Below are 57671 nucleotides of genomic sequence, written 5' to 3'. Positions count from 1 at the left end.
GGCGAGCGCACCGAGGCCAACGGCTTCGTCGACGGCATCATGATCTACGACGACCAGTACAGGAAGGCTCCCGGCGGCGGTGTCTCCGCCGTGGCCACCACGGTCTTCAACGCCATGTTCTTCGCGGGCGTCAAGCCCGTCGAGTACGGCGCCCACTCCTTCTACATCGAGCGCTACCCCGAGGGCCGCGAGGCGACGGTCGCCTGGGGCAGCCTCGATCTGAGGTTCACCAACGACTCCGGCAAGGCCATCTACATCCAGGCCGAATCCACCGACACCTCGCTGACCGTCAACTTCCTCGGCACGAAGAAGTACGACGAGATCACGTCGGTCAAGGGGCCGCGCACCGACGTGCAGCAGCCGGAGACGAAGGTGAGCACCGACGAACAGTGCGTGCCGCAGACCCCGCTCGAGGGCTTCGACGTCACCGTGGAGCGAGTTTTCCACAATGACGGCCGGGAAGTGAAGCGGGAGCCGTTCCGCACCCACTACACCCCACGCGACGAAGTCACCTGCGAAGAGACGCCGGGCACACGTCAGCCCTGAAGGACGCGACCCCGTCGGCTTGCCCAGCGAGACATCATCCCGGCCTCGCTCGCCCGTACACCCCCGACCGACCCACGGATGCTACGCGACCACGCACCCGAGAGATTCCTCGCTCACGCCCACATGAGCCCTCATCCATAGGGCGTCCAGTGATCGCCGAACGAGGCCGGCCCCACGGCACCGGCCTGGGCACGGCTTCCGCCGACTGCGCGTCCGCTGGGAACGACGCGGCGACATCCACGAGGCGTTCCCCGGCCTCGCCGTCTGTCTGATCACCCACCGACACGTCCATGGGTCTACCCGGAGCCGAACCCGAGCTCCGGCGGCAGTAGGTGCCAGTTGATGTCGTTGTGGAGCACGTGCAGGATGCCCTGCAGGCACAGCCGGTCATCCATGGAGGTTGCCGGCGCGCACGCTTGGCTGGCAGATCGCCGGTTGGTGCGCCGAGTTCCCGAGAGCCGGGGATGGCGGGCGGGTCTGCCGCACGATCGGGTGACATGTGAACTGGCCTGCCCTGCGGGGCGGGTGTCGTTGTGCCGGAGCCTTGTCCCGAGAAGTCTCGCGGGGATGCCCTGCGGGTCGCGAGGAGCCGTGGTCAGAGCAGCTGGGGCCCCGGCTTCCGCCCGCCGCGCTCCGTTGGAAGGTCGGCGCGAGGAAGGGCGCCGAGCTTGGCCCGGAGCTCGTCGATGGACGGGTGGCCGATTTCGTCGGCGACATCCAGCGCACGGCTCCAGACCACCCGGGCCGCATCGAGGTCTCCGGCGGCGGCATGGGTGTCGCCGAGATGGCCGAGTATTTCGGTCTCGCCATACCGGTCGCCGAACTCTCGGTCGAGGTTGAGGGCCTGCTGGTAGCAGCGGACGGCGTCGGCGTATTCGACGAGGTGGTGGTGCGCGTAGCCAAGACTGTCCCACGCCCCTGCCTCTCCGTGCCGGTCACCGATCTCCTGGTTGAGGGCGACCGCCTGGGCACAGTAGTCGAGTGCCCGCCGGTAGTCGCTGAGCATGATGTGCATCCAGCCGGCGTTGTTCAGCGATCTGGCCTGGCCGGTCCGGTGACCCGTCTGTCGATAATGCGCCAACGCCTGCTCGTTGTGGTCGAGCGCCTCCCGGCTGAGTCCTTTCCGGTCGCACACCCAGCCCAGGCCGCGGTGGGTGTGGGCCTGGCTGACCCGATCGCCCAACCGGCCATAGAGCTCCAGGGCGCGGCTGAAGTGTGCGTGTCCGTCGTCGAGCAGGCCCATCTGGGTGTAGACGCTGCCGAGGCTGCGGTGTGACCCCGCCTGCCGGGACCGGTCTCCGAGCCGCCGCGCCGCGTCCAGTGCCGTGTGCTGGACGGCCGCCCAGTCGTGCCAGTGACCGCGGTAGTCGAAGAACGTCTCCAGGGCCCAGGCCAGCTGCCAGGCGTGTGTGTCGTAGCGGGTGCTGACGGCCAGATCGACCGCGCTGAGCAGTACGGAGTGCTCGGCCATGAACCAGGCCAGTGCCGCACCGTGGTCCGCCGGGTCCTGCGGTGTGACCCCGTGCCGGGCAGCGGTCAGATGGATGCGGTCCCGGTGAGGGTCCAGGCGCCCGGTCGCCGCGTGGGCTGAGTGGAGGTAGAAGTCCAGCAGCCTCAGCAGTGCCTCGCCGCTGCTTTCGGCCGGCTCTTCCCTTGCCCGTTCGGCTGCGTAGAGACGCACGAGGTCGTGCATGCGGTAGCGGCCCGCACCACTCTCCTGGATCAGGTGCGCGGCCTCGAGTCCGCGCAGCAGTGCGCGCGCCTGCGGCACGGGGAGGGAGATGAGGCAGGCGGTGGCGGGCAGGCTGATGTCGGGGCCGGGCGCGAGGCCGAGCAGCCGGAACGTCCGCGCGGCGTCCGGATCGAGCGCGCGGTACGAGGAGGCGAACACCGTTCGGAGATCGGCCGTGAGGTCGCCGGTGTACAAGGCGTCGAGCCGAGTCTGCTCCTCATGGAGTTCTGCGGCCAGCTCGGCGAGGCGGGCGTCGGGGCTCATGATGGCGCGGGCGGCCAGGATGCTGATGGCGAGGGGCAGGCCCGCACAGTGCTCCAACACAGCGGTGACGTCGTCGGGTTCGGCAGCCACGCGACCGGTTCCGAGATACTGGGCGAGGAGGTGGCGGGCCTCGGTGTCGGTGAGCGTGTCCAGGGTGAGGGGGCGAGCGCCGTGGGCGACGGCCAAGCCGGCGAGCCGACTGCGGCTGGTGACGACGACGGTGCACGTGGGGCTGCCGGGCAGCAGCGGAGCGACCTGAGCGGTGTCGCGCGCGTTGTCCAGGACGATCAGCAACCGCTTGCCGGCGGTCAGGCTACGGTATAACGCGGCTTGCGCGTCCGGATCCGCGGGGACGGTCGCCGGATCGGCGCCGAGAGCGTCCAGGAAGCCGCGCACCGCGGTCTGCGGCTGCACTGGTTCCCCAAGAGGGGTGAAACCGCGCAGGTTGACGTACAGCTGCCCGTCGGGAAAGCACTCCAGGTTCTCGTGGGCCCAGTGCAGGGCGAGCCAGGTCTTGCCGATACCTCCCACGCCACCGATCGCGAAGATCACCACGGACTGTGCCTGCCCGGCTGAGGGGCCGAGCAGGCTGTCCAGGAGGCCGAGTTCACGGGTCCGCCCGGTGAACAGCGCGGGCGGCGCGGGTAACTGGCGCGGTACGGGGATGGGCGATGGTGTGGACCGGGTCGCGGGGGCGGCGAGGGCCGGGGCGGCGGTGAGGACCTGCTGGTGGAGTTGCTGCAGAGCCGGTCCGGGGTCGGTGCCCAGTTCCTCCGCCAGTCGCCTCCGGACGGCCTGATAGAGGTTGAGCGCTTCGGCAGCCCGTCCGCTGCGGTACAGCGCGGTCATGAGCTGACCGGCGACCCGTTCGTCCAGCGGATGCTGCTGTGCCCGGGCGGACAGCTCGGGCAGGAGCCGGGCGTGCTCGCCGCGGCGCAGACGGACGTCGGCCAAGTCCAGTTCGGCCGCGAGACGCTCCTGGTGCGCGACGGCGCGCAGCGCGTTGAACCAGGGCGTGTCCGCAGCGGCGAAGGCCTCCCCCCGCCAAAGCCCGAGCGCCCGCTCCAGCAGGTCCACTGCCTGCTCGTCCCTGGGTGCGGCACCGGCTTGGGCGACGAGGCGGCGGAAGTGGTGAAGGTCCACCGCCGACGCGTCGACGGTGAGCAGGTAGCCGCCGGCCTGTCGGGCGATACACACGTCCCGGGAAGCGGGTGCCAGGGCGCGGCGCAATCGGGAGATGCAGCTGTAGAGCGTACCGAGGGCTCGTTGCGGCGGACGGTCCGCCCATACACGGTCGATCAACTGTTTCGTCGGCACCGGACAATTGGCGTCGACCAGCAGGGCGGCCAGAACATGTCGCTGGCGGGGGTGGCCGAGATCCTCGACGAGCAGACCGTCGATGCGTGCCTCGGTGGCGCCGAGTAAGCCGAACTTCACTGTCATCCACTGTCTCCCGTGGATCGCTCCGATGTCTTCCGTGACCGCTCCGAGCTTCAATGCCCAAACGCCGACTTGCGGTTGGAAGGTTCCCCGAAGGTCAGTGCAAGGTCTGTTTCGCACAGTGGTGCTGCGGTTGCCCCTCAGCGCCGGACGGGCGGCCCATCGCGGGCTTCGGTTGAGGAGGCACCGCGGACGCCGGTTCCGCACCGTCCCAGTCCGGTGCCGAAGGAATAAGGAGTCAGCGATGCAGGGGCAGTATCGCGACACGGCGGGACGCACGGGAGCTGTACCTGCCGAAACCGGGGACGCCCGACCGGGAGCGGTGCCGCGCGTCAGGGGTGCCCGACACCTGGGCCTTCGCCACCAAGACCGAGTCTGCCCGGAGCCTTCTCGCCCGGACTCTTACCTCACTCTCGCCCATCGCGGGGCTGACGGCGGACGTTCCCTACGGCCAGGCCTGGCACTTCCGCCGCATGCTCGAGGCGGAGTTGCGGGTCGCCGATTCCCACTGGGCGATCGAGTCCTGCTTCAAGAGCGCGAACGCTCTGCCACCCACGAGGCCGCCGCCCGTAGGGGAAGCACGAAGATGCTCCCTGGTGATCCGGGGGTCTGTGGACAGTCGGAACGTCTGCGAGCGGTGCGGAGCGAGCCCGAAGCCCTGCCGGGTCCGCGAGATCGCAGACTGCGACATGCCGTCGCCGCCGACGCCGACGGAAGCGCTTCGTCACGGGGCGCGGCCCTTGGCCGCGTGACTGCCCACCACATCCCCCACCGCACCCGTCCGGCCCGGGGCCGTCGGTCCCCGGCCGAGAAGCCGGAACCCACTTCGCAGGCCCGGGGGCAGCACATGCTCAGTACTCGTCCTCCGCCTCGCCCGTGACGGCCTCAAGCGGCCGCTGGGCCCCGTCATCACCGGTGGCGGCGCCGGGACCCGCTTCGGAAACGCCACACCACCGTGACTTCGACTCCCTTGCTCCCCTGCACGAGAAGTTGAGAGGTGTTCGCCATGGCCCTGCCCACACTGATCCGGTACCGGATACTCGGGCCCGTCCAGACACGATCCGCCGACGGAGCATGGCACGACTTGCCGCAGGACAAGTGGCGAACGCTGCTCGCAGTCCTGCTGGTCCGGGCGAATCGCGTCGTGTCGTACGAAGAGCTGTACCGGCAGTTGTGGCCGGAGGCGCCACCGGAGAGCCAGCGCAAGCTTGTCCAGCAGTACGTTCACCGGCTCCGCCGGATTCTGGGCGATCCCGGCGGCGAGACCCTGCGTACTCGGGCCGCCGGGTACGAGATGTGCGTGTCCGCCGATGAGTTGGACGCCGAGCAGTTCGAGGGGCACTGCTCGGCCGGCCGGCTGGCTCTCACGATGGGGACGCCCGCCGAGGCCATGGAGCACCTGGGGCAGGCGATGGCGCTGTGGCGGGGGGCCGCGATGTCCGACGTCGTGGATACCCGCGCGATCGCCGCCGAGCGCGTCAGGTTGGACGAGCGGCGGCTCGTCGCCACCGAGATGTGGTTACGCGCGGGGCTGGCCAGCGGTCAGCACGACGTCCTGATCCCCGAGCTCGAATCACTGGTCACCGTGCATCCGCTACGGGAGTATTTCCGGGAGTTACTGATGACCGCGCTCTACGAAACCGGTCGGCGGGCCGATGCGCTCAGCGTCTCCCGGAACCTGCGCCGTGTGCTGAGAGAAGAACTCGGCCTCGACCCCGGTGCGACCGTCCAGCGGTTGGAGCGGACCATTCTGCTCGGGGAGGACGTCAGCCTGCCTCTCTTACGCCCGTCAGCGCGCTCCTGCTCCTGAGTCCCACCGTCAGCGCGTCTCCAGCAGCAGCACGTTCGGGACCCGGTCCGGCATCGCCGCGCGGAGCAGGCCGTAGCCGATTCCGGACAGTCCCATCAGCAGGCCAGGTGTGCTGACGCGGTCCGGCACTCCGGGCCGGAGAACCCCTGACAGCACGTGCTCGGCCATCGCTCGCGCGCACCGGCGTCCCAGCACGGCGTCATCCCCCATGCCGTGCTCGGCGAACCCGCCGAGCGCCGAGTCGGCCATCAGCAAGGTCTCCACCAGGCCGAGGTCTCCGTGGCAGATCGAGTCGTTGCCGACGCCCGCGTACCGGCCGTCCACGATCAGGTCGGCACGGACGCGGTCGGTCGCGATGCGCAGATCCTCGCGTATCAGGTCCTGCCACGGTGACAGTACGGGCAGTCGCAACATCGCCGCACGCGCCAGGCCGATCCCGGTCGCACCGTGACACCAGGCGTTCATGAAGGCACCGGGACCACTGATCGCTCGTAGGTCGGGCCAGTTTCCACGCTCCGGCGAGAAGTGGTGTCGCTCGTAGCTCAGGGCCCGCCCGCACAGCTCGGCGAACCGGTCCTCGCCCGTGACCTCCGCCACCAGGGCCAGCGAGTACGCGATGCCGCTGGCACCGTGCGAAAACCCGAGCAACGCGGGCGCGTCCTCGAACCCGGGGCGCCACGCGCTTCCGCCGGGCACGTGGACCGCCCGGTCCGCGAGTGTCGCACCGGCTGCCTTGAGGGCGTCATAGGTCCGGTCGTCGGGGTGGGCGCGATGCAGGGCGTGGATCGCCAGTGCCGCCCCGGCGGTGCCGCTGATCACGTCGAACACCCTGTCCTCGGCGAACCTCGCGTGGCAGAGCGAGGCGGCCTCCCGGGCCGACTCGACCATCGCGGGTTCCCCGATCACCGTGGCCAACCGGGTCAACGCGTAAACCAGACCGCCGAGTTCGCCATACCCGCCGATCGACAGCCCGGCGACCGAGGGTGCGCCGACACGGAGGTGACGGGTCACCTCGACGAGTTGTTCGGCGAGCTGCTCGGCAGGACGCCGGAACCGCACCTCACCGGTGACCGCCGCGAGCTGCGCCAGGAACAGGGCGATCCCGGGAACTCCGCTGTAGAGATCGAGTCCTGCGTGTCCGACCTTCCAGAAACGATCTCCGACGAAGTTCACCGAGAGCCAGGACGGTGCCTCGCCATCGGAGGACAGGGCGGCTTCGAGCAGCAGGTCGGCAACCGAACACGCGGCGGGGATCGCGAGGCCCGGGTCGATCTCCTTGTCGGGAAGCGGCCTTGCTTCATCCCTGTCGGACTCGCGCGTGGTGACCCTGCCCGTGCCGACCGTGAGCCCGGACATCGACGCACGGATGCACCAGACTTGGCGTCGCAGGTCTGCCGAGGACATCGCGGCGATCCGCGACCGTACCGCCTTGAGCCCGGCGGTCTCCAGAAAATCGCGCGCCACGACGCCGTACCCGTCGTAGAGGTTGGTGGAGGCGGGGGTGGTGTGGAAGGACGGGATGTCCTGATCGGCCAACTGACGTTGCTCGGTGGCGAGCAGTACGTCCCGGTCCGGCACGTCGGTGAACCCGGTGGAAAGCATCTCGAAGAAGATCTCGCGGTCAAGGGAGTCGCGCAGCAGGTCCGGATGCCACGATTCCATCTGGAGACGGGCGTACGTCAGGGTGGGACGCGGAATGAACCGCACCTCCACGTCGCCGAACCCGGCGACAGGGCCCTCGGCGCCGAGGAGGTCGGCACGGTTCGCCTCGATGATCCGGTAGCAGTCGGTGAACCCCGCGGTGAGAGAGTCGAGGTGAGCGAGCGGGTCGACAGGCCGGCCGGCCAGCCGTACGCGGTTCTGCGTCTCCTTCATCTCGCGTCGGTCGCGCACCACCCGCACCTCGTCGGTGCCGCTTGCGACGAACGTGGGCATGCGGCCGGGCGAGAGCTGGCCTCCGCTGCCGGCGAGGCCGCTTATCTCCGCGTCATAGATGCCCTTCTCGTCAATGGTGATCATCCGTTCGGGCAACAGGCCGATGCGCAGAACCGATTCCCGTACGACGCGCGGCGCTTCGCCCAGCATGAGCGGTGCGCGGTCATCGACCACGTCGTCCGTGAGCCGAGGCGGTACCTGGAAGATGGCCTCCAGGTCGACGAGGACGGGGTGCTCCCCGGCCGCTATGACGTTCTCCAGGTGCATGTCCGAACCGCAGAGGGCGTGGAAGAGCGCAAGGTAGGCGCCCTGCCGCCAGAAGAACCGCTCGACTTCGTCCTCGTCGCCGCACGACGAGGTGGCGACGTACTCCACCCAGCCGTACTCGTCCCGGTCCAGTACGCGCAGCGGCTGGAGCCGGTGGTGCAGGCCATGGGCGTTGAACCAGTCGAGCAGTCGATTGAAGTGGACCTCCACGCGAAGGCTGCGTGGCTTGTAGACGAGCTTCTTGCCGTCCGTGAACGTGAGGATGGCGACGGACCGGCCGCCGCGATGGGTGTCCCCGGCTCCGAAGCCGACCTCGCCCAGATCGGCCGGCCCATGCCAACACCCGCCGAAGGTCTCCCGGATTTCGGGCAGATCATTCAGAAGACGCTCGACGAACTCGGCCCGGACGTTCACTGTGGTACGCAGGCAGAGGACCAGTTCCCGGGCAAGCACCGGGTACTCGGCGAGAATCCTGAGTGCTGTCGCCGGTTCGCGGATCTGCTCGACGAACGACGCCATCCGCTCGCCGGGTGTCGTCCCGGTCAGGCGGCCCTCCAGACGGGCAAGGTTCACTTCCAGGACCATGACGGAGACGATCATCTGGAGGAGTCGATCGAGGGGGAACCGCAGCAGGGGGTGGGCGGACGGCAGGCGGCCCTTGTGTCCATGGCGTCCGGACAACTCCTCGATGCGGTTGCCGAGTTCGTCCTGGGCCCACGCGAGCAACGGCGCGATGAGGTTCAGGAACCCCATGTTGCCCAGTTCGGCGTGGGGTTCGTGGTCGCCGACGTCGCCCTGTGGTTCGTCGCCGTGCGTGTGGTCGGCCGACGGGGCACCGATGCCGAGGTCCTCGAGCCGTACGCCCGGGAACCGCTGCCACGCGTCGGAGATCGTGGCCAGCCAGGCCGGCCGATCGGGAACCCGGGAGGCCAGCGACTCGGGCGGCTCGCCCAGCAGCTCCACGATCTGCTCCTCGGTCAGCCCGAGGCGTTCCCAGCGGTCGAGCTGGATGTCTGTACCACGCACGATATGGCCGCCGCGCCATGCCTCCCGTCGCTGCCGGCCGTAGTCCCGCTGCTCCTCGGTGAGGGAGGGTATGCCTCCAGTCCGTTGCGAGCGGGGCAGACCACGCCACCAGGTCGGTGTGTTGAGGGTCGTGTCGAGGGTCGTATCGATCATGTTCTCCGCCTTCAGTGGCTGCACGGGTCCGGGTCGGGCGCGGGGCGGGGTGGACGCCGCCCAGGCGACGCCCACCCCGGTTGTCCGACTGGCTGGTCAGCTGGTCAGCAGCCCCAGCAGGTGACACAGGTCCAGTGGCAGGTGAAGCAGGTGTGGAAGGTCCAGGGCCGGTGGTCCCCGCCGAGGATGTCGGCGAGGTCGGTGTCGTCGCCGATGGCGCCGATCGTGCCGACCGGGTGGGCCGGCAACGCCGCGAGGTCGGCGTCGTCGAGGGTGGCCCGGAAAACCGGGTCCTTCCAAGCCCTTGCGACAGTGCTCATGATTGTTCTCCGATCAGTGCTCGATGAGGAACGATCGCGCGGCGAGAGGCCGCGATGACGAACCGGCAGTGGGAGCCGAACTCATGACCAGGCAGGCGAATCGGGCCCGCCGACTGCCGACGGGACCACATTCGGCGGTCGCCACCCGGCCGGTCAACAGCGGAAGAAGCTCTGCTACCCGCAGCGAACCGACGCCGAACCAAGCGGAAACCACCAGGTCAACGCCGACCAACCACCGGAAGGCACGCTGAGCGTGTGGGAACCCGTCCCGCCATGCGACAGGACTCGCACTGTCGGCCACAGACCCTGTGGTCAGTCGTGCAGCCAACGAGGAGGCAGAGTGCCGCGCGTCCCAGTGATCGTGCAGATGAGCAACACCGAGTGCGGGCCGAGTTGTCTCGCCATGGTGCTCGGCGGCCTCGGCCGCGCGACAAAGGTGGGGGAGCTGCGTGCGCACTTCGCGGTGGGACGCGACGGTACGAGCGCCCTCCGCATCATCGAGGTGGCCCGGAACTACGGGCTGACCGGGCGGGGACTGCGCGTGAACGCAGCAGGGCTTGCCGAGATCCGCCTGCCCGCCATCGCCCACTGGGGCCAAAACCATTTCACCGTGCTGGAGAAGGTCGGGTCGCGCCGGATCCGGATGGTGGATCCAGGACGTGGCCGGCGGTCGCTGACCCACGAGGAGTTCTTCGCGGAGTTCTCAGGCAGTGTCCTCGAATTCGCCCCGGGCGACACGATGCAGCGTCGGCGCCGTCGGATTCGCGATCACCTGGCGCTGCGGTTCCTGCGCGACCTGGTGAGACTCGCCCCGTACTTCATGCTGCTCGCGGTCGTGCTCTCGGGCCTGGTGCAGGTACTCGGTCTCACCTCGGCCTGGGCGACCAAGTACGGCGTGGACACCCTGGTCGGACAGGGAGCGGACACACTGCCACTGTTCGCGATGGGCATCGGTGCGTACGTCGTGACCCAGACGCTTGCCTCCCTGTCCCGGGGGATGGCACTGCTGGTACTGCAACGACGTCTTGACGGCAGCCTGGGCGAGCGCTTCATGACCCATCTGCTGGGGTTGCCGTACACCTACTTCCAGACCCGCGGTGTGGGCGATCTGATGAGTCGACTGAGTAGCAACATGGCCGTGCGCGACATGCTGACCTCGCGGCTCGCCTCCTTGCTGCTGGACAGCCTCTTCGTCGTCGTCTACTCGGTGCTGCTGGTGGCGATGAGCCCTGCGCACGCGGCCGTGGTCGCGGTGGTGGCCGGCGCCCAGGTCGGCATCGTGCTGCTCACCGTCCGGCCGGTGCACGAGCGTGCCCAGCGTGAGCTGGCCGCCGATGCCAAGGCGCAGACCAGCGCGGTCGACGCGCTGGCCGGTGCGGAGTTCCTGAAGAGTTCCGGACTGTCCCACCGGGCGTTGCGGCGCTGGGTGGAACAGTTCACCGAATCGGTGCGGGCGGGGTTCCAGCGGCGGCAACTGGACCTCGTCAACGAGTCGGCGATGGGTGTGTTCCAGGTCGCCGCGCCGCTCGTACTGCTGATCCTCGGGATCGTCCAGGTGAACGCGGGGCGGATGTCCCTGGGCACCATGCTCGGCCTCAACGTCTTCGCGGCTCTGTTGCTCGCACCCGTCGGCCAGGTCATGGGGGCGCTGCGCTACCTGCAGACGATCGGCTCGCACCTGGAACGCATCTACGACGTCCTGGACGAAGAACCCGAACCGACCCGTTCGCAGGAGCGGGGGCCGGTAGCACTGTGTGGCGGGATCGAGTTGCGCGGGGTCGGCTTCCGGTACGACCCCGGCGCGCCCCATGTGCTCGAGAACATCGACTTCCGCGTGACACCCGGCTCGAAACTGGCCATCGTCGGCTCCACCGGTTCCGGCAAGACGACACTGTCGCGGCTTCTCACCGGGCTGCTGCGACCGACCGCGGGAACGGTCCTGGTGGACGGCCGTCCGCTGGACGACTACGACCCCGAGGCGCTGCGCCGACGCTTTGGCGTGGTCACCCAGTTTCCGTACACCTTCGGCGGGTCGATCCGGGAGAACCTGACGCTCGGCCGCCCCGACGCCAGTGACGCCGAGTTGTGCGAGGCGCTGGGCAAGGCGCGCTTTCTGGAAGATCTGGATCGCATGCCGATGGGTCTCGACACCGGCGTGGGTGAGGGCGGCGGTGCGCTCTCCGGTGGCCAGCGTCAGCGCCTGGCGATCGCGCGGGCCCTTCTCGCCGACCCCGATGTGCTGTTGCTGGACGAAGCGACCAGCCACCTGGACACCCTGACGGAGGCGGCGATCGCCGCAGAGCTGTCCGCCATCGGCTGCACGCGCGTTGTGATTGCGCACCGGATCAGTACGGTGAGCGACGCCGACCAGATTCTGGTTCTCGACCACGGCACGATCACCGAGCGCGGCGATCACCAGGAGCTGATGGCGTTGGGCGGACGATACGCCGCGTTGGTGCACCAGCAATCAGCACGGCTCACAGGGCGCGCCGCACGACTCGAGACGGATGGCTCATGACGTGGGCTTTCAGCCAGCACCGAACCAACACGGGAGTCGGCACCGCGCCGCCGGATCACCCCGAACCACGCTTCCCGAGCAGCGGTCGTCTCGGCCGCCTCTGAGCCCCTGAACCACCCTTCCCTGAGCCAGCATGGTGGCCGCGCACGCCGTCGACGCCCAGCTCGGCTACTACACGTCGGTCGCCGGCCTCGGCGCCTCCCCCGACGACGTCACGATCGACGGTGCCGTACGCGTCGAGGGCCGCGGTGACGCCCTCACCAACTTCTGGCGGTCGGCCGAGAACCTCTCGATCACCCCGTCCGGAGGCACCAACCGGTGGGCCGTGTCCCAGGCGTCGCCGCTGCGCCGGGTGCACGTCCGGGGCGATCTGGAGCTGCACACGGCCGACTACGACTACGCCAGCGGCGGTTACATCGCCGACACGAAGGTCGACGGCACCGTCGACGCGACGACCCAGCAGCAGTACTACACGCGGGACAGCACCATCGGGGCGTGGACCGGGTCCGTGTGGAACGAGGTCTTCTCCGGGGTGGACGGGGCGCACCCGCAGTCGTTCCCGCACCCCCAGATGACCACGCTGGCCACCACTCCCGTCAGCCGGGAGAAGCCCTTCCTCACCATCGACGACAGCGGCGACTACTCCGTCTTCGTGCCGTCGGGCCGCTCCTCGTCCTCCGGGACCACCTGGTCGGGCGGACGCACCGCCGGCATCTCCGTTCCACTGGACAAGTTCTGCATCGCCAAGCCCGGTGACAGTGCCGCGGTCATCAACACCCAGCTCGCGGCGGACAAGAACCTGCTGCTCACGCCCGGCGTGTACCGGCTGTCCCGGCCGCTGAACGTGGCACGGGCGAACACCGTGGTCCTGGGGCTCGGCTTCCCCACCCTCGTACCGAGGGCCGGCACCGCGGCGCTGCGGGTGGGCGACGTGGACGGCGTGCGCGAGGCCGGCCTGCTGGTCGACGCGGGCAGCGCGAACAGCGCCGACCTGATCCGCATCGGTGCCGGGGGCAAGACCTCCGTACGGCACACCGCGAACCCGACATCGGTGCACGACGTGTTCTTCCGCATCGGAGGCACGACGGCGGGACGGTCCGCCAACAGCCTGCTGGTCAACAGCAACGACGTGCTCCTCGACCACGTCTGGGCCTGGCGCGCCGACCACGGCGCGGGGGCCGGATGGACGACGAACCCCGCGGCGACCGGGTCACGGCGCTCGGCCTCTTCGTCGAGCACTACCAGAAGCACCAGGTGGTGTGGAACGGCCAGAACGGCCTCACCGTCTTCTACCAGAGCGAGATGCCCTACGACCCGCCTTCACAGGCCGGCTGGATGAGCTCACCGACTGTCGAGGGCTACGCCTCGTACAAGGTGGGCGCATCCGTCACCAGTCACCAGGCATGGGGGCTCGGCGTCTACTCGTACTTCAATCAGGGACAGGACGTGCACTCCGAACGGGCCGTCGAGGTCCCGGACCGCACCGGCGTCGAACTGCACGACCTGGTCAGCGTCTTCCTCGCGGGCAAGGGCGGCATCGACCACGTCGTCAACGACACCGGAGCCGCGGTGACGGCCGGCGGGGACACCGCCTACGTCGTCGACTACGCGGGAGGAACACCGACCGTCACCACTTCCAAGAAGGGTGTCTCCGCGATCACGTCGACCGGTGACGCCGCGAAGCTCGGCGCGCTCGGCAGCTCCTGGTACTACAACTGGTCGACCAGCGGGGCGAAGGCGGGCGGCACCGAGTACGTGCCCATGGCCTGGAACGACGCCGCCCTCACCGACGACACGGTGCGGACACTGAGGACCGGCGCCGACAACGGCGACTATTCCGCCCTGCTCGGCTTCAACGAACCCGACCTGGCCGACCGGGCGAACATGACGGTCGAGCAGGCGCTGGACGCGTGGCCCGAGCTGCGGTCGACCGGCCTGAGGCTGGGCAGCCCCGCACCCGCGAACTACTGGAGCGGATGGCTGGACGACTTCATGGAGGGTGCCGCGGAGCGCGGCCTCCGCGTCGACTTCATCGCCCTGCACCTGTATCCGGACTGGACCAACCCCGGCGCCCTGGAGGAGGTCCGCGGCATCCTCGCCGACGCCTGGAACAAGTGGCACAAGCCGATCTGGCTGACGGAGATAGGCACGGTCGACACCTCGGCCTGGAAGCCCATGTACGACACGCCCACTCACGCGAAGGCGGACGGCCTCATCCAGAAACTGGTCCCGCTGCTGGAGAGCCTGCCCTATGTCGAGCGCTACGCGTGGTTCGCGGACGACTGCGCCAAGACCACCACATGCCAGTACTCCACGCTCTACGGCTCCGACGGCAGACTCACGAGCCACGGCGCCACCTACGCGGCTGCCGGACCGGTCGGTCCCACCAGCCGATTCCGGCTGGTCAACAAGGCACAGCCGACGCTCGCCGTTCACACGACGGGAGAGTCGTACGACGGCGGCGACGGCTTCAACGCAGCCGTCACACCCGCCTCGTGGGGCTGGGACCAGCAGCGCTGGAACCTCACGGAGACCGGTGACGGCCACTACACCGTGACGAACGTCGGCAACCCGAGGCTGAGGCTGCCCATGACGTCCGACGCCTAACCTTCGGGCAGCGGGAACCACCGGATCAAAGTCGCCTCCGCCGACGGCACCGACGCCCAGTTGTGGGCGGTGGAGAAGACGGACGACGGCTACTACCGGCTGCTCAACAAGGCCCACGGGAGCGCCCTGCAGTCGACGTTCGACGTCTACAACGGATCCGCCGACGCCCGGCAGGCCGCCGGCACTTCCGCCTCGTTCGTCAACGACCAGCAGTCGTGGGCACTGGTGCCCGGGTGATCAGGTGAGCCCGGAGCGTCGAAACACAGCCGCGCGCCGTTCACCGGTTCCGGCGAGCCGACGTCCGGCCCGGCCGCCCGGGCAGCCGGCGCGTGCTCCGCCGCCCCGACGAGTACTCGACGGGGCTGACTCCGCAAAGGGCAGCCGACCGAACGCATAGGGGGCACCCCCCGAGGGAGAGGAACAGCTCGAGCCGGGCGCGCAGCTTCTCCACCAGCCGGCGACCGTCTCCGACGGGTGCAACGTGCGTTCTGTGTGGGCCGGAGGTCACCGGTGAGACCGGTGGCGCCGCCTACCAGGGCCAGTGGCCGGTGTCCGGCCCACTGCCGTCCGCCTGACAACGGTGTTTCGGTCAGCGGACCGCACGCTGGCGGTCCGGGTGTCTCGAAGGCACAGTGCGAAGCATGACCGACCAAGCAACGATCGACGCGCTCGTGCGGCGCGTCGAAGTCCTTGAAGCGGAGGCGGACATCCGCCGCCTTCAGGCCCGTTACATGTTCCTCTGCGATACTCCTTGCCCCGAGTTCGGCGTGGAGAACGACAAGCAGCGCATCGAGCTCATCCTGGACCTCTACTCCGAGGACGCCATCTGGGAGGGTGTCGGGGAGTACTACGACAATCAGTTCGGTCGGTGTGTGGGCAAGGACCAGCTTCGCGCCCACTTCAGCAACTTCTGGCCGGAGCGGCAGGATCCGAAGCTGATGATGAACGCGCACTGGCTGACATCGGAGCAGATCCACGTGCACGGTGACGAGGCCGACGGTCAATGGATCCACTTCCAGCCTTGGCTCTTCTCCAACGGTAAGGCCCTCGTCCGGGCCAGCCGACTGAACAATGCCTTCCGCAGAACCGACGGCGAGTGGAAGATCACTCGCACGCGCACGGAGAACGTGGCGATCGTCGACCTGCCCGACTTCTTCGCCAGCAGCTACCCTTCGAAGTCAGTGCTCCTCAAGGCTCCGGGCACCAATCACACCAACGAGCACGCTCGGGACGCCGGCCGACCGAGAACCTCCTGATACCGAGGGTGCCGGGAGCTTCCCGCTGTCACACGTGGCAGCCGAATCCGCTGGGCAACTGGGTCAGCAGTTCTTCCTCGCGGGCCGGGTCCGCAGACCGATCATCGCGGTCGGGGTAGTGCCGGACCTGGTCCCGCCACAGTGCGAGACCGCGGAGCGGAATACACGGTTCATGATCCGCTCGTGTGCGTCCCGCGCGGAGAAGGCGACCACGGCCCGGGGCCTCCGCACGTCTCGCACCTCCAGCGGCATGATCTCCCGGCACAGCCGGCACAGGGCGGTCAGGCCGCCCACGTCGCCGATGGGCTCCCGGGCGTGGTGGAAGGCTGTGCGGAGCAGCTCGCCCTTGTTGTGGAAGCAACGTGCCGGCGACCGGGCGAGAGGGCCGTATCGGTCGGTCAGGGCGGTTCCAGCGATCTTGGGTCTGTGTCCGTAGAACATCGGTCGCGTGTGACGGCGCACCCCGCAGTCGTCGCCGGGTGCCCGAAGGGGCACCCACCGTGGCAGCCGGCTCGTTGAGGTGCAGACGCACAGCGGGCGCGCCCGGCCGTAGGCCACAGGTGCATGACTGACCGCCGTTGCGTGCACGCCGGCGGCCGGGTCCGTGTCGCGGGAGCCGTGTGCATGCTGTGGCGACTGTCCATGCACTCGACGGCGGACCGGACGGCCACGACCGCGTCAGGGTCTGACTCAGTCCCGTCCCGACTGTGTCGATACGGGCATCGGACAACGAGGAGACCTTGATGGACCATCGTCACGAGCACCTGTACATCGGCGGGGCCTGGGTGCGGCCGGCCACCGACCGCCTCATCACGCCGGTCAACCCCAGCACCGAGGAGCCCCTGGGTTCTGTACCGGAGGCGGTGGAGGCCGACGTGGACGCCGCGGTGCGCGCGGCCCGCGAGGCGTTCGACGCGCCCGGCGGATGGGCGGCCTGGGAACCCGGGCGGCGGGCCGATGTGATGGAGCGGTTCGCGGCAGAGTTGGATGCCCGGGCGGAGTCCATCGCCTCGGCCGTGAGCAGCCAGAACGGCATGCCGATCGGCACCGCCCGGCAGCTGGAGGCGGGGTACCCCAGCGCGGTCCTGCGCTACTACGCCTCTCTGACCCGCACCATGGAGTTCACCGAGACGCGCCCCGGGCTGCTCGGCGGTCAGGTGGAAGTACGCCGCGTCCCCGTGGGAGTGGTCGCCGCCATCGTCCCCTGGAACTATCCGCAGGTGCTGTCGACGTTCAAGATCGCCCCCGCCATGGCCGCCGGCTGCACGGTTGTGCTGAAGCCGTCCCCCGAGGCGGTGCTCGATTCCTTCGTCGTGGCCGAAGCGGCCGAGGCGGCGGGCGTGCCGGCCGGTGTGCTCAACATCGTGCCGGGCGGCCGGGATGCGGGTGCCCACCTGGTGTCCCACCCCGGTGTCGACAAGGTGGCGTTCACCGGTTCGACGCCGGCCGGCCGGGCCATCGGCGAGGTGTGCGGGCGGCTGCTCAGGCCGGTGACCCTGGAACTGGGCGGCAAGTCCGCCGGCATCGTGCTCGACGACGCCGTGCTGGACCCCACCGTCATAGGCGAGGATCTGGTGCGGGCCACCTTCACCAACAACGGGCAGACCTGCTTCCTCAGTACGCGCATCCTGGCGCCCCGTAGCCGGTACACGGAGGTGGTGGACCTCGTCACTGGCCTCGCCCGGTCCCTGCCGGTCGGTGACGCCCTGGACGAGCGGACGCTGATCGGCCCTCTCGTCACGTCGGGGCAGCGTGACCGGGTGGAGGGATACATTGCGAAGGGGCGTGCCGAGGGTGCGCGGCTGACGACGGGCGGCGGCCGGCCCGCCGGGCTGGACCGGGGTTGGTTCGTGGAGCCCACGGTCTTCGCCGACGTGGACAACGCCTCGGTGCTCGCGCAGGAGGAGGTCTTCGGACCGGTGCTGTGCGTGCTGCCGTACGACGACGTCGACGATGCCGTCAGGATCGCCAACGACTCGGACTACGGCCTGGGCGGGACGGTGTGGACGGCGGACCCGGAACGCGGTGCGGCGGTCGCCCGGCGGGTGCGCACCGGCACCATCGGGGTCAACCGCTATCTGCCCGACCCGGTGGGGCCCTTCGGCGGCATGAAGGCCAGCGGGCTTGGGCGGGAGTTGGGTCCCGACGGTCTGCACGGGTATCTGCAGGCACAGTCCCTGTATCTGTGAGCATCCACAACGGGCGAAGGGGCCCCGGCCGTCGAACGGCCGGGGCCCCTTCTTCGAGGGTTGGGGTCGCACACACCCCGCAGGGACCGCACACATCTCCCTGCCCCCTGGGGGGGGTCAGCGCATGAAGAGACCCCCGTTGGCGTCCCAGCACGCGCCGGTGACGGCGTCGGCGTGCTCGGCCGCCAGCAGGACGACCATGTCCGCGATGAACTCGGGCCGGCCGAGCCGACCGACCGGGATCATCGCCTCGGTCTGGGCCAGCTTCTGCGGATCGACGGTCCGCCGCACCACCGGCAGGTCCTGCGGCCCCGGGGAGACGGCGTTCACCGTCACGCCGCGCGGGCCGAGATCGCGGGCGAAGACCTTGGTCAGGGTGGCCACACCGCCCTTGGCCGCCGCGTAGTGCGCGCCCGTCGCCGTGCCGCCGTTCTGTCCGGCCAGCGAGGCGATGTTGACGATGCGTCCGTCGCCGCGCTCCGCGAAGTACGCGCCGAAGACCTGGCAGCCGTAGAACGTGCCGTTGAGGTTGGTGTCGACCACCGCAGTGAAGCTCTCCGGGGTGATGCCCATCAGCGACTCGATCTTCGAGTGGCCCGCGTTGTTCACCAGGACGTGGACGGCACCCCACCGCGTCACCAGATCGTCGAGCGCGCGGCTGAAGGCGTCCTTGTCCCGCACGTCCAGAACCAGGCCGACGGCACTCTCGCCCGTCGGGTCGAGTTCGGCGGCGGCCTTGGCGGCGGCGTCGGCGTCCAGGTCGGTCAGGGCGACGCGGTAGTCCTGGGCATGCAGCCGGGCGGCGATGCAGCCGCCGAGGCCGCCGGCCGCGCCGGTCACCAGGGCGACCCGACGGGCACCCTCGGGGGTGTGCGGGCTCACCGGGTCACGTCCGGCAGCGGACGGCCGACGCGGGCCTCGATCTTCATGTACCGCCACAGGCCGTACTCACCGACCTGGACGGTACGGAACAGGTTGCAGACCGCTGCGACCGTCGCCTGGTCGGCGACGTCCGCAAGCACGTAACAGGTCCAGGGCCAGCCGTCCGACGGGCCGACCATGTGCTGGTCGTCGTCGATGGTGCCGAGGACGTCGACGCCGGGCAGCTCGTGCAGCTGCTTGAGCATGTCCACGGTGCCGGCCCAGACGTCCTTGTGCTGCCCCGTCGGCAGGTCGAAGAAGTTCTGGTTGACACCGATGCAGAACAGGACGCGCAGCGGGGTGTCGGAGGAGGTCACGGGTGGTGCCTTTCGTCGGGGTGGGTGCGGACGGGGTCAGAGGTAGCCGGGGAACGGCTGGGTGCCCATCAGGACGGCACCGGCGCCGTCGTACATACCTTCCTGGAGGAAGGCGTGCTGCGGCACAACGGAGGCGTCCCGCAGATAGCGCTGCATGGGGCTGCCATCGTTGATGGCCCGGATGCCGGCCAGCTGGTAGGCGGACCGCACCACCTCGAAGGAGGTCTTCGCGAGGTGCGCGGAGGCCAGCCGCAGCAGACTGGCCTGCTGCGCGGTGGCCGCGTCACCGCGTTCCACGGTCTCCCACACCTCTTCGGTGATGTCGTAGAAGAAGGCGCGCACCGATCGCAGCTCGGCCTCGGCTCGGCCCACGCTGATGCGGTAGGAGGCGCGGTCGGCGGCGACGGGCCCGCCGGTGTAACTGGCCCGTCCGCCTTCGGCGATGACCTGGTCCAGGGCCGCGCGGGCCACTCCGGCGCCGACGACGGCCAGGACCTGGGCGGCGTAGGGAACGGCGGGGTATCGGTAGAGCGGTTCGTCGACGGTGGGTTCCCCGCCGCGGACGAAGGTCCACTCCTCCGGTACGACCTGGCCGTCGACGACCAGGTCATGGCTGCCGGTGCCGCGCATGCCGATGACGTCCCAGTTGTCGACGATGTCGACCTGACCCGGGCGGAGCAGGGCCGTCCTTGGAGGGCCGCTCCGGTCCCCTTCCACCTTGACGCCGACACCGAGAAGGTCGGCGCCCTTGGAACCACTGGCGAACTTCCAGCGACCGGCGATCCTGAGTCCGCCGTCGACACGCTCCGCGGGCTGGACGGGGAACAGGCCGCCCGCGAAGGCGATGTCGGGACCGTCCGCGTACAACTCGGCCTGGGTGTCCAGCGGAAGCGCCGCGAGGTAGACGAGGGAGGACCCGAAGCTGGCGACCCAGCCCGCCGAGCCGTCGACCACGGAGATCCGCTCGATCAGCCGCAGGAACCGGGCCGGCGGCAGCGGCTCGCCCCCGAAACGCCGAGGCGCGCCGGCCCGGTAGATACCGGCCTTCTTGAACTCGGCGATGACGTCCCGGGGTACGTGCCGCTTCTCTTCGAATTCCTGCCGCCGTTTCGCGACCAGGTCGAGGACGTGCTCGAAATACTGCGTCCGCGTGTGCTCTTCGACTGTGCCGGACGGCGAAGATGTATCCAGCGTTTGCGTCATGAAATGATCCTCTGGCAACGGCCGGGAGATGTCCGATATCGCTTCGTCATCGAAACTATTCCGGTGCGCTGCTCATCGGCAATTGGGGATCCGACGGCACGTGTAGGGGTTTTCCCTTACGGCGCAGCGGCAGCCGGAAACGGAAGACGGTGCCGCGCGGTTCGTTGGCGCCCGCCTCGATCTCGCCGCCGTGCCGGGTGATGATGCGGTGGCTGAGGGCGAGGCCGATACCGTGGCCGTCGCCCTTGGAGCTGAACGCGCCGTCGAAGATCCGCCCGGCCCGCTGGGCGGGGAGCCCCTGGCCGGTGTCCCGTACCTCGACCTCGGCGTGTCCGCCGCGCCGGTGGGTCGCCACCACCACGGTCCGCTGCCCTTCGGGTGAGCGGGCCATCTCCTCGATGGCGTTGAAGGCAAGGTTCATCACGACCTGGCCGATGAGCACCTTCTCGCACCGCACGGGAAGTTCCTCGGCGGAGTGCTCCCAGCGCACGGTCACCGACTGCTGGCGGGCGCGGACGTCCACGAAGTAGGCGCAGTCGGTGACGATGTCGTCGAGGTCGGCCCACTGTTTGGACTCCTCCAGGCGTACGACGTACTCGCGCAGGCTGCGCAGGATCAGCGCGGCCCGGTCCAGTTGCCGGGTGGCGTTCTCCAGCCCCCAGCGCAGGTGCTCGGGGTCCGGGTCGTCGGCGAGGCGGCCGCCGACGCCGGCCACGAAGTTGTGCGCGGCGGAGATCGGCTGGCTGACCTCGTGCGCGATGGCCATGGCCATGTCGCCCATGGCGTTGTAGCGGGCCAGGTGGTTGAGGTACTGGGCGTCGCGGCGGTGTTCCTCCTCGGTGCGCACCAGGGTGGTGATGTCGTGGAAGAGCAGCAGTGTGCCGCACAGGTCGTTCTCGACGTGGATGTACTGGCAGCGGGCGGCGAACCAGCGGTCCGGGCCGCCGTCGCCGTCCGGCACGGCCAGTCGGTAACGGGTGTCGGTGACCCGGCCGCCGCGGGCGGTCGAGGTCAGCGCGTCACGCAGCAGACGGGTGGAGTCCGGGGCCAGGAAGTCGGTGAAGTCGGTGCCGACGAGTGCGTCGAGTCCGCGACCGAGGAGGGTTCCGGCGGCGGCTCCGGCGTACAGGACCCGGCCGTCGCCGTCGAGGACGACGATGCCGGCGTCGAGGCTGCGCAGGAACGCCTGGAGCCGTCCCTCGGTACGGAACAGGTCCCTGCGGGTGGCCTTCTCCTCGGCGATGTCCCGGAACTGCACCATGACGACCGGGCCCCGGGCGAGGTCCACGTGGACGGCTCTGGCCTCGCTGAGGATGTCCGTTCCGTCCTTGGCGCGGTAGCACCACTCGATGGTGCTGCTGCCCTCGTCGACGGCGCGTTGCAGCCAGGCGCGGCCTTTCGCGCGGGCATAGGGCCGGGCGTGGGAACTCATGTGGGGAGCCTTCAGCGGGCGCAGTTCCTCGAGCGTGAAGCCGAGCGCGGCGCAAGCGGCCGGGTTCGCCCACAGGATGTCCTTGGTACGCGCGTCGTGCACCAGGACGCAGTGTTCCAGCGCCGCGAACAGCGCGACCAGGTCCGAGTCGGTGAAGCCGGACGGCGTGCGGGCAGGTGCGAACACCCGGCATCACACCCGGGACTGGTCGAGGCCGCAGCGCATCATGTCGCCGATGAGCGCGCCCAGGGTGTCGGCGCCGGTCTTCTCCCGGATGCGCGCCCGGTGGGCGTCGACCGTCTTCAGGCTGATCCCCAGCCGCTTGGCGATGGTCCTGCTGGGCACGCCGCCGATCACATGGCGCAGGGTGTCGCGCTCGCGGGGGCTGAGCGCGGCGAGCCGGTCCTCGACCGCCCGGCGGGCCGCGCGCCGCGCGTACCGTTCACCGGCTGTGTGCAGGCCGGCCTGCACCACGTCGAGCATGCGCTGCGGGTCGTAGGGTTTCTCCAGGAAGTCGACGGCCCCCTGCTGCAACGCCCGCACCGACATGGGTATGTCGCCGTGGGCCGAGACGAAGACCACGGGCAGCACCGCGTCCTCGGCGTTGAGCAGTTCCTGCACGCGGAAGCCGCCGGTACCCGGCATGCGGACGTCCAGGACCAGGCAGGCGGGGCGGTCCGGGTCGTAGGCCGCGAGGAAGGCATCGGCGTCCGTGAAGCACTGGGTGCGGATGTGCACCGACTCCAGGAGCCAGGCCAGGGACAGGCACAGTTCGTGGTCGTCGTCGAGGACGTAGACGAGGTCGGCCGCGCCGGCGGGCGAGGTTCCCTGGCGATGGGGCTGGGAGAGCGAAGTGACGGTCATCGTTCCTCGTTTCCGAACAGGCCGTGTCCGACTGCCACCCCACCCTCCCGGGCGGCGGCGCGACGCGGTGGTGCCGCAGACGTTAGGTCGGCTCGCCCGGGCGGCGTTCGCCGACGGGTGCACGGGAAATCGCCAACCTGTGCACCGCGCGCATACGCGTCGCCGCCTTCAGGCGGACGCCGGCACGTCCGCCGGGTCCCCGGGGACACCGTCCACCGCGTCGTCGGGCGGTCCGCTCGGCCGCAGCCGGCCCAGCACCACTCCCCCGGCGAAGACCCCGACCACCGTCAGCTCCAGCACGAGGGCCACCGCGGGGGAGGCGGAGATCAGCGTGGTGAAGTTGTAGAGGGCCAGGGACGTCGCGCCGAGCAGCAGGGCGATGGAGACGAGCGGCGCGATCAGGGTGTTCCACCGCCTGCGGTCCAGTCCCGTACGGCGGAAGAAGACGATGACCGAGAGGGATGTGAGCAGGTACAGCAGCATCAGAGCCAGTACGCTGACGCCGCCGCCCCAGGTGAGTAGGGTCAGGACGGGATCGGCGCCTGAGAGGGCGAACGGCACGGTCAGCAGCAGCGCGAGGACGCTCTGCAGCAGTCCGGCCGCGTAGGGCGCTCCCTGGCGGTTGGTCCGGGACAGCCGGCGGGGCAGGACGCCGGCGCCGCCCAGGGAGTGGAAGTAGCGGTTGATGCCGTTGTGGAAGGCCAGCACACCGGCGAGCAGCGAGGTGGCCAGCAGTATCTGCATGGTGTCGGTGGCCCAGGAGCCCAGGGTCTGGGTGACGGGAGTGAGGACCACCGCGGTCGCGTCCCCGGTGCGCAGTGCCTCCAGCGCGACCGCCCCCACCCGGTCGGCGCCGTAGAAGCTGACGATCATCCAGGACACGAAGGCGAAGAAGACCGAGATCAGTCCCACCGCCAGATAGGTCGCGCGCGGTACGGTCCGTGCCGGGTCGCGGGCTTCGCGGGCGTACAGGGCGGTGGACTCGAAGCCGAGCACGCAGCCGATGGCGAAGGTCAGGGCCACGCCGGGGGCCCCGCTGAAGAAGGACGAGGGGGTGAAGGAGCCGGCGAGGTCGAGCCCTCGGGGGCCGCCGCCGGACAGCAGTTCCCAGCAGGCGAAGACGAGGAGGAGCGAGGTCTCGGCGACGACCAGGACCGCCAGCAGCTTCGCTCCGAACTCGATGTCGAGGATGCCGAATCCCTGGACCAGGCAGATGGTGGCGACGGTCCAGAACCACCAGGGCAGATCGAGCCCGGTGTACCGCTCGACGATTCCCTGGACGACGACTCCGTACAGGCCGTACAGGGCGGCCTGGGTGGCGCTGTAGCAGAGCACCGCCACCTGGGAGGCCCCCGCGCCGAGGGGCCGGCCCAGTCCGCGGGTCACGTAGGCGTAGAAGGCGCCGGCGTCGGTCACGTGCCGGCTCATGGCGATGAACCCGACCGAGAAGAACGCGATCATGGCGCCGACCAGCAGGTAGGCGCCGGGGGCCCCGCCTCCGTTGCCGAGGCCCAACGGGACGGGGAGGGTACCGGCGACGCCGGTGAGCGGCGCTTGCGCGGACAGGACGAAGAAGACCATGCCGGCCACCCCCACGGCGCCTTGGCGCAGGTGGGTCCGGTGCGGCGGGCTCGACGAGGGCTGCTGGGTCAAGAGGACTCCTCGGGTGGGGCGGCGGCGGTCGTGCGGTGCCGAAGGAGGCGGCACGGCGGGAGCGCTCGGCGCCCCGGTGAGGAGTACTGTGCGCGCGCCCGGTTCCGTCGAGGTGGCATCAGGTGCACTCCGTGCCGCCATCGCATGCACGGGTACCGAGCAGCTGCCGCCGCCGCGGTCCGCTCACCGGGCCGACTCTTTACGCGCCGTGTCCCGGGGTGAAACATTGCGGATCAGGCCGGTGACAGGAGGCGGGTCACCGTCTTCGAGCAGACATCCCGCAGGTGGAGCGCGCTATGACGTCCTTGGTGACCACCGAGACCATCCTCCGTGCGGAGCGGTTCGAGCACTGGGCGCACGAGATGTCCCAGGTGTTCGGCGGCCTCGACAGCCGCCCGGTCGACCGGTCCCCCTTCCACGGCGTGGCCGTCAGCGGCTCGGTGGGCTCGCTCCGGCTCGCCTCGATCGAGGCGGGGCCGCTCTCCGTGCGCCCCTCGGCGCGCCGGACGGCTATGGAGGAGCGGGACTGCTACAAGGTGGCGCTCCAGGTTTCGGGGACCTGTGTGGTCGAGCAGGACGGCACCGGTGACACGCTCACGCCGGGCGACATCGCCGTCTGCGACACCTCCCGCCCCTACGCCTTCACCTACGGTTCCGAATTCCGCACCGTTCTGATGCTGTTGCCGCGCCCCCTGCTTCCGGTGCGCCCGGAGGCGATACGCGGTATCACGGCGCGACGGCTCACCTCGGAGGGCGGCGTCGGCGCGGTCGTGGGGCCCTTCCTGCAGTCGCTCGGCGCGCAGAGGCGGGCGTGCTCCGGACCGGCCGCGCCGAGCCTCATGGACGGTGCCGTGTCCCTGGTGACGGCACTGGTGTCGGAGAAACTGGCCGAGACGTCTCCACCGGCTCCGCACGAGGCGATGATGACGCGCATCCGCGGCTACATCGAGGCCCGGCTGCCGAACCCCGGCCTGACACCGGACGCGATCGCGGAGGCCCACGGCATCTCCCGGCGCTACCTGTTCAAACTCTTCGCCGCCGAGGGCCTCACCGTCGCCGGGTGGATCAGGACCCGCCGACTGGAGCGCTGCGCCCGGGAACTGGCCAGTCCGGTGTCGGCCGAGCACCCGATCAGCATGGTCGCCGCCCGCTGGGGCCTGCTCGACGGCCGGCACTTCAGCCGGGTGTTCAAGTCGGTGTACGGCGAGACGCCCCGGGACTTCCGGCGGCGCGCACTGGCCGAGCACACCCTGGGCCGCTGACCCCGGGCGGGAGGTGCGGCGGTCGGCCGTTCAGATGTCGATGCGGTGCAGCAGGACGTCCCTGACCAGGGTGCCCATGTTCTCGGCGCCCGTCTTGGCCTTGATCCGCGCTCGGTGGACGTCGACGGTCTTCACGCTGGTCCCCAGCCGCTGCGCGATCGTCTGGCTCGGGTGACCGTCCACGACCAGCCGGAGCACCTCTCGTTCCCGCGGCGTCAGGTGTTCCAGCCGCTCCTGGACCTGCCGGTGACCGGCGTGGCGGGTGAACGCCTCCTCCGCGGCCCGCATCTGGGTCTGGACGATCTCCAGCATCCGCTGCGGCTCGTAGGGCTTCTCCAGGAAGTCCACGGCGCCGCCCCGCATCGCCCGGACCGATATGGGGATGTCGCCGTGTGCGGAGCAGAAGACGACGGGGGCGGGGTAGTCGCGCCGGACCAGTTCCTCCTGCAGCTGGAAGCCGCTCAGGCCGGGCATGCGGACGTCGACGATGACGACGGCGGGCTCGTCCGGGTCGAACTCCTCCAGGAAGCTGGCCGCCGTCGGGTAGGTGAGCGCGACTATCTCCACGCTCTGCAGCAGGAAGATCAGCGACTGCCGTACGTCCTCGTCGTCGTCGATGACGTGGACCACGGGAGCGTTGCCGGTTTCCGTCACGGTGTGTCCCCTCGTGGGGTGGAGCATCAGGGCGGGTCAGCCGGCGGCCATCACCCGGTACCCGGAGTCGCTCCACGGCTCTGCGGCTCCGCGGTGCAGGCCCCGGCCGATGTCGGCGGCGGTGGCCCACAGGACCCGGATCAGGCGTTTCTCGTCCCGCCGCGCCACGGGCACGGTCGCGGAGACGGCCGCGATCAGGTGATCGCCGCCGGGGTACACGACCGGGACGGCGAAGGTCTTGAAGCCCGGTACGCACCGTTCGCGTTCCTCCGCCCAGCGTCGGGTGCGGATCTGGTGGAACTCGGCGCGCAGCGCGGCGGCGCCGGTCGGTCCGGGAACCGGGCCGGACGCGTCCAGGACGGCCCCTTCGTCTTCGCCGTGTGCGAGGAACAGCCGCCCCGAGGCCGTCAGCAGGCTGGGCATCCGGCTCCCGACCACCGAGACGAGGGCCGCCTCCCTGCGGCCGGCGAGGCGCTCCAGGTAGACGCAGTCGGTGCCCTGCGGAACAGCGAGGTGGATCACCGCCCGGGTGACCGCCCTCAGATCCATGAGGACCGGCCGCGCCACGGTGCGCAGGCCGGCCGGGCCGGGGACGAGCTGGCCCAGTTCGAAGATGCGCCAGCCGAGTTGGTACCCCCTGGCAGTCCGGGCCAGGAGACCGAGCTGGACGAGTTCGCCGCCGATCCGGTGCACGGTGGCCTTGGGAACTCCCGACCGGCGGCTCAGCTCGGTCAGTCCCAGACAGGTCGCACCGGACGAGAACGCCCCCAGCAGGAGATGGGCTTTGCCGAGAACGGAACCGGCGTACAGATCGGGAGTCGAGGTCCCGAATACAGGAGTCTCCGTCTCCGGGCCTTCGAGGTCTGCCTGTGCCGTCACGCGCATACCGCGTCCCTTTGCTGTTTTCCATGTGGACACCGGTAATTGTTGAAGCCTCTTGTTTCTGTTGGCAACCCCCCGAATCGGGACAGTGCAAACCGCGTACCGTGCTACGCCTGTGATTTTCTGAGAACCGAGGCCTTTCATCAAGGAGACCGGTCCGCTGGACGGACCCGTGCGCGACGGTCCGCCGCGTGACCTTCTTGACGATTTCCCTGCTCCCGACGACCTGGGTGGCGGCTCATCGAGGTGTTCCTCCCTCCCAGGCCGCGCTCAGCAGTGCGGTGACACGGGCCGCGGTGAGCGGGGCGGGGTTGGCGGCGGGAACCGCGGCGAGGACAGGCTCCACGGCCCGGAGGACGCCGTCCCGCGGCATGCCCAGGTCCCGCAAGGACGCCGGAGCGCCCAGCCGCGCACACAGATGGCCGAGCCCCTCGGTGGCGGTGGCCGCGTCGAGCGCCCCCGCGATCCTCCTCTCGGCCTGCGGGGCGTGGGGGGCGTTGAGGGCCAGCACATGGGGCAGAACGACGGCGTGGGTGGCGGCGTGCGGGAGGTCGAACATGCCCCCCAGCACATGACAGATCTTGTGGTGCAGTCCGGAACCGGCAGAGGCGAAGGCGACCGCGGCGAGGTAGGCACCGTACAGCGTCTGTTCGTGTCCGTGCTGTCGTTCCGGGTGGGCGCACACCTCGAGCAGGCCGTCGCGCAGGGCCCGGATACCCTCGCCGGCGAGCGCGCGGTCGATGGGATCGGCACGGGGTCCCCACATCGCGTCGATACCGTGGGCCAGGGCGTTGAGTCCGCTGGCCGCCACCAACCTGCCCGGCAGGGTGAGCAGCAAGGAAGCGTCGTACACCACGGTGGCGGGCAATGCCCGCGAGTCCGTGCCGGTGGTCTTCTCCGTACCCTCGCTCAGGCCCCAGACGTCCGTCGCCTCGGAACCCGCGTAGGTGGTCGGCACGGCGACGACCGGGAGCCCACTGGTCAGGGCGACGGCCTTCGCCAGCCCGGTGGCGGCGCCGCCACCGACGCACAGCAGGAGGTCGGCGTCGCAGGTCCGCGCGGCCTCACGGGCTCGCTCGGCCACCGCGACGGGCACGTGTCTGACGACCTCACGGTGGATGTGCGCCACGCCGAGGCCGTGGGAGAGCGCGTCGGCGAGGGCGGCGGACGACGGCGAGACGATGATCATGACGCGCCGCGCGCCGAGCCGGGTCACCTCCTCGGTGACCGCGCGTACCGCCTCTCCGGGGGCGAAGACGACGCGCTGGGCCAGGGTCCGGTGTGCGAATCTCATACGACGCACCCTGCCGGGGCCGGGGCCGCCGAGCACCACCGGGGTCCGGTACGCGGACCGTTCGGTGCGGCGGGAACGACTGGTGCGGAGGGCATCCGGCGTCCTCAGCCCAGTCTCTCCTCCATCCAGACGCTCAGGGCCAGCAGTTCGCCCTCCCCGCGGGCCGGGCCGATCGCCTGGACGCCGAGCGGCAGCCCTGCCTCGTCCCGCAGGCCGGGGATCGTCACCACGGGAAGGCCGAGGGCCTGCCAGGCCCTGCTGAGGGCAGGGTCACCGGTCGCCTCCGTGCCCGCCGGGGCGGCGCCCGGCGCGGCGGGGCCCACGACGGCGTCGTAGGACGTGAACAGAGCGTCGACACGGGCGCGGGCGTCGGACACGACACTGCGTGCGGCGAGACAGTCGGCGTCGGGCGTGGCGGCGCCGGTGCGCAGCAGCCGGGCCAGCGGCTCGCTCAGCCGGTCGGCGAGGGCCAGCTCCGCGGCACGCTCCCGGGCTGCCTCGTACGCCATCACCACGGGGTGTGCCGAGGTGACGTCGGCGACGAGTTGCTCCTCGGGGAAGTCGTCCACGACCGCCCCGGCGGCGGTCAGCCGCTCGCGCAGCAGGCCGAGGGCCTGGCCCATGCCGTCCTCGACCACCCCGAGGGGCGCCGCGGTCCACCACAGGACGCGTGGCGGCCGGGCGGACGGGGCGGCGGGCCTGCCGCCGGTCAGGGCGGCCCAGGCCACGGCGAGGTCGCGGGCGCCGGCGGCGTACACCCCGTGGCTGTCCAGGCTGGGGCTGAGGCCGACGACACCGTCGACGGGGAAGCGCCCGTGCGTCATGACCAGGGAGGCGACACCGCAGTAGGCCGCGGGGCGGGTGACCGATCCGGCGGTCTGGGTGCCGATGGCCAGCGGCACCTGGCCGGAGGCCACGGCGGCGGCCGAACCGCTCGACGACCCGCCCGGGGTGTGCCCAAGGGCTGCGGGGTTCCTCGTGGGGCCCGGTGCGAAGAAGGCGAACTCCGTGGTCACGGTCTTGCCGACCGGCATCGCGCCGGCGGTCCGCCAGGCCCGTACGATCGGCGCGTCGGCCCGCGCGGTCGGCGCGTCGGCCCGGAGCGCCGAGCCGCACCGGGTGGGCAGTCCGGCCACGTCGATGATGTCCTTGACCCCCAGCGGTACTCCGCCCAGCACGCCGAGCGCCGCACTCGCGTCCGGCGACGGGTGCCGCTCGACCCACGCGGCCAGCTCCGGTTCGGTCTCCGCGATGCGCGAGCGGGCCCGGTCGAGGGCCGCGGCCGGGGACGTGGCGCCGGTGGCGAGGTCCCTGACCAGGTCCCGCAGGGGCCAGGGTGCGTACAGACCGCTCATGACTGCGCCCACGCCGCGTCGGCCTCCCAGTAGTCCATGCCGGCGGGACTGACCGCGTGGCGCCACTCCGAGGTGCGGCGCAGGGTGGGCTCCACCTCGCGCGTGGCCTGGTCGGCCGCCCGGGGCCCGTCGGCGTCCACGGTCCAGTGCACCCAGTTCAGTTCCCGGCCGTCGGCGTCGCGGGTGAAGAGGTCGACGTGCCGCCAGCCGTAGCCGAAGGTGTCGTTGTAACAGGTCAGGGTCATCCGGGGCGTGTCACTCACGTCGGGTGCTCCGCCTCTCAGGCCGTCAGCGACGTCGGGATGGGATGGAACCTGCGACGGAAGTACACCAGCCCGCCGTCGCAGTCCTCGCCGACGATCACCTGGGCCGCCTCGACGAACATGACGGTGTGCGAGCCGCGTTCCGCCGTGCCCGTAATGCGGCCGAGGACCGACGCCGCCGACCCGCGCAGCACCGGAGCGCTGTGGGAGTGGTCCCAGACGCTCTTGGTGACGGTGAACCTCTCCTCGGCGGGCACACGGCCGGCGAACGCCATCGCCACGTCCTCGTGTTCGGGACCGAGCACGTTGATGCAGACGTCCCGGTTCTCCCGGAAGATGTCATGGCTGCGGCTGGAGCGGTTGACGCACACCAGCATGGTGGGGGGCGCGTCCGTGACGGAGCAGACAGCACTCACGGTGATTCCCGCTCGGCCGCCGGGGCCGTCGGTGGTGACGATGTTGACGCCTGCGGAGAGATTCGACATCGCCTCGCGGAACATCCGCTGTGTCGGCGTCAGTTGGGTGAGGTTCTCAGCCACTGTTCCTCCTGCCGGGACCTGGGCACCCGGGCGAACCCCGAGTAGGTCGACCGTAGAGCGCCGCGCGTGGTCGGCGGTATCGAGAGTTCCTCCGTCCTCACTGAGGATTTCCCCTACACCGCAGGGGCGATGGGGAACGCGAAGCCGAATAGGGAACCGCCTTCGGGCCGCGGCTCGCTCCAGATCCGGCCGCGCTGGCGGGTGATGATCCGATGGCTGAGGGCCAGACCGATACCGCTGCCGCGCTCCTTGCCGGTGAAGGACTCGGTGAACGGGTCCCGGCGCAGCCCGCGCCCTCGGTCGGCCACCGTGAGCACGCCTTCTCGCGCGCCGCCGTCCCCGTCCGCCGCGGTGGTGATGAGCAGACGGCGGACGGATCTGTCGCACTCCGCCAGTTCCTCGATTGCGTTGAAGCACAGGTTGAGCACCACCTGTCCGGTCAAAACGCGTTCGCACCGCACCAGGACCGGCTCCGGGGACAGGCGCAGTTCGAGTCCGACGCCGGCGGGGTCCGCCCGCAGCCGGACGAACGGCAGGCATTCGCGGACGATCTCGTTGAGGTCGACGACCTGCTGGACGTGTTCGAGGTTTCCGACGAACGCCCTCAGGGTGCTGACGATGGCCGCCGCCCGGTCGATCTGCCGGCCCGCTCCGTCCAGGCCGAACAGCAGCTGCCCCTCCGCTTCGCGGCCGGACGTGGTGGTGTCGACGTGAGTCCGTGCGCCGGCCAGGAAGTTGCGTGCGGCGGCGAGGGGCTGTCCGAGTTCGTGGGCGATGGCCATCGCCATGTCACCCATCGCGTTGTACCGCGCGAGGTAGTCCTCCCGGCGCTGCTCCAGCTCGCGCAGCGCCTCGTCCCGCACGCGGTCGGACACGTCGTGCAGGATCAACAGGTAGACGTCGGCGGGCTGCTGGGGCAGGCGCTCGGCACTCCCCTCCAGCCAGGCAGACCGCCCGTGCGTCTGCTCCGTCTCCAGCCGCACGGGCAGGATCGGATCGGCGCCCCGCACCACGTCGCCCCAGGACGCGCGGGTCGCACCGAGGTGGATGGTGGCGAGGGACGTCAGTGCGTGCCGGCCCGGTGCCAGGGGGCGACCGCTCAGGCCGAGATACCCGAGCGCGGTGTCCGTGGCCGAGAGGATGACACCGGCGGCGTCCACCATGAACGCGACGGTCGAGGTGTGCCGGGTCAGTGTCTCCACGTAGGACGCGGCCAGCCGCTGCTCGGTGTCCGTGCGGTGCTCACGTTCGATGTCCCGGTACTGCACCATCACGGCGGGGCCGCGGGTCAGTTCCACCCGGACCGCGAACGCGTCGGTGGGGATGATCCGGCCCGATCTCGACCTCAGGCGCCACTCGACCCGGCCGGCACCGTGGTCGATCGCGTCCTGGAGCAGGGCCCGCGCCACGACCCGGTCGTACTGCTGAGCCGCGCTGCTGATGTGGTTGGCGCGCAGCGTGACGATCTCGCCCAGGCCGAAGCCCAGCATCGCGCAGGCGGCCGGGTTGGCCCAGAGGATCTCCTTGGTCCGCGCGTCGTGCAGCAGGACACAGGTGTCGGAGGCGTTCATCATCGCGACGAAGTCGGTGTCGGCCGGCCCGGGCGTCCGCGTGTCGACGGTCATGGGCGCCAGCGTAGGCCGACCGCGTGCGCGGCCGCATCGGCAGCTTCCGGCGTCCCCCTGAAGAAATCCCCTACGCCCAGCGAGGCCATTCCCAATTGGCCGGGTTCCCGGGCTTGCCTAGCGTCTTGTGCACCGACCGACGAAGGAGCGACGTGACGAAGCCACAGAGGCCTGCCGCGGTGGCCGCGGTGACGTGGGAGTCGGCGCTCGACGAACTGGCGCGGCGCCGCGGCGAGTTCCACGCCCAGGGTTACGTCCCACGTGACTTCATCGACCAGCTGATCGCACTCGGCGTCTACCGGGCGGCGACCCCTCGGCGCTTCGGCGGCGAACCGATGTCCCCCGCGGACTTCGTCCAGGTCGTCGAGCGGGTCGCCAGGGTCGACGGTTCGGCCGGCTGGGTCGTCGCCTTCGCCTCGGCGCTCACCTATCTGGGAGCACTGCCGCTGGACACGCAGGCCGAGATCTACCGGGACGGCCCCGACGTGGTGTACGCGGGCGGGCTGTTCCCGCTGCAGGCCGCGGAGCCGACCGAGCGCGGGTATCTGATCGACGGCCGCTGGAAGTTCGCCAGTGGCTGCATGGCCGCCGACTGGATCAGCGTGGGCATCCCCGGCGACGACGACAGCGGTCTGCCCCGGGCCGCGGTGCTGCGCCGGGACCAGGTGGAGATCGTGCAGGAGTGGGACGTCACCGGCATGCGGGGCTCCGGTTCGTTCGACGTGGTCGTCGACCGGGTGGAGGTGCCACGCGAGTGGACGTTCGTACGCGGCGGTCCGCAGAACGTCGACGAACCGCTGTTCCGCTATCCGCTCATCGGTTACCAGGCCCAGGTCCACTCGGCCGTCGCTCTGGGAGTCGCGCGGGCCGCGCTGGACCTCGTGCGGGAGGCCGGTGCCCGCACCGGCATCACCGGCGCTCCCCCGCTCGCCGCACGTGCCTACTACCGCACCACCTTCGCCAAGGCGTACGCCGCTGTGCACTCCGCGCGGGCCTTCTTCCTCGATGCCGCCGAGGAGGTCTGGCAGACCGTGCTGGCGGGTGACGTACCCGGCCCGGAGCAACTCGCCCGCATCCGGCTGTCCTCGGCGAACGTCGCCGACGTCTGCGCACAGGTCGTACACGACCTCTGCTCGATCTCGGGATCCGGGATCATCAGCAACCACCACCCCCTGCAGCTGCTGCACCAGGACGCACACGTTCCGCAGTTGCACGCGACCCTCGGCCAGGCCATGTACGACGGCGCCGGCGCTGTGCTCATGGGCCGGCCCTCGACCGTCCCGGGCTTCCTGTGAGCCGCACGGACCTCTCCCTCGAACCTGGAGGACCCTTCCATGACTGTTGAGTTCACCGCGGACACCGTCCACGACCTCGCACCGAGCGATCTCGTGCGGGAAGACCGTGTGGCCGGGCGTATGTACACCGATCCCCGGCTCTTCGAGCTGGAGATGACGAGTATCTTCGAGCGGACCTGGGTGTGGGTCGCGCACGAGAGCGAACTGCCGAAGGCGGGCAGCTTCAAGTCGACCTACGTCGGTCGGCAGCCGGTCATCGTGGCCAAGGACCGCAAGGGCACCGTCAACACGCTGCTCAACCGCTGCCGGCACCGCGGCGCCAGCCTCTGCGAGCAGCGCACCGGGCACGCCAACGGCTTCACCTGTCCGTACCACGCCTGGTCCTACGGCCTGGACGGCAAGCTCCGCGGCATCCCCTACCCGGACGGGTACGAGGGCGTCCTGGAGAAGGGCGAGCTGTCCCTGCGCAAGCTGCGCACCGAGTCGTACGGCGGCATGGTCTTCGCCACCTTCGACGAGGGCATCGAGCCGCTGGCGGACTTCCTCGGCGACGTCAGACTGTGGATCGACCGCTTCATGAAACAGGGCGGCGGCTACCCGGTGAAGGTGCTGGGCACCCACCAGTTCAAGTTCCACGGCAACTGGAAGATCCAGCTGGAGAACACCACGGACGGGTACCACTTCCCGATCGTGCACCGTTCCTGGATGGCCTCCGTGGACGCGGAGACCGCGGACATGATGTCCTTCATGACCGACCCGGCGGCCATCACCCACGACCTCGGCAACGGCCACAGTGTCATGCAGATGGTGCCCGAGCACTCCGACCTGGACATCGACGACGGCACCGAACCGCTGCAGGCCCGCTTCGCCACCCTCGTCACCGAGCTGAAGTCGGCCGGACTGGACGACGCCGCCGTCCGCAAGCTGGTCCGCGCCATGCACGGCACCGGCTTCAACCTGAACCTCTTCCCGAACGTGTCGATGTCGAACTCGTTCCTGCGCATCCTGCGACCGATCTCGGTCAACGAGACCCTCATCGAACACGTCGCCCTCGGCCCCGACGGGCCGGCGGAGATCGTGGACCCCGTCAACCGCGAACGCCTGCGCATCCACGAGCACTTCCAGGGCCCCTTCGGCTTCGGCACCCCCGACGACGCCGAGGGCTGGGACCGCGTCCAGCGCGGCGCCCAGGCCGCCCCCGAGATGCCGGTGCTGGTCAACCGCGGCCTGGCCCGCGAGACCGCCGGCCCCGAGGGGTGGCCGACCTCCCACGTCACCGACGAGACGGGCATGCGCGCGGCGTACAACCAGTGGAAGCAGATGATGAGCGATGACTGAGACCCTCATGAGCACCGCGGGCACGGGGCTGACCGACCCCCGGGTGATCCGGGCGATCCAACTGGTCTGGCACGAGGCCGACCTGCTCGACCGCAAGCGGTACGAGCCGTGGCAGGACCTCTACTCCGAGGACGCGCACTACGTAGTCCCGATCGACTCGAAGACCGAGGACTTCGCCAACACGCTCAACATGGTCTACGACGACGCCCGGATGCGGGGCATGCGCGTGACCCGGATGACGGAGGGCTACGCGATCGCCGCGGTCGACTCGGCCCGCACGGTCCGTACCGTCTCCCGGTTCGTGGTCGAGAACGTCACCGACGAGGAGGTCACCCTGCGCTCGGCACAGGTACTGGTCGCCTACAAGCGCGGCCGGCACGACCTGTGGGCGGGCGAGGTCACCCACCGGATCAGGCTGTCGGACGACGGCGACCGGATAGCCCTGAAGGTCGTACGGCTGGTGGACAGCGAGGACGCGGTCCCGGCGGCGGGGTTCCTGCTGTGAGCGTGTCCGTCCGGGTCGCCGAGGTGATCGCGGAGACCCCGCTGATCCGTGCCCTGCGCCTGGTCCGGGAGGACGGCGCGCCGTTCACTCCCTACCGGGCCGGCGCCCACGTCGACGTCACGGGACCGACCGGGGTACTGCGCCAGTACTCGCTGTGCAGCCCGCCCGAGGACGCGTCCTCGCTGCTCATCGCGGTGAAGCGGGAAGCGGAGTCGCGCGGCGGCTCGGCCGCCCTGCACGAGGTGGGCGAGGGCGACCGGCTGGAGGTGGGCGAACCCCGCAACCTGCTGACGGTCGCCGACGACGCCGACCGGCACCTTCTGGTGGCCGGCGGCATCGGCATCACGCCGCTGCTGAGCATGGCGTACGAACTGCGGCGGCGCGGCGCGGAGTTCACGCTGTACTACTTCGCCCGCTCGCGGGAGGAGGCGGCCTTCGTCGACCTGCTGGAACGCCGGGTGGAGTTCGGTGACCGGGTGCGCCTGCGGTTCGGTGTGCCCCGCACCGAGCAGCCGGCGGTGCTGATGCGGGAGGCCGCCGGGCTCACCGCCGCCTCCCATGTGTACACCTGCGGCCCGCGGGGCTTCATGGACCAGGTGACGGCGGTGTTCGAGCCGGTGGTCGGCAGCGAGAACGTACACGTCGAGAACTTCACCGCGACCGAGATCGACACCAGCGGCGACCAGCCGTTCACCGTCGAACTCGACACCGGTGAGGTCTTCGACGTCCCGGCCGACCGGTCGATCCTGTCGGTCCTGGAGGAGAACGGCATCGACGTCTTCAAGTCGTGCGAGGAAGGCATCTGCGGTTCCTGTGTCTCCGGTGTGCTGGAGGGCACTCCGGAGCACCGGGACAACTGCCTGTCCGCGGCCGACAAGGCGTCGGGCACGCAGATGGCCCTGTGCGTCTCCCGGGCCAGGAGCAGCAAGCTCGTCATCGAGCTGTACTGAGCCGTACCGGTTTCCCCGCGCACCGTCCGTGCGCCGTTCACCCCCCGCACGCGCCCGCACGCGTCATTCCGGGGTGCCCTGTCCATGGGCTCCCGTCGTCCCCTCTCCCCTGTCCTAGGAGACCCATGGCTTCCTCTCGGGTTGCGGCCCCCTCGCCGAGCGTCCTGCGCATCGGCATGGCGGCCGGTGTCGGCACCTCACTGGAGTTCTACGACTTCGCGATCTACGGCACCGCCGCCGCCCTGGTGTTCGGTGACGTCTTCTTCAAGACCGGTGACGCCTGGTTCGGCACGTTCATGAGCCTGGCCACGTTCGCCGTAGGGTTTGTGATGGCGCCCCTCGGCGCCGCCCTGTTCGGTTCGATCGGTGACCGGCGGGGCCGCAAGGTCGCCCTGCTCGGCGCGTTCGTCCTGATGGGTGCGGCCACGCTGGGCATGGGGGTCCTGCCGTCGTACGCGGCCATCGGCATCGCCGCGCCCGTCATGCTGGTGCTGCTGCGCCTGTGTCACGGCCTCGCGCGGGGCGGGGAGAACGCGGGCGCCGCGGTCTTCGCGATCGAGCACGCCCCGGCGGAACGCCGGGGTCTGTACGGCTCGTTCGTGGCGATCGGCTCTCCCGTGGGCGTGATCCTGGCCAACGTGGCTTTCGCCCTGGTGCTGCTCCTGCCCGACCGGTCGGTCACCGACTGGGGATGGCGCATCCCTTTCCTGATGGGCGGTCTGGTCGTGCTGGTCGGCCTGTGGATCCGCAAGGGTGTCACGGAGAGCCCGGAGTTCGAGGCCATGGCGCAGGCCGACGGCAAGGACCGGGGGCCTGCGCGGATGCCGCTGAAGGAGGTGCTGCGGACGAACTGGAAGCGTGTCGCGCTGACCGCCGGCGTCAACATCGGCCTCAACGCCAGCACCTTCGCCCTGGCCACCTTCATGCTGTCGTACGCCACCGCGGACGCCCCGGAGGGCCTCGGCCTGCCCCGCCAGCCGATCGTGAACGGCAGTCTGATCGCACTCGTCTGTCACGCCCTGACGAACGTGGGCTCCGCCTGGCTCTCCGACCGCGTGGGGCGCAAACCCGTCATGATCACCGGAGCCGTGCTCTCCCTCGCCTCGGCCCTGTTCATGTTCCACGTCACCTCGTCGGGCACCGTCGCCGCCGTCAACACGGCCGTCATCGTCGGGTTCACCGTCACCGGTGTGCTGTTCGGCCCCATGTACACCTACTTCGCCGAGCTGTACCCCCGTGAGCAGCGTCAGTCGGGTCTCGGGGTCGGGTTCCACGTCGGCGCGGTCCTCGGCGGCGGCATCTCACCGATGATCGCCAACCGGATCATCTCCTCGTCGGGAAACGCCCTCAACGTCGGCTACTATCTGGCGGCCCTGCTGGTCGTCTCCCTGCTCTGCCTGTTCGCCCTTCCGGAGACCTCTCCGGCCCGGCTGCGACGGCACCCGGCCGCGGTGCCCGAACCGGTCCCGGCGGTCGACTGACCCGCCTTGTCGTCGTCTCAGGGCCCGCGGGGCTGGTCATCGCAGAACCACGACGGCGGTAGGGCGGCACGGCCACGTCGACCCCGCGGTCATGTCGGGAAGGGCACTGTCCGTCCCGTGCGCCGCGCCTGCTCCAGTGTCTCCTGACCGACCTCCTGGTGTCCCGTCCGCCGGTCCGCTCAGCGGACCGGCGCCATCACACCGGGCCGCCGAGTGTGTCTGCTGGTGTCCTCACCGAGTCGCGGGGACCGCGTCAGGATCCCGTCGAGGAGGCCCTCGGCCCGAAGCCCCGCGGCCTGCCGTACGACGACCCGCCATGGATCGAGGCGGTCCTCGCCCACCTCACCTGAGCCCGCACCCGCCGGCCGCCCCCTCAGAAAGGAAGCACCTGTGCACAGTTCTCTGTTCGACGCCCTGACGGCCGACGAGATCCAGCGCGCCTCCGCCGCCGTCCGCCGCGAGAGGATCGGCGGCTCGCGTCCCGGCTTCGCTGCCGTCTTCACCGACGAGCCGGACAAGCACCTCCTGCGGGACGGCGAGACCGTGTCACGCCGGGCGCGTGCCATGGTGCTCGACCGTGACACCGGAACCTCCTACGACGTGGTGGTGGACCTGGACACCGACAAGGTCGTCTCGTCCACCGAAGTGGAGCACGGCAGCGTGCCGATGCTGGAGTCGGAGTTCGAACTGGTCGCCGACATGATCAAGAACGACACCCGGTACATCGAGGCCCTCGCCAAACGGGGCATCACGGACCTGAGCCTGGTCCAGCTGGACCCCTGGGGAGTCGCCAACCGCGCCGAGTTCGAGGTCGAGGGCAAGCGCCTGTGGGGCACCACCTCCTACCTGCGGCACTTCCCCGGCGACAACCCCTACCCCCACCCCGTCGAGGGTGTGATCGCCGTTGTCGACCTCGTGGCACGCGAAGTGGTCGCGGTGCACGACTTCGGGGTGCGGCCGATGAACCCCGAGCCGAGCAACTACACGGCTGAACACAACCAGCCGATGCGCACCGATGTGGCACCTCTGGAGATCACACAGCCCCGAGGTGTCGGGTTCCGGCTGGACGGGCCGCAGCTGACCTGGCAGAAATGGCGCTTCCGGATCAACATGCACCCGCTGGAAGGGCTCGTCATCCACGGCGCGGAGTACCTGGACGACGGTGAGTACCGCTCCGTGATGCACCGCGGTTCGCTCTCCGAGATGGTGGTGCCCTACGGCGACCCCCACGCGGAGCACTACTGGCGCAGCGCCTTCGACGCCGGCGAGTACGGGCTGGGCAAGCTGGCCAACTCGCTGCGCCTGGGCTGCGACTGCCTCGGTGAGATCGTCTACTTGGACGCGGTCCTGGCCGACGAGAACGGCGAGCCCACGACGATCGAGAACGCCGTCTGCATCCATGAGGAGGACGCCGGCATCCTCTGGAAGCACACCGACTGGGTCACCGGCGAGGCGGACGTCCGCCGCTCTCGCCGGCTCGTGGTGAGCTCCATCGCGACCGTGGGCAACTACCACTACGGCTTCTACTGGAACTTCTACCAGGACGCGTCGATCGAGGTGGAGGTCAAGCTCCTGGGCATCGTGCAGACCCGCGCCGTCGAGGACGGCGAGACGTACGCGCACGGCACCCCCGTCGCACCGAACCTGATCGCGACCTACCACCAGCACCTCTTCTCGTTCCGGCTGGACATGGAGGTCGACGGCTGGCGCAACTCGGTGTTCCAGAACGACAGCCACTCCCTGCCGGTGGGCGAGGCGAACCCGCACGGCAACGCCATCGGTCTGACCAAGACCCTGATCGCCCACGAGAACGACGGCGACTGGTTCACCAATCCGCACACGTCACGCAGCTGGACCGTAGTCAACCCCCACAAGAAGAACAGGTGGGGCATGCCCGTGGGCTACAAGCTCCTTCCTGGGTGGGCCTCCGCCACGATGCTCGCGCAGCCCCCGGCGATGGTCGCCAAGCGTGCGGGATTCGCCGCCCGCAACATGTGGGTGACTCCGTATCAGCAGGACGAGATCCGTTCGGCGGGTGAGTATCCGAACCAGGACCGCTCCGGTGCCGGGCTGCCGGCCTGGACGGCCGGGAACCGGCACGTCCAGGACAGCGACGTGGTCCTTTGGCACACACTGGGTGTCACGCACATCCCGCGGGCGGAGGACTGGCCGGTCATGCCCGTGGAGAAGGCCGGGTTCCACCTGCTGCCGGTGAACTTCTTCGACAAGAACCCGGCGCTCGACGTCCCGGCGAGCACCTCGGCACACGGCCCCGCGGACGCCGCGTCGTCCGGTGACACCTGCTGCCACCCGGGCGAGTGACCGTGCCACACCTGCTGACGGCCGCCGCGCTGCTCGCCGCGGCCGTCGGCACCGGCCGCTGCCTTCTGTCGTCCCGCGACGGCGCCGATCTGCCGGGCGCCGCCGCGATGACGGTGATGCTGGCCGGGATGGTCGACGTGATGGCGCTGGGCTGTCAGCTGCTGACCGCGAACGCCTGGGCGGTGGTCCTCCTCGTCCTCGCCGCGGGCGTCCTGCTCACCTGCCGGGGCTCGTCGCTGGGAGCGGCCCGGGCGCTGCACCTGGCGGTGACGGGCGCGCTCACCCCCGGCATGGCCGGGGGACATTTCCACACCGCGGGGCACGGTACGCGCATCGCCCTGTGGCCGCCCGTCCTCGCCGTGTCCGCCGCACTGCTCTGCGGCCTGGTGTATGTCGGTTGCATCGCGTTCAGCGGCCGGAGAGCGGGGCCGCACTGCCGCACCGCACTGCGCTGGGAACTCGTGACCGGCACGGTGTCGGCGGCGGCGATGAGTGCCATGCTCGCGGGTTGAGCCGCACCCCTGCTATGACGTGAACCACCCCGTTCCGTTGAGCGGACCACAGGTCCGCTCAACGGAACGCACCTGCGTGATACCAAGAAGTCATCGGTCAGCACACCGCCCCGCACACCCGCGCCCGACACGCCTGCGGGCACCCGGGCATGCCCGCCCCGAGACCTTCCGGCTCCTCACGATCCACGAGGCTGTGCGGCCTGCTCGGCGGCATTCCACGAAAGCGGGCGGTGAACACGCAGAGGGGACGGTCTCAGATGAGCGGCTGGACGGCCGGAGAGGGACGGCACCGCGGCGCGTCGCACCTCGGACAGGTCTGGCGGGAACTGGTGACCGTGCACCCGCACGCCACAGCCCACTGGGGGGCTCTGCGGGCCGCGCTCGGTGTCGCCGTCCCGTCCGCGTACGTGCTGGCGGCCGGCCGCCCCGAATGGCTCGGCTACGCGAGCTTCGGCTGCTTCGTCGCCGTCTACGGCCGGCACGCCACCTGGCGGGCCCGCCTGGAGACCCAGGTGGGCGTCGGCATCACGCTGACCGCCACCGCGGTGCTCGGTACCGCCGTCGGTCTCGCCCGCCCCGGCGGGGTCCTGACCGCCCTCCTCCTCATGTTCGTCTCCGGTACGGGCCTGCTCCTGGCCAGACGCCACGGGTGGGCGCCGGCCCCGTCCGTCTTCCTGGTCTTCGCCGCCGGCGCGACCGCCTCGATGCCGGTCACCGCGGCCGATCTCGTACCCGCCGCGTGCGTCACCGCCGGTTCCGCCGCGCTGGGTGTGGCCATCGGTCAGCTGGGGCGGCTCTTCCCCAGGGACGACCGGGAGCGGACCGGCCGGCTCCCCACGACCTACCTGGCCCTGCGGAGCGATCCGATGGCGGTCCGGGAGGTCTTCTGCTACACGGCCGGTCCGTTCCTCGCCACGGTGCTGGCCGTCCTGGCGGGCTTCGGCCACCCGTCGTGGGCGGGAGTGGCGGCCACGATCCCCCTGGCCGGTGCCACCGTCGTCGTACAGGCCGCCCGGGCCACGCTGCGTTTCGTGGGCACGCTGGCCGGCATCGCCGTGACCTATCTGCTGCTCGCACCCGGTCCACCGACGTGGGTGCTGTGGATCGCCGTCGTGGCCTCCATGCTGCTGGCCGAGCTGTTCATCGCCCGCCACTACGGCATCGCCGTCATCGGCATCACCCCGACCGCCTTGCTGACCATCCATCTGGCCTCCCCGACGCCGCTCCGGTCGCTTCTCGTCGACCGGGTGGTGGAGACCGCGGTGGGCGTGCTCGTCTCGGTCGTGCTCCTGCGCGTGGTGCGCTCCTCCGCGAGGCGCGTTCCGGCGTGCGCGGGAGGATGAGGGCGGGTGACGGGTGGCATGGCGATACCGGACGCCCGGGCCGGCGGAGCACGTCAGACATGTGAGGGGACCGAGTGGGACACGAAGTGAACCCCCAGCCGGCGCGGAACAGTGTGCTGGGCAAGGTCCGGCTGATCCTGGAGTCCTTCTCCCACGACGACCAGCGTCTCAGTCTCTCGGAGATCGCACGCCGCTCGGGCGTCGCCAAGGCGTCCGTCCACCGGCTGGCCCAGGAGCTGCTGGACTGGGGCGTCCTGGAACGCCACGGTCAGGACTACCGACTCGGGCTGCCCCTGTTCGAGCTGGGGCAGCGCGTCCCGCGGCAACACATCCTGCGCGACACCGCCCGCCCGTACATGGAGGATCTGCATCAGGCGACCAGGGAGACGGTCCATCTGTCGATCCCCGACGGCCTCGACGTCCTCTATCTGGAGAAGGTGTACGGGCACGGGGTGGTGGCCTGGCCGTCACGGGTGGCCGGCCGGATGCCCCTGCACGGCCCGGCGACCGGAAAGGTGTTCCTCGCCTTCGGTCCCGCGTCCCTGCTCGACGAGGTCCTGGCCGCGCCCCTGAAAAGGATCACGCCGCGCACGGTGAGCACGCCCGGGGCCCTGGCCGCGGAGCTCGAGCGGGCACGGAGCCTCGGTTACGTCGTGGAGAGTGAGCAGGCCCGCCTCGGGCACGTCAGCGTGGCGATCCCCTTGTACGGCGCCACGGGCCCCGTCATCGCCGCCATGTCGGTGACCGCACCGCTGCACCGCGCTGCTCCCGCGAGATACGCGGCGCTGCTTCGGGAGGTGAGTCACCGGTTCACCCGGTCGATCGGGGCGACGGACTTCACCTGAGTGGGCGGCGGTTCAGCCGGCCGGTGCGTGGACGGCGTCCAGTACGCCCCGAACCGCGGCCGGGTCCTCCAGGGCCAGGTGAGCACAGTCGGCGGTCCTCAGGACGGCGCCGGGGATGCCGTCGGTGAGTTCACGAGCGTGCTCGAGCGGTGTGGCCACGTCCCGCTCGCCGCCGACGACCCAGGTGGGGGCCTGGATGTTCGGCAGCTCAGTACGCACGTCGAACGTCGCGAGGGCGTCGCAGCAGGCCGCGTAGCCGGCCGGGTCCACCGTCGTGAGGCCACGCACCAGCGAGCGGCCGAACTCGGACTCGGCCGTCCCGGCGTCCCCGAACCACCGGGCGGGACTGCTCTCCACCAGTGGCTTCATTCCTTCGCGGCGCACCAGCTCGGCCCGGTCGAGCCAGGGCTCCGGGCCACCGAAGTGGGCGGAGGTGCAGATCAGGGCCAGTGCGCTGATCCGGTCGGGGTGCCTGGCCGCGAGCCAGGTGCCGATCGCTCCGCCCAGGGAGACGCCCGCGTAGCAGAAGGTTTCCCGGCCCTGCTCGTCCGCCAACGCGAGGACAAGGTCGGCGAGGGCCGCCACCGTCGTGCGTCCGGGGCGCGTATCCACCAGCTCCCGGGCCGGGGAATCACCGTGACCCGGCAGATCGAAACGGAGTACGCGATATCTGTCGGCGAGGTCGCCGACGTACGGCTCCCACAAGGTTCGTGAGGTGCCCAGCGATGGGCCCAGCACCAGCAGGGGTGCGTCCGGCGGTCCGCAGACGTCGTGGTCGAGTCGGGATCGGTCAGTGGTCAAGCGAGCTCCTGATGTCGGGAACGATCAGCGTTCGAGGACGAGGGCGAGGCCCTGGCCGACGCCGATGCAGAGGGTGGCGACGCCGGTGCCGGAACCCTGGCGGGCGAGCTGGTGGGCGACGGTCCCGGCGAGCCGGGCGCCGGAGGCGCCCAGGGGGTGGCCGAGGGCGATTGCCCCGCCCTGCGGGTTGAGGACCGCCGGGTCGAACTCGGGCCACTCGGCGACACAGCCGAGGACCTGCGCGGCGAACGCCTCGTTCAGCTCCAGCACGTCCAGGTCGGCGAAGGTCTTGCCGGCCCTGGCCAGCGCCCGGTTGACCGCCTCGACGGGGGCGAGTCCGAAGTAATGGGGGTCGATCGCGGACACCCCGGTCGCGGAGATCCGCGCCAGCGGCTCACGGCCGGTGGCCTTCAGTCCCTCCTCGTCGACCAGCAGCAGCGCGGCGGCGCCGTCGTTGAGCGGCGAGGCGTTCCCCGCTGTCACGGTGCCTTCGGATTTGCGGAAGGACGGCTTGAGCTTCACCATCGCTTCCAGGGACGCGTCCGGGCGGACGCACTCGTCGGCGGCGAAGTCGACGGGATCGCCCTTGCGCTGCGGCACCGGCACCGGCACGAGCTCGACGTCGAACAGGCCGTCCGCCTGCGCCTGCGCGGCTTTGCGGTGGGAGGCGAGGGCGAACTCGTCCTGCTGCTCCCGCCCGATCTTGTGCTTGTCGGCGATCAGCTCCGCCGACTCGCCGAGGGGGATGGTCCATTGCGGGTCCATCCTCGGGTTGACCATCCGCCAGCCCAGGGTGGTCGAGTACAGCTCGGCGTGCCCGGCCGGGAACGGCCGGTCCGACTTGGGCAGCACGTACGGGGCCCGGGTCATCGACTCCACGCCGCCCGCGAGCACGATCGAGGCGTCCCCGACCGCGACGGCACGGGCGGCCTGAATGACCGCCTCCAGACCGGAGGCGCACAACCGGTTCACGGTCGCGCCGGGCACGGAGGTGGGCAGGCCGGCCAGCAGGGCGGCCATGCGGGCGACGTTGCGGTTCTCCTCGCCGGCGCCGTTGGCGTTGCCGAAGTACACGTCCTCGATCCGGGACGGGTCCAGGCCGGGCGTACGGGCCAGCAGCTCGTGGACGGCGTGCGCGGCGAGATCGTCCGGGCGCACGGCGGCCAGCGAGCCGTTGTACTTGCCGAACGGGGTGCGCACCGCGTCGACGAGGTAGACGGTCTTCATTTCATGTCCTCCGCGACACTCAGCTCGGCATCGGTCCTGGCGGTGACGTCCTCGACGCTCACGCCGGGCGCGCACTCGACGAGGACGAGTCCGTCGTCGGTGACGTCCAGGACGCCGAGGTCGGTGATGATCCGGTCCACGCACGCCTTGCCGGTCAGCGGCAGCCCGCACTCCTTGAGGATCTTCGGCGAGCCGTCCTTGGCGGTGTGGGTCATCACCACGATCACCGTGCGGGCGCCGTGGACCAGGTCCATCGCCCCGCCGATCCCGGTGATCATCTTCCCGGGGATCGCCCAGTTCGCCAGGTCGCCCCCGGCCGAGACCTGCATGGCACCCAGCACCGCGACATCGATGTGCCCGCCCCGGATCATCCCGAAGGACAGCGCCGAGTCGAAGAAGGAGGCGCCCGGCAGGACGGTGACCGTCTCCTTGCCCGCGTTGATCAGGTCCGCGTCGACGGCGTCCTCGGTCGGGTACCGGCCGGTCCCCAGGATGCCGTTCTCGGATTCGAGGGTGACCTCGACGCCTGCCGGGAGATGGTTGGGGATCAGGGTGGGCAGGCCGATGCCGAGATTGACGTACTGGCCGTCCTCCAGCTCCAGCGCGGCCCGGGCAGCCATCTCCTCACGTGTCCAGGCCATCAGCTGCTCACCGTCCGCTTCTCTATCTTCTTGTCGGCGGCCTGCTCGGCGGTGAGCGCGATCACGCGCTGGACGAAGACGCCCGGCAGGTGGACCGCGTCCGGCTCGATCTCGCCGGGCTCGACCAGCTCCTCGACCTCGGCGACGGTGACCTTGCCGGCCATCGCCGCGAGCGGGTTGAAGTTCCGCGAGGACTTGTTGAACACCAGGTTCCCGTGCCGGTCGCCCTTCCAGGCCCGCACCAGCGCGAAGTCGGTGCGGATGCCCCGCTCCAGCACGTACTCGTTCCCGTCGAACTCCCGGACCTCCTTGGGCGGCGACGCCAGCGCCACCCCGCCGGAACCGTCGTAGCGCCACGGCAGCCCGCCGTCGGCGACCTGCGTGCCCACCCCGGCGGGGGTGTAGAACGCGGGGACGCCCGCGCCGCCGGCCCTCAGCCGCTCGGCCAGCGTGCCCTGGGGGATCATCTCGACCTCCAGCTCACCGGCCAGGTACTGCCTCGCGAACTCCTTGTTCGCCCCGATGTAGGAGCCCGTCACCCGGGCGATCCGGCCCGCGGCCAGCAGCACCGCGAGCCCCGACTCCATCGCCCCGCAGTTGTTCGACACCACCGCGAGAGAACCGACCCCGCGCTCGTACAGCGCCTGGATCAGCACGTTCGGCACACCGCTCAGGCCGAATCCCCCGACCGCCAGCGACGCGCCCTCCGGCACATCAGCCACCGCCTCAGCAGCGCCGGCCACCACCTTGTCCATCAGCCGGCCGCCAGATCCGAAGGGTGCTGCGCCAGAGGCGTCACCTCGACCGTCATGTACGGGAAGAGAGGCAGGCTCCAGAGGATGCGGTGCATCGTTTCGTTGTCGGCGACGTCGAAGACACTGATGTTGGCGTACTGGCCGACACAGCGCCAGATGTGCAGCCACTCTCCGGACTTCTGCAGTTCCTGGCAGTAGGCCTTCTCACGGGCCACCAGGTCCGCGCGGACCTCGGGGTCGAGGTCACGCGGGATGTCGACGTCCATGCGTACGGCGAAGAGCATGTGCGATCACGCCCTGTCGAGAACGAAGTCGTAGGTGACCTCGTGGTCCTTGCCGTTGCCGGTCGGGGTCGGATCCAGGATCAGCTCGGGCTTGACCGCGGAGGCGATGTCGTTGTCCACGTACTCCCCACCGGTGAAGTAGAGCTGTGTGGTGACGAGCTGGTGTCCGGGCGCCGAGACCTTGAGGTGCAGGTGAGCCGGGCGCCACGGGTGCCAGCCCGCCGCCGAGATCAGACTGCCGCAGGCACCGTCGGTCGGGATCTGGTACGGCGCGGGCTGGATCGTGTGGATCTTGAAGTGACCCGTCTCGTCGGCGGTCACGGTCCCGCGCAGGTTCCACTCGGGCAGGTTCGGCGCGAACTGGGAGTAGAAGCCGTCGTCGTCGGCCTGCCAGATCTCCACCTTCGCGGCCGGCAGCGGCGTACCGTCCACAGCGGTGACCTGGCCCTGGAAGAGAAGCGGCGTGCCGGCCTCGTCCTCCCGCATGGGCAGCGTCGCCTCGGCGGGCAGGGCGGGCGCGTCCGGCACGTAGTACGGGCCCTCGATGGTTCCCTTGCTGCCCTCACGGCTCTCGCCGGCGACCTCCTCGACCACGTGCTCGACCCAGACGTCCAGAAAGAGCGGCCATTCGCCGTCCTCGCCGACCTGGATCAGCCATGCCTTGAGGGCGTTGTACTCCTCGTAGGTCACCTTGTGGCGACGGATGATGTCGTGCGTCGCGGTGAGCAGTGCGGTGACCAGGGTGTCGACGCGCTCGGTGTCGGACCCGGCGGCCGCGGGAGCGATGCGGTTGCGGAACTGCTCGGTGGCGGCGGCTCCCGAAGCGGCTGCGGTGGCCTGCTCGGTGGTGGTGTCGGTCATGGTGTCCGTCCCTCTCCTTTGTGGTGCGGCTCGTGCCGGCGGGTCAGGCGTCCTGGCGGTAGCGGGCCAGCTTGTCGGGGTCGATGTCGATACCGAGTCCGGCGCCTTCGCGGACTCGCAAGGTGCCGTTCTCGATGGTCAGCGGCTCGGTGAGGAGGTCGTCGGTCATGTCGAGGAAGTTCGACAGTTCACCCGGGTAGCGGGCGCTGTGGCGGTGCGCGGCTCCGAAGGCGACCGAGCACAGCGTGCCCACCTGGCCGTCGATCTGGTTGCCCATGACCACCTCCACCCCGAGTCCCTCGCACTCATGCAGCACCCGCTGGGAGGCGGTGAAGCCGGTGCGGGCGGTCTTGACACTGATGGCGGTGGCGGAGCCGCCGAGCAGTTCCCGGGTCACCTCGCCGGCGCGGGTGGCGCTCTCGTCGGCGATGAACGGCACCGGGCACCGCTCGACCAGCCACCGTCGGCCGAGCACGTCGTCGGCGGGGCACAGTTCCTCGGCGAAGGTCAGGTTGAGGTCGGCGAGTTCGCGCAGGACGCGGGCGGATTCCGGGGCGGTCCAGCCGCGGTTGCCGTCGATGTACAACTCCACGTCGTCGCCGAGGGCCTCGCGCAGTGCACGGCAGGCGGCCACGTCCTCGGTGTACGGGCGGCGGCCGACCTTCACCTTGAAGGTGGTGACGCCGTACGTGTCCCGGATGCGCTCCGCCTCCGCGACCATCTTCTCCGCAGGGGCGAAACCAACCATGTGGCTCACCCGCATGCGGTCGGTGTATCCGCCGAGCAGCCCGGACACCGGCATCCCCGCGGCCTGCCCGATGATGTCCCACAGCGCCATGTCGATCGCGGCCTTCGCGGTCGGATTGCCGACCGTCCGGTCCAGGCGCTCGTGGACCGACTCCCGTTCCAGGGGCGTCATTCCCAGGATCTGCGGGGTGAAGAGCTTGCCGACGACCGTGACGATCGACTCCTGTGTCTCGCCGTAGGTGTAGGGGCGGGGCGGGGCCTCGGCGGTGCCGACGAGGCCCTCGTCGGTGTGCACCCGGACCAGGACGTGGTCGGCGGTGTGCACCTCGCCGCTGGCGAAACGCAACGGCTTGGCGTACGGGATGGCGAACGGAATCGCCTCCACCTTGATGATCTTCATTCCACTCCTTCGAGGAAGACGTCGTTTCGCTCCAGCACCTCAAGGAGGTTGCGCAGTAGCACGGAGTCGTCGTCCCTCCTCCACGCCAGGTCCAGTCGCACGGAGTGGGCGTCCACCAGTTCCTTGCACACAACGCCCTCGCGAGGTGCGGAGCGGATGGAGTCCGGCAGGACGGCGATCCCCAGGCCGGCGGCGACCAGTGCCAGAGCCGCGGATGTCTCGCTGACCTCGTACGCGAGTTGCGGGTAGTAGCCCGCGCCCAGGCACGTACGAACGACGGCGTCGTTGAGAACCGACCCGAGCGAGGCGCCGTACATGATGAAGCTCTCGTGCTTGAGCTGATCCGCCCGTACCGATTCCGCTCGTGCCAGTTCATGCTGTTCAGGCATGGCAACGACCAAGGGATCGTCGGCGATGGGACGGTGGAGGATGCCCTCCTGGCGCACCGGGGGACGCAGCACACCTACATCGATACGACGCTCGATGAGCGCCTTCTCCTGGGCAGGAGTCAACATCTCGGTGTGCACCTCCAACATCACGTGTGGCATCGCGCGCTTCAACAGCCTTGCGAGTGCGGGTAGTTGTCGATACGAAGCGGAACCCGTCAAGCCGACTCTCAGTACTCCTTCCACGCCGGCCGCGAAGCGCGCCACCCGGGAGACCGCCTCGTCGACGGCCTTGAGGATGTGCTCCACATCCGTGCGGAATACCTCGCCCGCCCGGGTCAGGGCCACCTGTCGAGTCGTACGGGTGAAGAGCTCCACACCCAGCTCGGCCTCCAGGCGACGGACCGCCTGGGAAAGCGGCGGCTGAGCCATGTGCAGTTGCTCGGCGGCCCTGCCGAAGTGACGCGTCTCGGCGACGGCCACGAAGTATCGAAGATTCCTCAGTTCCATCGAATGCCCTTTCGTTGACCGAGGCCCTCGATACCGCCCCAGCGTAAGAAGCCCGTCCCATACAACACAAATACTTGATAGCGACGGATTAATACTTTCCAGATACTGAAGAGGATCCCGAGCCGCTTTGCACTACGCCAGTCCGCTGGGTGGACCGCCCTGTGCGCGACAGGGACGCGGAGCCGCAGCCGGCCGTGTGCGGGTTCGTCGAGGCGTGTGGTCATCGGGCCGGGAAACGCCGAACCGCCTTATCTCCGCACCGCTGGACGTTTTCGCCGTCGAAGGCTGCACGTTTCGGCGGTGCACAGTGGGGATATGACGAACGGATCAGTTCAATGTGGCGCTTTATCGCGGATCCGACGGTCGGCCGTGAGACTGAGAGGGCCTCGGCTTCGGTCCGGCCATGGACGGGCATCGACGACGATGGACGCACTTGAGCGGCATGGGCCCGTGGCCGCAAAGCTCATCAAATTCGCTCATACAAAGCAACGTCTCGGGTTGGAGCGACCTGCGTGCCATGGGTCGGCGGGGCCCGCTACGCCCCGCTCCCGGATGTTGAAGGACATCGCATCCCCTGAAACGGGGTATTGCGACGACCACTGGGACGGAAGGGTTCCCGACGGGACCTCGGCGTAGTCCAGCACCAGCTCGAAGGACCGCTAGCTGCGCTCCTGTTCGGGCGCCCGGATACCTTCGGACACTGAGTCCCGCCTACTGGATGAAGCCACCCGCACAGTCGACGCGCGGCCTCCTCCGGACCTGCCTACGCTTGGCGACCGGGCATGCCCGCCGGCGGATCAGCCGTCCGGGCGGCTCGCCTTCTCCACGCCGACCGAGGACAGGTGGTCACGCAGGTAGGCGGATGCCTCGTCGCGCTTGCCGGCCAGCAGCAGGTCGGCGATCTCCACGTGCTCCGCACACCGGACGAGTGCGCGGTCGCGTTGTAGGGAGCGCCGGTACTCCATGAGCCGGCGCAGGCGGTCGACGCGGCGCAGCGCGTCGATGAAGAAGGAGTTGCGGCTGCACGCCATCACGGTTTCGTGGAAGCGGCTGTTGAGGTCGTACAGCTCGGCGTTGCCGATGGTGCGGATGTCGCCGTCCACCAGTCGCTGTTGCTGTGCGCGGACGGTTTCGAGGGCTTCGCGGTCCAGGACGAAGCCGGGTTCGAGGATGGCCGCGGGTTCGATGGTCAGGCGGAAGCGGTAGCTGTCCTGGTAGGCGTCCATCGAGGTGAGCATGGGCTGGAACTCCCAGCCGTAGCCCGGGAGGCGTTCGATCCAGCCTTCGACGGCGATGCGGCGCAGGAGGTGGGCGAGTTGTCCGGGCGTGAGGTCGTAGCGTCGGGCGAGGGCGTTCTCGGTGACCCGGTCGGGCAGGTTCTCGTCGAGGCGGTCCGCGGCGATGCGCAGGTAGGCGTCTTCGGCGTGGTCCTCCGTCGGCGTGCCCACTGCCGCCTCGGTGAGGGCGGGCCCGGAGAGGGCGACGGTGTAGCCGCCGCGTTCGGCCGGGGCCACGGCACCTTCCTCCGCCAGCAGGCGCAGGGCCTGGCGCACGGGCGAGCGGGAGACCTTCAGGTGCTCCGCGAGTGTGCGCTCGACCAGGCGGGTGCCGACGGCCAGTCCTTCCGCCGCGATGTGCTCCGCGATGCGTGCGGCCGTCCGGCGCGTCAGCGGGGTGGGCGCGGCCCCTTCGTCCGACCTGGACGTCCCTTTCCGCGTGGTGGGCGGGGTCATCGTCTGTGCCTCCGCGAGAGTGCCGGGGCCGGCCGGGACGGGCTGTGCGGTCCCGGCCGCCGACGTCATGGTGCGAGGACGGAGTATACGTGTTCGACCTGCGGCGGAGCCGCGAAGTGCGGTCCGGCCAGGGCCCGCCAGCGGGCGAAGCCCTCGGAGGCGCGGAAGGTGACGGTGTGGTGCTCGACCGTCTCCCACCGGACCATCAGCCGGTAGCGCGAAGGGTGTTCGACACTGCGGTGCAGGTCGACTCCGTCGCAGCCCTCGGCCGCGAGGAAGAAGGGCAGGGCCTTGGCGACGGCCTCCTCGAACTCCTGCTCCTGACCCGGGCGGATCTCGATCTGCGCGATTTCGGTGATCACGTGATGCTTCTTCCTGGTGTCAGTCGCGGCCTGCGGCGGCGGCCTTGTCGTGCTCGGCGTCGACCCGCGCCGTGACGCCTGTCTCGACGATGGTGCGGGTGGCGTCGACCGACGCGTAGATCCACAGGATGCGCATCGGCTCGGTGGCGGAGGCGTTGCGGAACCGGTGGGGCATGCCCGCGGGAACGTAGGTGGTGTCGAAGCGGGTGACGTGGTGCTCGTGACCGTCGATCTCCACGATGGCGTCGCCTTCGAGGATGGTGACGCTCTCCGGGCAGTTGTGGGTGTGCAGGGCGATGCCTGCGCCGCCGTCGAAGAGGGTCTGCCCGGTGAGGAAGACCTCGGCGCCGACGGCCCGGGTGACCAGCGGGATCGTGCGGGCACCGCCGCCGCGGCTGAAGGAGGTCAGCTCGGCCGGGCGCAGGACCGCGGGCTCGAAGGAGCTGAAGCAGGGCTCGTCGGTGGGGTGGTGGTGCATGGTGTTCTCCAGGCTGGGGGTGGTCAGGCGGCCGGGCCGATCCAGACGGTCTTGGTGTTGACGAACTCGCGGATGCCCTCGGCGCCGAGTTCCCGGCCGTAGCCGGACTTCTTGATGCCGCCGAAGGGCAGGCGCGGGTCGGAAGCGACCATGCCGTTGATGAACACGGCGCCGGCGTCGAGGACGCGGGCGAGTCGACGGGCACGGTCGAGGTCGCTCGTCCACAGGGCGGCGCCGAGACCGTACTCGCTCCGGTTGGCCAGGGCGATGGCCTCGTCGGCGTCGGCGACCCGGGTGACGGCGGCGACGGGCCCGAAGGTCTCCTCGTCGAAGGCGGCCATGCCGGGGGTCACGTGGTCGAGGACGGTGGGCGGGTAGTAGCAGCCCGGTCCGTCGGGGACCTCGCCGCCGAGGGCGAGGACGGCGCCGGCGTCGACGGTGCGGCGGACCTGGTCGTGCAGGGTCTCGCGGAGGTTGGCACGGGCCATCGGGCCGATCGCGGTGTCCGGGTCGGTCGGGTCACCGACCTTCAGGGCCGCCGCGGCGGCGGTGAAGGCGGCCACGAACTCGTCGGCCACGGCCTGTTCGACGATGAACCGCTTGGCGTTGACGCAGGACTGGCCGACATTGACGTAGCGGGCCTTGACGGCGGTGGCGGCGGCCTGCGCGATGTCGGCGTCGGCGAGCACGACGAAGGGGTCGGAGCCGCCGAGTTCGAGGACCTGCTTCTTCAGTACGGCGGCGGCCTGGGCGGCGACAATCGCGCCGACCTCGGTGGAGCCGGTCAGGGTGACCGCGGCGACGCGCGGGTCGGCGATGATCCCGGCGACCTGGTCGACCTCGATCAGCAGGGTCCGGCACAGTCCCTCGGGGGCGCCGGCCTTGCGGACGACCTCCTCGACGGCGAGGGCGCACTGCGGGACGTTGTTGGCGTGCTTGAGGAGGGTGCCGTTGCCGGCGGCGAGGGCGGGGGCGGCGAAGCGGAAGAACTGCCAGAAGGGGTAGTTCCACGGCATGACGGCGAGGACGACTCCGAGGGGGTCGTAGACGACGGCGCTCTCGGTGGCGTTGGATTCGACCGACCGGTCGGCGAGCTGGGCCGGGGCGTGCTCGGCGTAGTACTCGCAGGTCATGGCGCACTTCTCGATCTCGGCGCGCGCCTCGGTGACCGGCTTGCCCATCTCGGCGGTGATGAGGGCGGCGTACTCCTCCTTGCCCTCGCGCAGGACGCGGGCCATCTCCCGCAGCAGGGGGGTGCGGTCAGTGATGTCCCGTCGGCGCCAGGCGGCCTGGGCCGAGGCGGCGGCGTCGAGGATGCCGTCGACCTCCTGGGGCGTATGCGGGGTGTGGCGGGAGAGTTCGGTTCCGGTGGCCGGGTTGCTGGAAACGATCATCAGGCGGTCTCTCCGGTGTGCTCGATGGTGCGGACGATCTCGGTGGCGAAGTCGGCGGTGCCGAGGCCGCCGCCGATGTCGCGGGTGCGGGTGGCGGGGTTGTCCAGGACGGTGCCGACCGCGCCGGTGATCAGGGCCGCGGCGCGCGTGAGCCGGTCGTCGCCGTCGCGCCGGCCGCGCCAGTCCAGCAGCATTGCGGCGGACAGGATCAGGGACGTGGGGTTGGCGACGCCTTGGCCGGCGATGTCGGGGGCGGAGCCGTGCTGGGCCTGGGCCACGCACAGGGTGTCGGAGGCGTTGACGGAGCCGCCCAGGCCCAGGCTGCCGGAGAGTTCGGACGCCTCGTCGGAGAGGATGTCGCCGAACATGTTGGTGGTGACGATGACGTCGAACCGGCGCGGACTGCGAATGAGCAACGCGGCGGTGGCGTCGACGATCAGCTCTTCGAGTTCGACGTCGGGAAAGTCCGCGGCCACGTTGCGCACTTCTCGCAGGAAGAGTCCGTCGGACAGCTTGACCACGTTGGCCTTGTGGACGGCCGTGACCTTCTTGCGGCGGGCGCGGGCCAGTTCGAAGGCGGTCCGGGCGACGCGCTCGCTGGCCGTGGCGGTGACCTTGCGGATCGAGAACGCGGAGTCCTCGTCGGGCATGAACTCGCCGGCGCCCGCGAACATGTTGCGGTCCGAGTAGAAGCCCTCGGTGTTCTCCCGGACGATGACCAGGTCCATCGGCTCGCGCAGGATGCTCAGGTCGGGGTGGGAGCGGCAGGGGCGGATGTTGGCGTAGAGCTTGAACGCGGTGCGCAGTTCGGCCGAGGGGTTGATGCCGCCCTCGGTACGCGGCGGGTAGTCGAGGTGCGAGACCGGCCCGAGCAGTACGCCGTCGGCCTGCGGCACGCGTTCCATCACAGCGTCCGGGAGGGTCGAGCCGGAGGCGGCGAGGGACGCGAAGCCGATGTCGTGGGTCTCGTAGGTCAGGTTCAGGCCGAGCTTCTTGTCGGCTGCGCCGAGCACGTCGAGGGTGGCCGCGGTGATCTCGGGACCGATGCCGTCGCCGGGTAGGACGAGGATGTTCACGGGGTGCCTTTCAGTGGGGAGGTGCGAGGTAGGGGATCGGTCACAGGCCGAAGGTGTGCGCGGCCACGAGGGCCAGGGACACGGTGATGCCGCCGCCGATGCGGGTGGCGATCTGAGCGAAGGGCATCAGCCGCATGCGGTCGGCCGCGGTCAGGATGGCGATGTCCCCCGCGCCGCCCATGCCGCTGTGCGTGGCCGTGACGAGGGCGGTCTCGACGGGGTGGAGACCCACCTTGCGGGCGACGAGGAATCCGGTGCCGACCATGGCGCACACCGTGAGTACACAGGTCACCAGTGGGGCTGGGGAAAACCCCTCGACCAGGGTCTCCCACGGCGTCTGGGTGGCACTGAAGGTGAACAGCATCGGAAAGGCCATGGCAGCCAGGCAGAAGTCGTAGACGAACCGCGAGCCGTGCTGGAGGCGCGGGGTGACGCCGTGGGCGACCTTGAGGATCACCGCGAGCACCAGCATCACGACCGGGGCCGGCCAGCCGAGCAGGCTGTGGGTGAGGACGCCGGCCAGGTAGAGGGTGACGGCGGTGATGCCCGCCGCCGCGACCTGCTGCGCGGTCACCGACGTGCGCTTGCCCGGACCGGACTCGGCGGATTCCAGCAGATCGGGGCCCTCGCCGGCGTCCAGGCGTCCGTTGCCGGTCAGATTCGGACGCCTGCGGCACACCTGGCTCAGCAGCCCGGCGAGCAGGACGGCGGTCAGGTTGCCGACGAAGATGGCGGGCAGCACACGGGCGAGCAGCTCGCCCTGCGCGGCACCGAGGACACCGGCATAACCGATGGTCAGCGGGATGGCGCCCTCACCGACGCCACCGGCCATGATCGGCACGACGACGAAGAAGACCGTGTGCTTGAAGCCGAGCCCGGTGGCGGTGCCGACGGCAGTGCCCACCACGAGCGCGACCACACTGCCCGCCAGCAGCGGAACGAAGATCCTCGCGAAGCCCCGGACCAGCACCGTGCGGTCCATGCTCATGATGCTGCCGACGATGACGAAGGCGATGAACAGGCTCAGGACCTTCGTATCGTTGAAGAACCCTCCGATCGACTCCACCGCGGCCTTCGGGATCCACCCCTGATGGGCGAGCCAAGACGGCACCAGCGTCACGAAGATCGCGGCTCCGCCGACCGCACGCAGGACGGGAACCCGCTTGCCGATCTCGGCCAACGCGAAGGCGAAGACCACCATGATCCCGATGACCACGGCGAGTTCACCGGTGAGGCGGCCGGTGGCGGCCAAGGCGGCGATCAGCGCCGCGAGCACCACGAACACGGGCAGCGGCACGATGCCGATGTCCCGGTCCATGCAGCGGTGCCACAGGTTGAAGGTGCGGTCGTCCGACGGAAAGCCGTCGGAGTCGCGCTCTCGCCGGCCAGGTACGCCTGGTGGCTTGTGCTCCGCTGGTGTCGCGGAGCGTGCGAGGTCGGACATGGTGCGTCCTTACAGCGGCTCAGGGAGGAGACGGTCGGCCCCGGACGGGTGACGCGGCTGTCCGGGCCGTCCGTGGCGAGTGATCGCCGAGGTGAGCAGTGGACTCGCCGCGCCCCGGCAGGTCCCTGCTGCGGAGTACGTTAAGCACATCCTTTGGTTTTTTGGAAGACCGTTGTACCAAGAGGCGGCCGGGAGTACTGTCCGAACGCGGCACATTCGCCGCGTAACCCCCAGTTCACGCGAGGAGCCAGCGTGTCCGCACCACCATCCGAAGCCCGCACCGTCGAGGTCCTCGGCACCCGGCACAGTCCGGGACCGGACCTCCCCGACCGCGCCTGCGACACCCACGTGCACGTCTTCGGCCCCGCCGACCGCCACCCGTACGCGCCCGACCGCGGCTACCTCCCGCCCGACGCCCTCCCCACCGAGCTGCGCGCCCTGCACCGCCACCTGGGGCTCACCCGGACCGTGCTGGTCCAGCCCAGCCCGTACGGCACCGACAACACCCGACTCCTGGACGGCCTGCGCACGCTGGGTGAATCGGCGCGCGGCGTCGCGGTCATCGACCCCGACGCCGACCACCGGGAGCTGCGGGCCATGGACCGGGCCGGCGTGCGCGGAGTCCGTGTCAACCTCGGCGCGAACGCCTCCAACGACCTGGAGCGGGCGCGCGAGCGCATCCGCGTCACGGCACGGACGATCGCGGCCTTCGGTTGGCACCTGGACCTGCACCTGGACGCCGCCGCCCTGGCCGCTGTCGACGACCTGCTTCCCCGGCTTCCCGTCCCGGTGGTCCTCGACCATTTCGCCGGCATCAAGCCCTCCACCGGCACCGACGGCGGCGGCGCCGACAGCCTGGCGCGTACGTGCCGGTTGCTGCAAACCGGTCACGTCTGGGTGAAACTGTCCGCGCCGTACCGTGCCGCCGCCGGCGGGAGCTACGACGATCTCGGGCCGGCCCTCGAAGCCCTTCTCAGCACGCGCACCGACCGGGCCCTGTGGGGCTCCGACTGGCCGCACACCGGCGGCTCCCCCGCCACTCGGGACCCCGAGCGTGTCGAGCCCTTCCTGCCCGTGGACGACGGCCTCTCCCTGACCCGTCTGTGCGCACACCTCGACGTGTCCCGCCTGCGGCAAGTCCTCGTCGACAACCCGGCGACGCTCTACGGCTGGTGAGTTCGCCGCCACCGGCGGCAGCCATCGCCGCTCCGGCGGAAAACGCTTTTCCTCGGCGCGGCTCTTGACGATCAGCCGGGACTCTAGTTGTGTACCGGCCAACCGGTTGACCGGTGCCCCGTCGCCGGTCGTGCCCGGTGCGGACCCCCGAGCGCCCCTGGGATCCGCCCTCGTGCACGCACCGCCTCCGTCCAGGTACCAAGCCTCCTCGCGTGAGAGGCGACAGTCCTGCCGGCGTGTATTCCGCCGTGACACCGAGGCACCGGTCACCGCGACCCCCGCGAGCCGCGTCGTAGTCCGCGCCCGAGAAGCCCCACGGCCGCGGCGGGGTCCACTTCCGCCCGTTGATCGCACCACGGCCGCCTCCCCGGCGGCGGCCTCACCCTGCCCCAAGGAGCAACGATGCTCGCCGTCCTCGGCTTCGCCACCCTGGGCAGCTTCATGCTGCTCGTGATGCGGAAACACCTCTCCGCGTTCA

Annotated in this window: 52 protein-coding genes and 1 pseudogene (1 of these 53 running past the window's edge); 21 read left to right on the top strand and 32 right to left on the bottom strand. The window is 70.2% G+C overall.

Annotation, left to right across the window (positions count from 1 at the left end; genetic code table 11):
* On the top strand, window positions 1-546 hold the end of the coding sequence (locus tag ACP4J0_RS21940) for a VanW family protein (protein ID WP_426600359.1). The gene continues 1179 nt to the left of window position 1, outside the view; 546 of the gene's 1725 nt are visible here — the last part of the coding sequence; its start codon lies beyond the left edge, outside the window; it ends in the stop codon at window positions 544-546.
* Window positions 547-1141: 595 nt separating this feature from the next.
* On the opposite strand, the gene ACP4J0_RS21935 is transcribed toward ACP4J0_RS21940, so the two are convergent.
* The gene (locus tag ACP4J0_RS21935) at window positions 1142-3985 is read right to left on the bottom strand and encodes a BTAD domain-containing putative transcriptional regulator (protein WP_426600358.1); all 2844 of its coding nucleotides are present in this window, start codon (window positions 3983-3985) and stop codon (window positions 1142-1144) included.
* Window positions 3986-4212: 227 nt separating this feature from the next.
* Here ACP4J0_RS21935 and ACP4J0_RS21930 point away from each other — a divergent pair, with 227 nt between their 5' ends.
* Both ACP4J0_RS21930 and ACP4J0_RS21925 read left to right on the top strand, forming a co-directional pair.
* Window positions 4213-4734: a transposase gene (locus tag ACP4J0_RS21930; RefSeq protein ID WP_426600391.1), complete on the top strand. Its 522-nt coding sequence runs from the start codon at window positions 4213-4215 to the stop codon at window positions 4732-4734.
* A gap of 254 nt (window positions 4735-4988) precedes the next feature.
* Complete coding sequence (locus ACP4J0_RS21925; RefSeq protein ID WP_426600357.1) at window positions 4989-5792, top strand: AfsR/SARP family transcriptional regulator; 804 nt, start codon at window positions 4989-4991, stop codon at window positions 5790-5792.
* 9 nt (window positions 5793-5801) lie between these two features.
* On the opposite strand, the gene ACP4J0_RS21920 is transcribed toward ACP4J0_RS21925, so the two are convergent.
* Both ACP4J0_RS21920 and ACP4J0_RS21915 read right to left on the bottom strand, forming a co-directional pair.
* The gene (locus ACP4J0_RS21920) at window positions 5802-9173 is read right to left on the bottom strand and encodes a type 2 lanthipeptide synthetase LanM family protein (RefSeq protein WP_426600356.1); all 3372 of its coding nucleotides are present in this window, start codon (window positions 9171-9173) and stop codon (window positions 5802-5804) included.
* 104 nt (window positions 9174-9277) lie between these two features.
* Window positions 9278-9493 carry a mersacidin/lichenicidin family type 2 lantibiotic gene (locus tag ACP4J0_RS21915; protein WP_426600355.1) on the bottom strand — a complete coding sequence of 72 codons (216 nt, stop codon included), beginning with the start codon at window positions 9491-9493 and terminating at the stop codon, window positions 9278-9280.
* Between the two features lie 253 nt (window positions 9494-9746).
* On the opposite strand from ACP4J0_RS21915, the gene ACP4J0_RS21910 reads away from it, so the two are divergent.
* The 4 genes from ACP4J0_RS21910 (at window position 9747) to ACP4J0_RS21895 (ending at window position 14855) form a co-directional block, all read left to right on the top strand.
* Window positions 9747-12011 carry a peptidase domain-containing ABC transporter gene (locus ACP4J0_RS21910; RefSeq protein WP_426600354.1) on the top strand — a complete coding sequence of 755 codons (2265 nt, stop codon included), beginning with the start codon at window positions 9747-9749 and terminating at the stop codon, window positions 12009-12011.
* Between the two features lie 133 nt (window positions 12012-12144).
* Entirely contained in the window at window positions 12145-13350 is a 1206-nt protein-coding gene (locus ACP4J0_RS21905) for a hypothetical protein (protein WP_426600353.1), read from the top strand.
* Window positions 13314-14618 (top strand): glycosyl hydrolase, encoded by a 1305-nt coding sequence (locus tag ACP4J0_RS21900; protein WP_426600390.1) that lies wholly within the window; start codon window positions 13314-13316, stop codon window positions 14616-14618. The genes ACP4J0_RS21905 and ACP4J0_RS21900 overlap by 37 nt, the downstream gene beginning before the upstream one ends.
* 24 nt (window positions 14619-14642) lie before the next feature.
* Window positions 14643-14855 carry an RICIN domain-containing protein gene (locus ACP4J0_RS21895; protein WP_426600389.1) on the top strand — a complete coding sequence of 71 codons (213 nt, stop codon included), beginning with the start codon at window positions 14643-14645 and terminating at the stop codon, window positions 14853-14855.
* Between the two features lie 166 nt (window positions 14856-15021).
* Here ACP4J0_RS21895 and ACP4J0_RS21890 read toward each other — a convergent pair.
* A pseudogene (locus ACP4J0_RS21890) lies at window positions 15022-15181 on the bottom strand (tyrosine--tRNA ligase); the annotation flags it as partial.
* A gap of 78 nt (window positions 15182-15259) precedes the next feature.
* Between ACP4J0_RS21890 and ACP4J0_RS21885 the strand changes: the two are divergent.
* A complete protein-coding gene (locus ACP4J0_RS21885) occupies window positions 15260-15874 on the top strand; it encodes a nuclear transport factor 2 family protein (RefSeq protein WP_365930384.1) in 615 nt (204 codons plus the stop codon).
* Window positions 15875-15937: 63 nt separating this feature from the next.
* On the opposite strand, the gene ACP4J0_RS21880 is transcribed toward ACP4J0_RS21885, so the two are convergent.
* Entirely contained in the window at window positions 15938-16315 is a 378-nt protein-coding gene (locus tag ACP4J0_RS21880) for a hypothetical protein (protein ID WP_426600352.1), read from the bottom strand.
* Window positions 16316-16617: 302 nt separating this feature from the next.
* On the opposite strand from ACP4J0_RS21880, the gene ACP4J0_RS21875 reads away from it, so the two are divergent.
* Entirely contained in the window at window positions 16618-18063 is a 1446-nt protein-coding gene (locus tag ACP4J0_RS21875; RefSeq protein ID WP_426600351.1) for an aldehyde dehydrogenase, read from the top strand.
* 117 nt (window positions 18064-18180) lie between these two features.
* Here ACP4J0_RS21875 and ACP4J0_RS21870 read toward each other — a convergent pair whose 3' ends face one another.
* The 6 genes from ACP4J0_RS21870 to ACP4J0_RS21845 form a co-directional block, all read right to left on the bottom strand.
* Window positions 18181-18945, bottom strand: a complete 765-nt coding sequence (locus tag ACP4J0_RS21870) for an SDR family NAD(P)-dependent oxidoreductase (protein ID WP_426600350.1) — start codon at window positions 18943-18945, stop codon at window positions 18181-18183.
* Window positions 18942-19301 carry a hypothetical protein gene (locus ACP4J0_RS21865; RefSeq protein ID WP_426600349.1) on the bottom strand — a complete coding sequence of 120 codons (360 nt, stop codon included), beginning with the start codon at window positions 19299-19301 and terminating at the stop codon, window positions 18942-18944. The genes ACP4J0_RS21870 and ACP4J0_RS21865 overlap by 4 nt, the downstream gene beginning before the upstream one ends.
* A gap of 36 nt (window positions 19302-19337) precedes the next feature.
* Window positions 19338-20504, bottom strand: coding sequence for an acyl-CoA dehydrogenase family protein (locus tag ACP4J0_RS21860; RefSeq protein WP_426600348.1), 1167 nt, complete (start codon window positions 20502-20504; stop codon window positions 19338-19340).
* Window positions 20505-20559: 55 nt separating this feature from the next.
* A complete protein-coding gene (locus tag ACP4J0_RS21855) occupies window positions 20560-22122 on the bottom strand; it encodes an ATP-binding protein (RefSeq protein WP_426600347.1) in 1563 nt (520 codons plus the stop codon).
* Window positions 22123-22128: 6 nt separating this feature from the next.
* Complete coding sequence (locus tag ACP4J0_RS21850) at window positions 22129-22800, bottom strand: response regulator transcription factor (RefSeq protein WP_426600346.1); 672 nt, start codon at window positions 22798-22800, stop codon at window positions 22129-22131.
* 168 nt (window positions 22801-22968) lie between these two features.
* On the bottom strand, window positions 22969-24453 hold the full coding sequence (locus tag ACP4J0_RS21845; protein ID WP_426600345.1) for an APC family permease: 1485 nt from the start codon (window positions 24451-24453) through the stop codon (window positions 22969-22971).
* A 296-nt stretch (window positions 24454-24749) separates the two neighbouring features.
* On the opposite strand from ACP4J0_RS21845, the gene ACP4J0_RS21840 reads away from it, so the two are divergent.
* Window positions 24750-25715: a helix-turn-helix domain-containing protein gene (locus ACP4J0_RS21840; RefSeq protein ID WP_426600344.1), complete on the top strand. Its 966-nt coding sequence runs from the start codon at window positions 24750-24752 to the stop codon at window positions 25713-25715.
* Between the two features lie 30 nt (window positions 25716-25745).
* On the opposite strand, the gene ACP4J0_RS21835 is transcribed toward ACP4J0_RS21840, so the two are convergent.
* The 7 genes from ACP4J0_RS21835 to ACP4J0_RS21805 form a co-directional block, all read right to left on the bottom strand.
* Complete coding sequence (locus ACP4J0_RS21835) at window positions 25746-26369, bottom strand: response regulator transcription factor (RefSeq protein WP_426600343.1); 624 nt, start codon at window positions 26367-26369, stop codon at window positions 25746-25748.
* A 36-nt stretch (window positions 26370-26405) separates the two neighbouring features.
* Window positions 26406-27248, bottom strand: coding sequence for an IclR family transcriptional regulator (locus tag ACP4J0_RS21830; protein ID WP_426600342.1), 843 nt, complete (start codon window positions 27246-27248; stop codon window positions 26406-26408).
* Between the two features lie 241 nt (window positions 27249-27489).
* Window positions 27490-28545 (bottom strand): maleylacetate reductase, encoded by a 1056-nt coding sequence (locus ACP4J0_RS21825; RefSeq protein ID WP_426600341.1) that lies wholly within the window; start codon window positions 28543-28545, stop codon window positions 27490-27492.
* Window positions 28546-28649: 104 nt separating this feature from the next.
* Complete coding sequence (locus ACP4J0_RS21820; protein ID WP_426600340.1) at window positions 28650-29912, bottom strand: amidase; 1263 nt, start codon at window positions 29910-29912, stop codon at window positions 28650-28652.
* The gene (locus tag ACP4J0_RS21815) at window positions 29897-30163 is read right to left on the bottom strand and encodes a hypothetical protein (protein WP_403190865.1); all 267 of its coding nucleotides are present in this window, start codon (window positions 30161-30163) and stop codon (window positions 29897-29899) included. Before ACP4J0_RS21815 ends, ACP4J0_RS21820 begins: the two co-directional genes overlap by 16 nt.
* A 17-nt stretch (window positions 30164-30180) precedes the next feature.
* On the bottom strand, window positions 30181-30702 hold the full coding sequence (locus ACP4J0_RS21810; RefSeq protein ID WP_403190868.1) for a flavin reductase: 522 nt from the start codon (window positions 30700-30702) through the stop codon (window positions 30181-30183).
* Between the two features lie 113 nt (window positions 30703-30815).
* Window positions 30816-32327 (bottom strand): ATP-binding protein, encoded by a 1512-nt coding sequence (locus ACP4J0_RS21805; RefSeq protein ID WP_426600338.1) that lies wholly within the window; start codon window positions 32325-32327, stop codon window positions 30816-30818.
* A gap of 152 nt (window positions 32328-32479) precedes the next feature.
* Here ACP4J0_RS21805 and ACP4J0_RS21800 point away from each other — a divergent pair, with 152 nt between their 5' ends.
* The 10 genes from ACP4J0_RS21800 to ACP4J0_RS21755 all read left to right on the top strand — a co-directional run bounded on the left by ACP4J0_RS21800 (window position 32480) and on the right by ACP4J0_RS21755 (window position 42918).
* The gene (locus tag ACP4J0_RS21800) at window positions 32480-33622 is read left to right on the top strand and encodes an acyl-CoA dehydrogenase family protein (protein ID WP_426600337.1); all 1143 of its coding nucleotides are present in this window, start codon (window positions 32480-32482) and stop codon (window positions 33620-33622) included.
* 39 nt (window positions 33623-33661) lie between these two features.
* Window positions 33662-34960, top strand: a complete 1299-nt coding sequence (locus ACP4J0_RS21795; protein ID WP_426600336.1) for an aromatic ring-hydroxylating oxygenase subunit alpha — start codon at window positions 33662-33664, stop codon at window positions 34958-34960.
* Entirely contained in the window at window positions 34953-35465 is a 513-nt protein-coding gene (locus ACP4J0_RS21790; RefSeq protein WP_403190876.1) for an aromatic-ring-hydroxylating dioxygenase subunit beta, read from the top strand. The genes ACP4J0_RS21795 and ACP4J0_RS21790 overlap by 8 nt, the downstream gene beginning before the upstream one ends.
* Window positions 35462-36415 (top strand): PDR/VanB family oxidoreductase, encoded by a 954-nt coding sequence (locus ACP4J0_RS21785; RefSeq protein WP_426600335.1) that lies wholly within the window; start codon window positions 35462-35464, stop codon window positions 36413-36415. The genes ACP4J0_RS21790 and ACP4J0_RS21785 overlap by 4 nt, the downstream gene beginning before the upstream one ends.
* 125 nt (window positions 36416-36540) lie before the next feature.
* Window positions 36541-37896, top strand: a complete 1356-nt coding sequence (locus tag ACP4J0_RS21780; RefSeq protein WP_426600334.1) for an MFS transporter — start codon at window positions 36541-36543, stop codon at window positions 37894-37896.
* 215 nt (window positions 37897-38111) lie between these two features.
* Window positions 38112-38246, top strand: coding sequence for a hypothetical protein (locus ACP4J0_RS21775; RefSeq protein ID WP_426600333.1), 135 nt, complete (start codon window positions 38112-38114; stop codon window positions 38244-38246).
* Window positions 38247-38286: 40 nt separating this feature from the next.
* Window positions 38287-40218: a primary-amine oxidase gene (locus ACP4J0_RS21770; RefSeq protein ID WP_426600332.1), complete on the top strand. Its 1932-nt coding sequence runs from the start codon at window positions 38287-38289 to the stop codon at window positions 40216-40218.
* Window positions 40215-40730, top strand: a complete 516-nt coding sequence (locus tag ACP4J0_RS21765; RefSeq protein WP_426600331.1) for a hypothetical protein — start codon at window positions 40215-40217, stop codon at window positions 40728-40730. The genes ACP4J0_RS21770 and ACP4J0_RS21765 overlap by 4 nt, the downstream gene beginning before the upstream one ends.
* A gap of 257 nt (window positions 40731-40987) precedes the next feature.
* The gene (locus ACP4J0_RS21760) at window positions 40988-42073 is read left to right on the top strand and encodes an FUSC family protein (RefSeq protein WP_426600330.1); all 1086 of its coding nucleotides are present in this window, start codon (window positions 40988-40990) and stop codon (window positions 42071-42073) included.
* 74 nt (window positions 42074-42147) lie between these two features.
* Complete coding sequence (locus ACP4J0_RS21755) at window positions 42148-42918, top strand: IclR family transcriptional regulator (RefSeq protein WP_403190889.1); 771 nt, start codon at window positions 42148-42150, stop codon at window positions 42916-42918.
* Window positions 42919-42930: 12 nt separating this feature from the next.
* On the opposite strand, the gene ACP4J0_RS21750 is transcribed toward ACP4J0_RS21755, so the two are convergent.
* The 14 genes from ACP4J0_RS21750 to ACP4J0_RS21685 form a co-directional block, all read right to left on the bottom strand.
* On the bottom strand, window positions 42931-43719 hold the full coding sequence (locus tag ACP4J0_RS21750; RefSeq protein WP_426600329.1) for an alpha/beta fold hydrolase: 789 nt from the start codon (window positions 43717-43719) through the stop codon (window positions 42931-42933).
* 24 nt (window positions 43720-43743) lie between these two features.
* Window positions 43744-44946 (bottom strand): thiolase family protein, encoded by a 1203-nt coding sequence (locus ACP4J0_RS21745; protein WP_426600328.1) that lies wholly within the window; start codon window positions 44944-44946, stop codon window positions 43744-43746.
* The gene (locus ACP4J0_RS21740) at window positions 44943-45587 is read right to left on the bottom strand and encodes a CoA transferase subunit B (RefSeq protein ID WP_426600327.1); all 645 of its coding nucleotides are present in this window, start codon (window positions 45585-45587) and stop codon (window positions 44943-44945) included. Before ACP4J0_RS21740 ends, ACP4J0_RS21745 begins: the two co-directional genes overlap by 4 nt.
* Entirely contained in the window at window positions 45587-46342 is a 756-nt protein-coding gene (locus ACP4J0_RS21735; protein WP_426600326.1) for a CoA transferase subunit A, read from the bottom strand. The genes ACP4J0_RS21740 and ACP4J0_RS21735 overlap by 1 nt, the downstream gene beginning before the upstream one ends.
* On the bottom strand, window positions 46342-46626 hold the full coding sequence (gene catC / locus ACP4J0_RS21730) for a muconolactone Delta-isomerase (RefSeq protein ID WP_426600325.1): 285 nt from the start codon (window positions 46624-46626) through the stop codon (window positions 46342-46344). The genes ACP4J0_RS21735 and catC overlap by 1 nt, the downstream gene beginning before the upstream one ends.
* Before the next feature lie 6 nt (window positions 46627-46632).
* A complete protein-coding gene (gene catA / locus ACP4J0_RS21725) occupies window positions 46633-47487 on the bottom strand; it encodes a catechol 1,2-dioxygenase (RefSeq protein ID WP_426600324.1) in 855 nt (284 codons plus the stop codon).
* A 43-nt stretch (window positions 47488-47530) separates the two neighbouring features.
* Window positions 47531-48634: a mandelate racemase/muconate lactonizing enzyme family protein gene (locus tag ACP4J0_RS21720; RefSeq protein WP_426600323.1), complete on the bottom strand. Its 1104-nt coding sequence runs from the start codon at window positions 48632-48634 to the stop codon at window positions 47531-47533.
* Window positions 48631-49530 (bottom strand): LysR substrate-binding domain-containing protein, encoded by a 900-nt coding sequence (locus ACP4J0_RS21715; RefSeq protein ID WP_426600322.1) that lies wholly within the window; start codon window positions 49528-49530, stop codon window positions 48631-48633. Before ACP4J0_RS21715 ends, ACP4J0_RS21720 begins: the two co-directional genes overlap by 4 nt.
* Before the next feature lie 797 nt (window positions 49531-50327).
* Window positions 50328-51332 carry a GntR family transcriptional regulator gene (locus tag ACP4J0_RS21710; protein ID WP_426600321.1) on the bottom strand — a complete coding sequence of 335 codons (1005 nt, stop codon included), beginning with the start codon at window positions 51330-51332 and terminating at the stop codon, window positions 50328-50330.
* Window positions 51329-51625 (bottom strand): antibiotic biosynthesis monooxygenase family protein, encoded by a 297-nt coding sequence (locus ACP4J0_RS21705; RefSeq protein ID WP_403190910.1) that lies wholly within the window; start codon window positions 51623-51625, stop codon window positions 51329-51331. The genes ACP4J0_RS21710 and ACP4J0_RS21705 overlap by 4 nt, the downstream gene beginning before the upstream one ends.
* A gap of 19 nt (window positions 51626-51644) precedes the next feature.
* Window positions 51645-52103, bottom strand: a complete 459-nt coding sequence (locus tag ACP4J0_RS21700) for a cupin domain-containing protein (RefSeq protein WP_426600320.1) — start codon at window positions 52101-52103, stop codon at window positions 51645-51647.
* A 23-nt stretch (window positions 52104-52126) separates the two neighbouring features.
* A complete protein-coding gene (locus tag ACP4J0_RS21695; RefSeq protein ID WP_426600319.1) occupies window positions 52127-53497 on the bottom strand; it encodes an NAD-dependent succinate-semialdehyde dehydrogenase in 1371 nt (456 codons plus the stop codon).
* Window positions 53497-54573, bottom strand: coding sequence for an isocitrate/isopropylmalate dehydrogenase family protein (locus ACP4J0_RS21690; protein ID WP_426600318.1), 1077 nt, complete (start codon window positions 54571-54573; stop codon window positions 53497-53499). The genes ACP4J0_RS21695 and ACP4J0_RS21690 overlap by 1 nt, the downstream gene beginning before the upstream one ends.
* A 40-nt stretch (window positions 54574-54613) precedes the next feature.
* Window positions 54614-56017 (bottom strand): 2-hydroxycarboxylate transporter family protein, encoded by a 1404-nt coding sequence (locus tag ACP4J0_RS21685; protein WP_426600317.1) that lies wholly within the window; start codon window positions 56015-56017, stop codon window positions 54614-54616.
* Between the two features lie 252 nt (window positions 56018-56269).
* Between ACP4J0_RS21685 and ACP4J0_RS21680 the strand changes: the two genes are divergently transcribed.
* Window positions 56270-57193, top strand: a complete 924-nt coding sequence (locus ACP4J0_RS21680; protein ID WP_426600316.1) for an amidohydrolase family protein — start codon at window positions 56270-56272, stop codon at window positions 57191-57193.
* Window positions 57194-57671: the final 478 nt, after the last annotated feature.

This window comes from Streptomyces sp. WG7 (assembly GCF_049975785.1).
Taxonomy (GTDB): domain Bacteria; phylum Actinomycetota; class Actinomycetes; order Streptomycetales; family Streptomycetaceae; genus Streptomyces.
The sequence above is the reverse complement of the archived record's forward strand: the minus strand, read 5'-3'. Positions and strand labels throughout refer to the sequence as shown.

Bases quoted from the DNA above. Each gene is read 5' to 3' on its own strand.
- ACP4J0_RS21935 (WP_426600358.1), bottom strand. From the start codon at position 3,985: ATGACAGTGAAGTTCGGCTTACTCGGCGCCACCGAGGCACGCATCGAC.
- ACP4J0_RS21925 (WP_426600357.1), top strand. From the start codon at position 4,989: ATGGCCCTGCCCACACTGATCCGGTACCGGATACTCGGGCCCGTCCAG.
- ACP4J0_RS21920 (WP_426600356.1), bottom strand. From the start codon at position 9,173: ATGATCGATACGACCCTCGACACGACCCTCAACACACCGACCTGGTGG.
- ACP4J0_RS21915 (WP_426600355.1), bottom strand. From the start codon at position 9,493: ATGAGCACTGTCGCAAGGGCTTGGAAGGACCCGGTTTTCCGGGCCACC.
- ACP4J0_RS21905 (WP_426600353.1), top strand. From the start codon at position 12,145: ATGGTGGCCGCGCACGCCGTCGACGCCCAGCTCGGCTACTACACGTCG.
- ACP4J0_RS21900 (WP_426600390.1), top strand. From the start codon at position 13,314: ATGCCCTACGACCCGCCTTCACAGGCCGGCTGGATGAGCTCACCGACT.
- ACP4J0_RS21885 (WP_365930384.1), top strand. From the start codon at position 15,260: ATGACCGACCAAGCAACGATCGACGCGCTCGTGCGGCGCGTCGAAGTC.
- ACP4J0_RS21880 (WP_426600352.1), bottom strand. From the start codon at position 16,315: ATGTTCTACGGACACAGACCCAAGATCGCTGGAACCGCCCTGACCGAC.
- ACP4J0_RS21875 (WP_426600351.1), top strand. From the start codon at position 16,618: ATGGACCATCGTCACGAGCACCTGTACATCGGCGGGGCCTGGGTGCGG.
- ACP4J0_RS21860 (WP_426600348.1), bottom strand. From the start codon at position 20,504: ATGACGCAAACGCTGGATACATCTTCGCCGTCCGGCACAGTCGAAGAG.
- ACP4J0_RS21850 (WP_426600346.1), bottom strand. From the start codon at position 22,800: ATGACCGTCACTTCGCTCTCCCAGCCCCATCGCCAGGGAACCTCGCCC.
- ACP4J0_RS21840 (WP_426600344.1), top strand. From the start codon at position 24,750: ATGACGTCCTTGGTGACCACCGAGACCATCCTCCGTGCGGAGCGGTTC.
- ACP4J0_RS21825 (WP_426600341.1), bottom strand. From the start codon at position 28,545: ATGAGATTCGCACACCGGACCCTGGCCCAGCGCGTCGTCTTCGCCCCC.
- ACP4J0_RS21805 (WP_426600338.1), bottom strand. From the start codon at position 32,327: ATGACCGTCGACACGCGGACGCCCGGGCCGGCCGACACCGACTTCGTC.
- ACP4J0_RS21795 (WP_426600336.1), top strand. From the start codon at position 33,662: ATGACTGTTGAGTTCACCGCGGACACCGTCCACGACCTCGCACCGAGC.
- ACP4J0_RS21790 (WP_403190876.1), top strand. From the start codon at position 34,953: ATGACTGAGACCCTCATGAGCACCGCGGGCACGGGGCTGACCGACCCC.
- ACP4J0_RS21780 (WP_426600334.1), top strand. From the start codon at position 36,541: ATGGCTTCCTCTCGGGTTGCGGCCCCCTCGCCGAGCGTCCTGCGCATC.
- ACP4J0_RS21760 (WP_426600330.1), top strand. From the start codon at position 40,988: ATGAGCGGCTGGACGGCCGGAGAGGGACGGCACCGCGGCGCGTCGCAC.
- ACP4J0_RS21745 (WP_426600328.1), bottom strand. From the start codon at position 44,946: ATGAAGACCGTCTACCTCGTCGACGCGGTGCGCACCCCGTTCGGCAAG.
- ACP4J0_RS21740 (WP_426600327.1), bottom strand. From the start codon at position 45,587: ATGGCCTGGACACGTGAGGAGATGGCTGCCCGGGCCGCGCTGGAGCTG.
- ACP4J0_RS21735 (WP_426600326.1), bottom strand. From the start codon at position 46,342: ATGGACAAGGTGGTGGCCGGCGCTGCTGAGGCGGTGGCTGATGTGCCG.
- catC (WP_426600325.1), bottom strand. From the start codon at position 46,626: ATGCTCTTCGCCGTACGCATGGACGTCGACATCCCGCGTGACCTCGAC.
- catA (WP_426600324.1), bottom strand. From the start codon at position 47,487: ATGACCGACACCACCACCGAGCAGGCCACCGCAGCCGCTTCGGGAGCC.
- ACP4J0_RS21720 (WP_426600323.1), bottom strand. From the start codon at position 48,634: ATGAAGATCATCAAGGTGGAGGCGATTCCGTTCGCCATCCCGTACGCC.
- ACP4J0_RS21715 (WP_426600322.1), bottom strand. From the start codon at position 49,530: ATGGAACTGAGGAATCTTCGATACTTCGTGGCCGTCGCCGAGACGCGT.
- ACP4J0_RS21710 (WP_426600321.1), bottom strand. From the start codon at position 51,332: ATGACGTCGGCGGCCGGGACCGCACAGCCCGTCCCGGCCGGCCCCGGC.
- ACP4J0_RS21700 (WP_426600320.1), bottom strand. From the start codon at position 52,103: ATGCACCACCACCCCACCGACGAGCCCTGCTTCAGCTCCTTCGAGCCC.
- ACP4J0_RS21695 (WP_426600319.1), bottom strand. From the start codon at position 53,497: ATGATCGTTTCCAGCAACCCGGCCACCGGAACCGAACTCTCCCGCCAC.
- ACP4J0_RS21685 (WP_426600317.1), bottom strand. From the start codon at position 56,017: ATGTCCGACCTCGCACGCTCCGCGACACCAGCGGAGCACAAGCCACCA.